This is a genomic window from Calothrix sp. NIES-2098 (genome assembly GCF_963875125.1).
GTDB lineage: Bacteria > Cyanobacteriota > Cyanobacteriia > Cyanobacteriales > Nostocaceae > Aulosira.
The window spans coordinates 4,161,937-4,217,676 of the sequence record NZ_CAWNKJ010000001.1 but is presented as its reverse complement, the minus strand read 5'-3'; the positions used below and the strand labels follow the sequence as shown (position 1 = coordinate 4,217,676).

Below are 55,740 nucleotides of genomic sequence, written 5' to 3'. Positions count from 1 at the left end.
AACTTTTTCTCAAGTAAATCTAAATCTATCTAAGTATAGAATTTTTATTTAATCTTGCCAAAACTGGATACACCTATAATATTTTTTTGCCTATTCTACTTTGATTGCTATGTAGTAGATGCACAATCAGATTTTAAAAAAGTCTTTAAGAGGAACTATTAAACACTTTTATTTTATCTTTATCTGAATTTTGATTCAGATAATCGATAACTTATGAAGACTATTAATTAATTCAATTATTGATATAACAAAATGTGTTTTTGCTTATTGCAACAATCTTCATCAAGCTGAAAGTAAATTTAAAATCCTCTTATTAATGATTTACATAAATGTTGTAAAACCACAATATTACTGATGTTATTTCATACAATCTTTATGTATCAGCCCAATCTATGAAGTTATTAGCAAAATATTAACTTCATAGTTGCTATACTCAATAAAGTATTCGTGACGATAGTCATGATATATTTTAAAACTCAGTATTTTTACTTAAGTATGAACTAAGCCTATAATCAGAGAAAATTTTTAATATCTTAATTTTGTCAATAGTAAATATACTTAAAAAATAAAATAAATATAAGAATTCAGGTGACTATTGTACTGAGTTTTAAGTTCACTTCATGCGCCTCTCCCAAAATGTTACAGCGCCCTCATCCCTTAACCCGACAAGTGTAGATTTTTTACAACCATGCGGGATCGGGAAGTCAAGGAGGAAAAAGCTGATGACTGGGTTGCAAAGCTAGTTACCACAAGTCTGCCTTCTTGATCTGGGATCTACTCACCTGGAACTTAAAGTTTAAATATAGAGAATTTGTTTGACTATCAAATCGGATTTTATATATAAGCTTGACTGTAAAATTACAGTATTTCTCTGTTAAAAACTAGTATAGTAACACTCGTTTTATCAAAATTATTATCTGAAAAACAAGTTTAATATGAAATTATGGGTAATTATTGCAATTATCAGATAATTCTTAACAAGAAAATAGTTTAATTAAAATAATGTGATTGAAATTGATGAAAAAAACTCTCAAAAGCAGAGATAATCTTTAAAAGGTAGAAAAAAGAAAAACCATTTAATTGATGCGGAGTTGATGTCGATAAACCACTCCGACTTCAGGAAATGATTCATCAAATAAGCCTCGTTTCCAATCAACCTGAAGAGCAATTATTGGGAAGTAGATGTGAAGCGAAATAGAAAAAACTAACAGAGAGTTTAGAGTTGTATGGCTAATAGTAGTGCAATGAACGCAGCGCTGCGCTTAAGCGAAAAGTTACCTTTTCCGTTGAAGCGTTTAGCAGATTTGGCTTATAACTATTGGTGGAGTTGGAGTGGCGATCGCATCGCTTTATTCCAAACTATCGATCCCCAAGAATGGGAACGCTGCGGGCATAACCCAGTGGCGATTTTAGAGTCAGCAAGCTACGAACGTCTGACCCAATTAGCAGAAGATCCTTTTTATCTCAAGCAAGTCTCCGCCTTAGCGCGCGAGTTTGACCAATATCTGCTTCAGCAAAATACTTGGGTAAGTCGAGTTGCACCGCAACTTAGCAAAGAACACCCAGTAGCTTACTTCTGCGCAGAATTTGGCATTCATGAATCCCTACCAGTTTACTCAGGCGGCTTAGGCATTCTCGCTGGGGATCACCTGAAATCATCGTCAGATTTAGGCGTACCGATGGTGGGTGTAGGCTTGCTGTATCGCCAAGGTTACTTCCGCCAACGCTTAAACCGTCACGGTTGGCAAGAAGATTACTATATTGATAACCCTTTTCAACGGATGCCAATTGAGTTAATTAAAACTCAAAATGGCGAACCGCTAATCATTCAATTAGAAGTTCGCCAACGCTTGGTGAAAGTGCAAATTTGGCAAGTAAAAGTAGGGCGAGTCACATTATATTTACTCGATAGCGATCGCGAAGACAACGATCCCATTGACCGCTGGCTAACTGGACATCTCTATGGCGGTAACTTAGAAACCCGCATCGCCCAAGAAGTTGTATTAGGTATTGGTGGCGTCCGCGCTTTGGATGCATTGGGAATTCAACCTGCTGTCTATCACCTTAACGAAGGACACGCCGCCTTCTGTACATTAGAAGTGGCGCGTTTAGAAATCGAACGTACTGGCAAATCTTTCTACGACATTGAAGCAACAGTGCGGAATCGTTGCGTATTCACCACCCATACCCCCGTTCCCGCCGGACATGATGTTTTCTCACCCGATTTAATCGATTCCTACTTTGCTCACTACTGGCCGCAATTACGACTTTCCCGCGAGCAATTTTTGGCATTAGGCGCGAGAAGACTGGGCGATCCTTGGGAACCCTTTGGTATGACCGTTTTGGCGTTGCGGATGACTCGTGCTTGCAATGGCGTGAGTGAATTGCACGGTCAAGTTTCCCGCAAAATGTGGACAGTCCTCTATCCCCAACATTCCGAAGCTAAAGTTCCCATTGGTTACATTACTAATGGCGTTCATGCACCTACTTGGACTGCTCCCCTATTAGCTGACTTGTACAATCAGTATTTGGGAGAAGATTGGAAAACTCAAGCCATGCATCCCGAAATGTGGGCGAAGGTTGACGCAATTCCCGATGAAGAACTGTGGTGGCGACATCGAGTCCTCAAAGAAAGATTGATTGCCTTCACCCGTTATAAAGTCAAGAAAGCACGGGAACAACGGGGTGAAAGTTACGAATTAATTCAAGCCACTGAAACTTTACTCGATCCTGACGTACTAACTATTGGATTTGCCCGACGTTTTAGCCCTTACAAACGCGGCGATTTAATTTTACGCGATGCGGAACGAGCATTGCAGATTTTTGGTAATGCCAAACGTCCAGTACAAATTATCTTTGCAGGTAAAGCTCACCCAGCCGACGAAGAAGGTAAGCGGATTATTCAAAGATTGATGGAATGGTGTCATCATTCAGCGATTATTAACCGAGTCGCCTTTATTGAAGATTACGATATTTACACCGGACAGAAACTCGTGCAAGGTGTGGATGTCTGGTTGAACAATCCTCGTCGTCCTTTAGAGGCTTCTGGTACCAGCGGACAAAAAGTCTGCTTTAACGGTGGTTTGAATTGCAGTGTCCTTGATGGCTGGTGGTGCGAAGGCTACAAAGCCAACAGCAATGGCAAAGGACTGAACGGTTGGGCAATTGGCGAAGATGCTCACACTAGCGATCAAGAATTACAGGATCGCATAGATTCGCGATCGCTTTATCAACTTTTAGAAGAAGAAATTGTTCCTCTGTATTACGACCAAAATGCTCAAGGTGTTCCCCAGCGTTGGGTGCAGATGATGAAGGCATCAATTAAGACAAATTCCCCACTGTTCAACACCGACAGAATGATTGCAGACTACGTTTCACAGGTATATGTCCCAGAAATTGCTACCAGTGTAGAACCGATTTTGGCTAAGGTTTTGGTATAGAAAGTTTGGGTTTCCTAGTTAGATAGATGGGGTGGGGTTCCTACCCCTTTTTTTGTGGCAATTATCAAGACGGTTTAGATAAGAATAATTAACCGCCGATTTACGCCGATGCACGCCGATAAATTAAGATATTGAGTCAGTTATTCTAAACGATTTGTCCAATTGCACCCACTAATTAATCCATCTGTAAGAATAAAAACAGAAGCAGTGCAACTCAATCCTCTTCACAAAACCTGAAATGGTACAGATCCCTGCTAAAACCCTAACGTTAGAAGAATTCCTGAAACTGCCAGAAACAGAACCAGCCAGCGAATATATTGATGGGCGGATCGTCCAAAAACCTATGCCACAAGGAGAACATAGCGTCATTCAAACTGAATTAGCACCTGCAATCAACTTGGTTGTCAAACAAAAAAAAATCGCACGGGCTTTTTCAGAACTTCGTTGTACTTTTGGAGGACGCTCAATTGTCCCTGATATTTCTGTATTTTTGTGGGATAGAATTCCACGTAAGGAAAATAGTGGGGTTGCTAATGTCTTCTCAATTGCCCCAGATTGGACAATCGAAATTTTATCTCCCGAACAAAGCCAAACTAAAGTTACCAAAAATATTTTGCATTGCCTCAAGCATGGCACTCAGATGGGATGGCTGATCGATCCACAAGAACAATCTGTGTTTGTTTATTTGCCAGATCGAGCAACCACCTTTTACGATGAACCAGGAAAAAGTTTGCCAGTACCAGAATTTGCCAAAGATTTTCATCTGACTGTAGAAGGCTTGTTTGGCTGGTTGCTAGAGTGATACGTTTCACTTTAAGGTGAATAGAAATAGGCAGCAGAGGTACAGAGGGGAAATTATTTCTAATCTGTGGTTTTAATCCATGAAAATTTGGCAAGCTGATTTTTACCGGAGTCCGCAACAAAATCCAACTGGACAAATTATGTGGGAGTTGTTGATTTGTGATGCAACTCGCAGCTTAGAGTACGTAGCTAGTTGTCCCCAGTCAGAGGCGAATTCCAGTTGGTTGACAGATCAAATTCAGCTAGTTGCTGGCGAACATCTGCCAGATGCGATTCAAGTATTTCGTCCGCAATCTTTAAGTTTAATTGAGGCGGCTGGACGTAATTTAGGTATTAGTGTTGAACCTACCCGCCGGACTTTGGCATTAAAGCAGTGGTTACAAGAAAAACAATATCCCACACCTATAGATAAGCCACCTCCTGTACCCTTACCAGAAAACCTCTGGGGAGAACAATGGCGGTTTGCGACTCTGAGTGCTGGTGATGTCGAAACAGAATTTAGCGATCGCCCGATTCCGATTCTACATCTGCCAGAATATCTTAAACCCCTAAATCTGGGTTTAGCCTCAACAACCCCCATTCCCGGTGTAGTGATTTACGGTGGAAGGCAATCAATGCGTTTAGCACGGTGGTTGCATGAAGCCCGTCCCGTAGCGTTAAATTATATTGCTGGTGCGCCAGATGGCTTGGTGTTAGAAGCCGGTTTAGTAGATAGATGGATTGTCGCTACTTTTGAAGATGCGGAAGTGACTGCTGCTGCTAAGATGTTTCAACAACGCCAACAACTAAGCAAAGGCATACACTTTTTATTAGTGCAACCAGATGATTCGGGAATGACTTATAGTGGTTTTTGGTTGTTGCAGACAGAAGATTGACCGAGAAAAAGCAATTTAATAGTTATAGTATTCTGGCTTAATATCTCGTAGCATCAATTCATCGAGAGCTTTTTGAGGTGTCAGTTCGCCTTGAAGTACGCGGTAAACTTGCTCGCTAATGGGAACGGGAATATTTTGCTGTCTAGCTCGATGTACTAAGACTTGGCAAGTATTGACTCCTTCAGCAGTTCCTTTTAACTCAGTCAGAATCTCTGTTAGTGTTTTGCCATGAGCTAGCTGATAACCAACTTGATAATTGCGACTTAAAGGACTGTTGCAAGTTGCTAGCAAATCTCCTAAACCTGATAAACCGTAAAAAGTCTCTGTTTTCGCACCCCAGAAGTTACCGATGCGAACCATTTCTGTGAGTCCACGGGTGACTAAGGCAGCTTTGGCATTGGTTCCTAACTGTAAACCATCACATACACCAGCTGCGATCGCAATCACATTCTTGAGTGTTCCGCCTAATTCCACTCCCACAGGATCGGGATTAGTATAAACTCGAAATCGATTAGAAGAAAACACCAGCTGCACCGCTTCAGCAGCAGTAGGATTACTACTAGCTACCACTGTTGCAGCTGGCAATTCCATCTCAATTTCTTTTGATAAATTCGGGCCAGAGAGGACAACTACCGCATTTTCAGGGAAAGCTGTTTGCCAAATTTGCGATGGCGTACAGGTAGTTTCTGGCTCTAAACCCTTCGTCGCCGTCACAAAAATTGTCTCTGGCGAAAGGTGGAAAGACTTGACTTGCGTCACAACATCTCTCACACCTTTCATCGAGATCGCAGACAGGACGATTTGCGCATCTTCTAGCACAGCTTCCAGACTTGCTGCACCCCAACGCGACCAGACACGCACCTGATGACCGTTAGCCGCAGCCAAATTTGCCAGTGCTGTCCCCCAAGCACCTGCTCCTAAAATTGCTACGGATTTGTCATTTGTCATTGGTCGTTTGTCATTGGTCATTGGTCAAGGGTCAAGAGTCAAAAGTCAAGGGTTAATGGTTATTAGTTATTTCTCCCCACACTCCCCACACTCCCCACACTCCCTTTCATCCCCGACTCCGCGGGTAACGTTCCATGAGATTGCGCACCTGTTCTGCATGATATGAGCTTCTTGTCAATGGAGAAGAAACTACTTGCAGAAATCCCAATTCTTCACCGAAGGCTTGCCAAGCAGCAAATTGTTCTGGAGTAATAAAGTTATCCACTTTCAAGTGTTTTTGGCTGGGTTGGAGGTATTGCCCAATTGTCAAGATATCGCAATCCACAGATCGCAGATCTTGCATGACTTGACGAACTTCGGCATCAGTTTCACCCAAACCCACCATGATCCCGGATTTAGTGTAGATCCAAGGAGCAATTTGACGCGATCGCAATAGTAATTCCAGTGTGCGATCGTAGTTACCTTGGGGACGCACGCGGCGATATAGGCGGGGTATGGTTTCTGTATTGTGGTTTAGTACTTCTGGTGCAGCTTGGATAATCATCTCCAGCGCATTCCAATTGCCGCATAAGTCAGGAATTAACACCTCAATCGTAGTTTTAGGTGATACCGCCCGAATTGCTGTAATACACTTGCCAAATTGAGACGCACCACCATCCGGTAAATCATCTCGGTTAACAGAGGTGATCACTACATGATTGAGTTTCATGCGGCGAACAGCCTCTGCCAATCTTTCTGGTTCTGTGGGATCTAAAGGCTTGGGCTTTTTTTCAAAATCTATATCACAGTAGGGACAGGCACGAGTACAAGCTGGCCCCATAATCAAAAACGTGGCAGTACCAGCTTGAAAACACTCACCAATATTCGGACATGACGCTTCCTCACAAACCGTATTGAGCGCTAAATCCCGCAAAATTTCTTTAACGTTACCGACGCGCTCCCACTGAGGCGCTTTCACCCGCAACCAGTCTGGTTTAACAGTCACAATCCGCTTTCACTACATATATATACAAAGTTATGTTAGCAAGCTTGGGAGATTTTGGATTTTAGTTTTTGGATAAATCCAACCTAAATGCGGTCATGAAAATCAATGCTCCATGCCCACTTAATTTATTTTGTACATTTACCTCTATTGGTGATACGATATTTTAATGATGGGCTTATTATGCCGGGATGTAGCGCAGCTTGGTAGCGCACTTCGTTCGGGACGAAGGGGCCGCTGGTTCGAATCCAGTCATCCCGATTTTGTTGTACATTCGCACATTATCTGTCGCATTTCGCTGTGTCGATTTGTCGATTGCCAAATTATTTGTCATGTCTGCCAAATACCTGGATTTGCTAGGATTTGAATAGATTTCTTGCTGCATCTTTGATGACTTTTGATTTTGCCAATTCTTTAATTCCCGATACTGCACTTTCGGTAACTGGATTAACTGACTACATTCGCTTGCTGTTGGAACAAGACGAACAACTGCGACAAGTTTGGGTGACTGGAGAAGTTTCCAGTGCTAATCACCATCGCAGTGGCTTGTTTTTTACCTTGCAAGATCCCGATGGTACAGCCGGAATTAAGTGCGTGGCTTGGAATAGCCAACTAGCAAAATTAGCACAGTTACCGATTCCGGGAGAGCAGTTAATTATTTTGGGTAGTCTGAGAGTTTATCCGCAAAGGGGAGAATATCAGCTGTCTGTTTGGCAAGCTTTACCTGCTGGTGTTGGTTTGCAGGCTTTGCGCTATCAACAGTTAAAAAAACGCTTGCTAGCTGAGGGTTTGTTCGATCCCGAAAGAAAGCGATCGCTTCCTGCTCATCCCCAAACGATCGCGGTGATTACTTCGCCAACTGCTGCGGCTTGGGGCGACATTCAAAGAACCCTCAAACAACGGTATCCTGGGTTACGGGTTTTATTTTCTCCGGCTACAGTACAGGGCGAACAAGCGCCAGAATCGATAGTTAAAGCGATTGAACGGGTAGAACGGGATAGTCGCGCCGAGGTAATAATTTTATCGCGGGGAGGTGGCGCGGTTGAGGAATTGGCTTGTTTTAATGATGAACGAGTCGTGCGATCGCTTGCTAATTGTTCAATACCTGTAATTACTGGTATCGGTCATCAAAGAGATGAATCTTTAGCAGATTTAGTAGCCGATGCATGTGTGCATACTCCCACAGCTGCGGCAGAGATGGTTGTACCAGCGCTTGCGCAATTATATACTGAGCATCGCCAACGAATAGATGCTTTGTATGATGCAGTATATGAAGTTAGGAGAAATGCCGAAAAGCAACTGCAAGCTTTGCAAAACCGATTGCGGCGTATACGCTTAGATCGGCAAGTACAACAAGAAACGCAAAAGCTAACTTGGAAACGCCAGCAACTTATAACAGCAACCAAAAGGCGATCGCAGCAAGCCAGTCAACATTTAGAAATGTTACGGCAAAAGTTAGTCACGCTTGACCCGAAAGCTGTGTTGCAACGCGGGTATGCTGTAGTTAGACAGGAAAATGGTGCGATCGCTCGTTCGGCTGCGGAGTTAGCTGTTGGGGATGATTTAGTTATTCAGTTGGGGCAGGGAGAAGTTAAAGTAAAAGTTCAAGAACTAAAAGATCAAAAAACCGCAGAGAGTTGAATGATTAAACGTAATAGTGCTTCTAATTCTGATGCAGTAGCAGCATGGAATTACGAAGCTAAGGTTGCTGAAATCGAAAATATTATTACTCGCATTGAGACAGGCGAGTTGGAATTGGAAGAGGTATTCGACCAATTTACAACTGCTGTTGAATATTTACGCCAATGCGAGAATTTTTTGCAGCAGCGTCAGCAACAAGTGGATTTGTTAATTGAAACTTTGAGCGATGAATAAAATATAATATCTGCTTGCCGAGTTTATGGTAAAAATCTGAACTCGTCTCTCAAAATATTTTCAGCCTCAGCAATGGTTTTAACTTTACGAGATGTGAGTTTTTGACTAATATCTTCCTCAACCTTAAATCCATTTTTTTCCCTATGATAAAGAAGTGTCACGGGGAAAGGTGGAGGCGAATTTAAGGGGACACTGCGAGTTGTAGGGAAATTCATCGTTGTGTAGTTACCGATGAGAAGAATACCATCTTCATCAGGCCCATCAAAATCAAGTTCGAGAAAAGATACAGCTTTTAGTCCTAAGAAGTTCCAAATTTGCACATTTTTTGATTCCGGAAAAGTATAGATTACTCGATTATTCTTCACCAAATATAAAGATAGTTTAGCTTTTTTGGAACCCTTGAGGAATTCTTGAACTGGCACAAATATACAGGAACCAAAATCTGGTAAATTCACGCGGAAGGCGTGTTTAACAAGTATGTTACGCCGAGGTAGTGCTTGCCTAATTTGACCTATTTCGTCAGGTGTAATTTTAGTAGGACGGAGTTGTTTTGTTTGCGATTCAACAATAGGATTTTTAGGGAATTCCGCAGCAATACTAGTAATTGCTAATAAGGTGGTCAGGGATGTAAGACTGATAGCAAATGCACAATTCTTAGCCCATTTAAGCTTCCAGATTTGATAATTTATCATTAATATTTAGTGGTTATTTTAAAATATTGCGTATACAAAATCAAAAAATATAAGTCAATTTTAGTACAACTGAGTTACTGAATTTAGACTAATTTAACCTAAAACTATAGAGTTTACTAGTCTTTTGTGATACAAATTTACAGTCTGCTAGAGATTGCAGAAAATAGAGAAAAGATATTGAAGAAGTAGTAATGTTAGATTTTTAGTTACCTACTTGCAGAATAATATTTTGATAGCGATCGTTATACAAGTTATAAATACTACACAAGAATATAGATTATTTAAAAATGTAAACTTATTTACTTCTTCATAAGATTCTCACATTCCTCTTGTATTCTTATTCACAATACACAACTTTAAGTAGTGGAGGAACAAGAATAAAGATGAAAAATCAGATAAAGAGCTGCTATTCATCTTTACTGTCTGAATTTCCGAAAATTTATCCAGATTTACCAAGTTAATTGTGAATGAGAGGTAAAATATGGCTTATTTTCTCCTTCTGCCAACGAATGAAAATGGAGTCATCCTAGACTCTAATATCAAGAGAGAGGTTGATACACTAACTCAACAACCCTTTAATTTTAATAACTTCTTTATCTACTCGCATGGTTGGTGGACTAACTCAATTAACACAATGTCCCAATACAACCTATTCTCAGTAGAATTGGGCAAGGTCTTGCTCAATCACTGCCAAACTTTAAATAAGCAAGTCATAAATGGACTCGGAATTGGAATTCATTGGCCTTCTATGCTCAGTGAAGATAGTAACAACATTGAAAACTATCTACAAGCTCTTTCTTTCTACACAATGGAACGACGAGCTGATGCTATAGGAGCAAATGCTGGATATGCGGTTATGCGGTTGCTGATCGAGAGTTTGCAAGCGATTCCTTCTAAGATTCCTTTGAACATTAATTTAATTGGTCATAGCTTTGGCTGTAAGGTTATTTGTTCGGCCTTAGAAGCTTTAGCTAAACAACCTTTAATTACTTCTCTGCGCAGCAAGATAAATTTTAATGTTATTTTGATGCAAGCAGCTTTTGATAATAATGGATTGGAGCCAAAGCAAAGTTATGGAAATATCTTTACAGAGTTTCCAAATATTAGATTGTTAATTACAACATCTAAGGAAGATAAAGCATTGCAAAATGCTTATCCGATAGCGCATAAACTGGTCAACCTTTTTGACAACAGACCTGCATTAGGAGCAGCAGGCCCAACGGATATTGTGAAGGCAAAATTTGCTAACTCATTGGCTACACTTCAAGTAGATGTGGGATTTTCCGCAAATAACGTTCCCAGCAAACAGATGATTGTCGCCGATCTTTCACTGTTACACCAACATGACAAATTTGTTGCAGATGCATTTGCTGGACACCATGCTGATATTTTTCAGTCAGAAATCTATCAACTTATTTGTGGGTTTTTATTCCCAAATGGCTAGTTAGAGATACTTGTGCAATATTGCACAGCATCTTAGCTCGAATTTATTGATGAAAATAGAATTCAGAAGTCAAAATTCAATTCTAAATTCTGTCTGACTTGTAGATGAATTGTAGGAGTTTAAGACCTCCACTAAAAATGTAGTACTCTATCCACCCGGAAGGCTATGCCTACAATTAACACGCAATTAATTCTGACTGCTGAATTCTGGTTTCTTCAATGAGCTTACTTACTGGAAATTCCGATGCTATCGCCCGGCTTTGAAGGCCATCTAATAGTTAAAACAGTACAATCAGATTCAGCAACCCAGGTATGGGGAATACCTGCACGCCAGAGAACATAATCACCTGGACGAGATAAGACAATTTCTCTATCTTCAAATTGCAAACGGAATTGGCCGTTAATCAGAATGGAAATAGTAGCTGCTTGATTATTTATCGCCCACTGAGTTCTACTGTCGCCAGCTTTATGAACGCCCCATTTAACTTCTAGTGCTTCTGTGGAACGCGGATCTGCAACAGGGGTGATAAAGTGTCCGAGAAACCATCCCCAGCGATTAGCACCCTCGTCTTCAGCATTACCAAAAATCACTTTGTCAGTTGTCATTTGTCGCCAGTCTCCGGAACCAAAATTTGTCCGGTGTAACCTGCTTGATTGTAAGCTTCTAAGGCGTGATTTGCGATCGCTCTTCCTTTGCCTGCTGCTACTAAAGCTACGCAAGCACCACCAAAACCAGCACCAGTCAGCCTTGCGCCAAACACTCCTGCTGTTTTTTGCAAAATCTCTACTAATATATCCAGCGCGGGAACGGAAACTTCGTAATCATCGCGCAAGCTAGCGTGAGATGCGTTCATCAACTCGCCAAAGCGTTCGGATGATACACCTCGCACAGCCTCTAAAACCCGGTTATCTTCTGTAACTACATGACGAGCGCGACGGCGTAAGGGTTCTGGTAAGTCTTCTACAATCCTAGCATCAGTAATATCTCGGAGAGCTTTTACTTCCAGCGATCGCGCTGCGGCTTCGCACTCACTTCGCCTTTGGTTATATCCGCTACTTGCTAGAGTGCGAGGCACACCGCTATCTATGACTACAATCTCAGCCCCACTAGGAAAAGGTAGCACGCGGCGTTCTAGAGTACGAGTATCTAAAAACAACATATGCTCAGTATCAGCCAAGCTAGAAGCCATTTGATCCATGATGCCGCATTGCACCCCAGCATAATGAATTTCCGCTTTTTGTGCCAATTGGGCAATTTCTACATCATTTATCGGGAGGTTAAGAAGTTGGCGTACTGCTCTAAGAGTGCTAACTTCTAAAGCCGCACTGCTCGATAAACCCGAACCCATCGGTACTGAAGATGTAACATACACATTCAGCGATGAGATTGTGTATCCTGCTTGTTCTAAAACGTGAATACACCCAAAAATATAACTCGCAAATCCAGATGGCGTATGGTTGCTGTCTAAAATATCGACTTGCTCATCTAAATTTTCTGAGTAAAAGTGATGGTGTCCATCAGTACTCAGACCTAACTGTACTGTTGTTGATTGTGGAATAGCTGTTGGCAAAACGAAGCCATCATTATAATCTGTATGTTCGCCTAGAAGGTTTACCCTTCCAGGCGCGCTGGCTTCAGTTTCAGGTGGTTTATCAAAAATTTTTTGGAAGTTCATAATTGTTTTGTGATAGCAAAATTAGCCAAGAATAAACCTCTATCGAGAGGTTGAATCAAAGAAATATAGATTTTGGAAAAATGACCTTTATAGATAGATAAAAACTTGCACTTCTGCTAATTACCCAGTAATCGAGCAAATTCACTTTTGAGCAGCCGATAACACTCACAAGATATAGCTTCTAAACCTTTTCTATTGAGAATAGTAATGTTACCGCGGTTATAGCTAATAATTCCCTGCTCGCTGAGAATTCCAGCCGCCACTGTCACACCAGAGCGACGTACACCCAGCATCAAAGAAATATATTCCTGAGTAAGGGGCAGTTTGTTTGATTGTATCCGGTCAGAAACCGTGAGCAGCCAGCGCGCAAGCCTTGCTTCTAGGGTATGTAGGCGATTGCACACAGCCGCTTGGGCTGCTTGAGCGTACAGAGCATGTACATAGGATAGCAGTAGCTTTTGAAGATTTCTACCACATGCAAACTCGCTTTTTAGTATATCTGCATTCATCTGCATAGCATTACCTGCAATTTGGACAACAGCACTTGTAGTCGTTGTATTGCTTCCCAAAATTACAGGGACACCTACTATACCTTCGTTACCTACACAACCAACTTCTACGGTAGACCCATTTCCTGTACTGATAATTAAAGAAACTAGTGAATTGTTAGGAAAATAAACCCGTGTTATTGGTTCTTCTGCCTCGTAAAGAATCTGTCCTGATGAAAGCGAAACGAACTTCAAATAAGGAACGAGACGTTGATATTCACAGGCAGGAAGAGCCGTAAGTAGTCGATTCTCTCTCACGATAGTAGGAGTTGTATTAACTAACATCGAATTCACCTGGCTGTAATTATGGCTATTGACAAAACTTCCTAAAATATGATTTGGACATTACCAAGTTAACCTAGCAAAAGGCGATCGCTTCTGTTGAAGAAATGTGACATAAGGCGGTATTTTTCAACTCTCCAATGTAATTAATTATTGCTTTTTTCGATAACAACTGTCGGCGGGGCGGCGGTTTACCGCCGCCCCGCCGCCATATTTTGAAAAACGTAATTTGTTAAAGATTATTAATTGCTGACACTTTTTTCATGAATATGAGACTGGTAAAAACAAAATCCTAATATTGACGTTTCAATACCTCCTGATAAATTATTTTTTATTCTCTATTGAGATTCTGTTAGCCTAGAGATGCAATAAGCTGTGTATTGAGTACATCTATTGCCCTAAGTGTGGCATAGTCTGTCTATTTGTATTAATCTTAAAGTGAAACGGTGACATTGGCTGCATTAAAAAAGATTTTTAACAAGCTTTGGCAAGGTTTCATTATTCCAGACTCGACATTTTGCGAGAAGTATTGCAGACTGGAGAGATGTCTACCTCTGCTAACCAAATCATGGTTTCATAGCTAACTTTACCCATTTCTGGTTCTGCTCCCATAGGCATTTGCACTAGGTAAAGCCAGTTACTTGGTTCAAGTCGGTAGTTTTTGATAATGCCTTCTCCACCCATAAACTCTACCGTTTGACCTTCATAAAACTTGGGTTTTTCCACAATACTTGTAGTCATGGTATTGAAAATTATTTGATTGATATCAGCCTAGAACACCAATTTCCTAACAAAAAAATCCTTTGTTGTTAAAGATAAGGCTGTAATTTTTGCTCAACTAGGAGAAAATTTTTATCTCCCAAGTTTCTAATAATGAATCAGTGTTCTAACTAGTTTTATAATTAATAACTAATTAACTGAACTCTACCAAGAGTTTCAAAATAATATCTGTCACTGGTTTTAACACCAATTTCGGATTTTTATATCTAGAGTTGTAATTTTACATAAAAGACTATTTATTATTAGATATTTATATGCAGGAAACCGTACAGATTATTACTGGTGAGTTCGTCTATATTGATAAACGATAATCAGAAATAGTAAAAAAGGAGTGCAATTACTTGCATTCCTTTTGATTAGGAGCTAATGTCTGAGTCTAGGTGCTATTAAAGTAAACCAGTTTTTTTGCAGGTTTCAATTATTGTATATTTGATTTAAGTTATCAATATTCAAGCTAAAGATAGATATACCTATAAATTCTAATTTATTTTTTATGTGATATTTCCTACAATAAATTGTTACTTTGGAAAATACTAAAGTTCACAAATTACTTAAATTTTTTCAATAAAATTATATATCGGTTCTCATTCAAAGACGGTACAACATTATATTGCCAGGTGTAGGTCACGGCAGTGCCGTGCCCCTACGAGTGTACTGATTAGATGGTGTCTTATATTTAGTTAGCTTCTAACAATGTTAAGCTCGATTGTAGCCAAGCTTACCTAGCGCGATCGCTTGTGTTTTTGATTTTATTCCCAATTACTTAGAAGTCATATCTCAGGATAGAAAACTTACAAGACATAAAAAATTAATCTGAGAAATAACCTATTAAAAGAGGAAAAAGATATGACATCAAAAACTCCTCCTCCCGACAATCGGCAAGAAGAAGGTAAATACGATCCCGAAGATAACCCTGGAACGCAAACGACAGTACCAACTACCGAAGAAGGTGATACTCCTCTTGATGAGAGATATCGGATGACTGGCCAAGAATCAGGTACTGATGCTCGTCAGGGTTCCGATCCTGAAGCGGCTGGAGGTACTGTTACAACACCTGGTCTTCCCAATCAAGGAACTGAGTCTCGTTAACAAAATTTAGGAAATTCAATAGGGTCAAATCTACCCATTGGATTAGCTGAAATGACAATTAAGGCGAAATTCTACTTCTAAAAGTAGTGGGAAAATCATAGTTCTTATACAGACCTCCTGATAATGCGAACCGATCGGTGAGGTCTATTAACTTTTCTAAATATCATAACAAATTTTATTACCTCTCTAGCGTGACGATCTAACAACTGAGGTAGAGAATAATTAACTATTTTGAATTGATATTTTTAGGAAATTAGTGATGGGATTGCAAGCAGTACTTTTAGATATCGATGGAACGCTGGTTTTAAGCAATGATGCTCATGCTCAATCTTGGGTAGATACATTTAAAGAATTTGGCTATGATGTTTCGTTTGAGCAAGTACGGCCATTAATTGGGATGGGTGGCGATCAACTGATACCGAAAGTAGTACCAGGACTGACGGATGAAGAAGGCGATGGAAAAGCGATCGCGCAACGACGCAAAAAAATATTTCTGAATAACTACGCACCAAAACTCTCACCAGCCAATGCTTCCAGGGAATTAATCCAACATATGCAGCAGCTGGGATTGCGGCTAATTGTCGCTAGTTCCGCTTCAAATGAAGAATTGGAGACGCTGCTCAAAGCTGCTCAGGTTGACGACTTACTCCAAGAAACCACAACATCAAGCGATGCGGAAGCTTCTAAACCCGCACCCGATATTGTGGAAGCAGCACTGAGCAAGCTCAAGATGGAAGCAAACCAAGTTTTGATGCTGGGCGATACGCCTTACGATATTAAATCTGCGGGTGAGGCGGGAGTCGGTTTAATTGCAATGCGCTGTGGCGGCTTTGACGATTCGAGTTTGGCGGGAGCTAAAGCTATATACAACGATCCTGCTGATTTATTAGCACATTACAGCGATTCGCCATTGAGCAAAAATCCGTAACGAAGATAATAGATATTACGCATCTATTTTGGCAAGAATCGATGGAAGACTTAAAACAAACAATTATTAGTTATTCCAGCAGAGACTTAGAACAGCGTAAAAATTGGTATTCTCCCGCAGCCGAGGCCTATAACAAAGTTAGGCCTCGCTATCCTCAAGATTTAATTAACCAAGTTGTAGAGATTGCGCAATTATCCTCTAACTCAAAAATTCTAGAGGTGGGATGCGGCCCTGCAACTGCAACAACAGCCTTTGCTAAATTGGGTTGTTCTATGATTTGTTTAGAACCAAATCCAGATTTTTTCCAGTTAGCTCAACAAAATTGTCAACATTATTCTCATGTTCAAATTCAAAATACATCTTTTGAAGAATGGGTATTAGATGCTCTGGAATTTGATGCTGTCTTAGCAGCAAGTTCTTTTCATTGGATATCACCGGAATTAGGCTATCCAAAAGCAGGCAACGCTCTCAAAGATGGAGGTTATCTAATTTTATTATGGAATAAAGAACTGCAACCAAGCTATCAAGTATATCAACGATTAGCTGAAATCTATCAATTGTACGCTCCATCACTTAATAAGTATGAAGACAGAGCGACTCAAGAAGAAATTTTAAGAGGTTTAGGAAGCTTTGCTATTGATTCGGGAAAATTTAAAAACTTAAGATATGGGCAAATTATCTCGGAAGTAAGCTATACAGTAGACGAGTATTTAATGTTGTTAAATACTTACTCGGCTTACCTGAAATTAGTACCAGAAATTAAAGATGCTCTATTTGCAGCCTTGAAACAATGCATAGAAGATGAATTTCAAGGTATTCTTCAGCTTTCATATATTTCTGCTTTTCATATTGCACAAAAGATTTAGTTTATTAGACTTATTTCCCTAATTACTTTAGATTACCGACTTCTTCAAAAAGCCGGAGATCTGAGCAAGAACTCATTTTTGGTTGGGTGCATCCTAGTTTTTATTGCTTTATCAGATAATAATTGTCTTTGCGAGGAGGAACGACGAAGCAATCCCAAAGACTCGCTTTTCGTTGAAGATTTTGCGATTGCTTCGCTCGCAATGACAGGTGAAAAAGTGTGATGCTCATTTTTTGCTTTTCATTTTTGCTTTGCTGGAAAAATGAGAAATTTAGTTTAAAAATTTAGATTAAGCTGTATTCTTCTCTATATTAAATCAAGGTGTTTAGCTCGTTGTAAATTACAAATAATTTTGAAATATATCCTATGAATAAATATATTCTGGCTTTTGACCAAGGCACTACTAGCTCTCGCGCCATTGTATTTAACCGCAACGCCGAGATACTGGCTGTTGCTCAGAAGGAGTTTCCACAAATTTTTCCCCAGCAGGCTTGGGTGGAACATGATGCTGAAGAAATTTGGTCTTCTCAAGTTGGGGTTGCTAATGAAGCTTTAGCGCGTATTGGTATCCGCGCTAGCGATATTGCTGCCATTGGCATTACCAATCAACGGGAAACTACAATAGTTTGGGATCGCCAAACAGGTAAGCCGATTCATCATGCGATCGTTTGGCAAGATCGCCGTACTGCTGCTGATTGCGATGAACTCAAAATAGCTGGCTATGAAGCAACATTCCAGCAGAAAACGGGACTGGTAATAGATGCATACTTTAGCGGGACGAAACTTAAGTGGTTACTCGATAATGTACCTGATGCTCGTAAAAAAGCCGATCGCGGAGAACTAGCATTTGGAACTGTCGATAGCTGGTTAATTTGGAAGCTGACTCAAGGCGAATTGCATATTACAGACGCAACTAATGCTAGCCGCACTCTGCTATTCAATATTCATACCCTGGATTGGGACGATGAATTATTGTCGATTCTGAATATTCCCCGTTCTCTTCTCCCTCAAGTCCGGAGTTCATCTGAGGTATATGGGCATACATCTGAGGGACTTTTTGGCAGCCGCATTCCGATTGCGGGAATTGCCGGAGACCAGCAAGCAGCAACTTTTGGGCAGGCATCGTTACAATCTGGTATGGCAAAAAATACTTACGGCACTGGTTGCTTTATGCTGCTGAATACAGGTAATCAGCCCATACTATCCCAGCACAAGCTGCTAACCACGATCGCCTGGCGCATCAATGAACGTATAGATTATGCTTTGGAAGGTAGCGTTTTTATTGCTGGGGCTGTTGTGCAATGGCTGCGCGATGGGCTGGGAATTATTAAGCACAGCGCCGATGTGGAAGCCTTGGCTACTAGCGTTCCTGATAATGGTGGTGTATATTTTGTACCTGCATTCGTCGGCTTGGGCGCACCTTATTGGGATAGTTACGCACGCGGTACGATCGCAGGCTTAACTCGCGGTTCAACTAGCGCCCATATCGCCCGTGCAGCTTTGGAAAGCATTGCCTATCAAACGGCTGATGTACTGGAAGCGATGCGTCAAGACTCCCATCTCGATCTTTCAGAACTGCGGGTAGATGGCGGTGCGTCCCGCAATGATTTATTGATGCAATTCCAAGCTGATATTTTGGGCGTACCCGTTGTTCGTCCCAAAATCACCGAAACTACCGCTTTAGGTGCAGCTTATTTGGCAGGGCTAGCGGTTAGTTACTGGGACGAAGCGGAAATTGTACAGCAATGGCAACTAGAGAAACGGTTTGAGCCGAAAATTAGCGCTGACTACCGGGAGAAATTACTAGATTCATGGCATCGCGCGATCGCACAGGCGCGACAAAAGTAATTCAACCTACGCAGCTAACACTTAATTTTACTGTCGCGACTTTCTTTATAACAATCGCGACTTTTTTTACAACCACTGCAACTTTGCGTACAACACTTGCGACTTTTGTTGTGACTGTTGCAACCTCGCATTACAACACCTGTGGATTTTTGTGACAATTGCAACTTTGCGCACGACGCTTGCGACTTTGGTTGTGACAGTTGCGACCTCGGATTACAACACTTGTGACTTTTGTTGTGACAATTGCGACTTTTTTTATAACATTGGAGAGAATATACCGTGAAAATACTGCTAACTCGTCAGAATTTAATTGCTCAACTTCGCCAATCCGATGAGTGGGATTTTATTATTATTGGTGGTGGTGCAACGGGTTTGGGTACAGCAATCGAAGCAGCAACTCGCGGCTACCGAACGCTACTTTTAGAGAAATATGACTTTGCCAAAGCTACTTCCAGCCGTTCAACTAAGCTAGTGCATGGGGGAGTGCGGTATCTGGCGCAAGGAAATATCGCACTAGTAAAGGAAGCGTTACACGAACGGGGGCTACTGCGCCGCAATGCGCCTCATTTAGTACGCGATTTAAAATTTGTCGTACCGGGATATACTTGGTGGTCTCAACTTTTTTACGGTACGGGTTTAAAGATTTACGATTTACTTTCTGGTCGTTTGAGTTTAGGCCATAGTCGCTTTCTTAACGAACAAGATACGCGATCGCATATCCCCACGCTCAAAACTAAGGGACTTAGGGGAGGAGTTATTTACCATGATGGGCAATTTGATGATGCACGCCTTGCCATTACTTTGCTGCAAACTTTGCTAGATTACAACGGTGTAGCGTTGAATTACTTGCCAGTCATAGATTTGCTCAAACAAGGCGAACGAGTGCAGGGCGTGCGTGCTTGCGATGCCGAAACCGGAGAAACTTTTGAGCTAAAAAGCAAAGTTGTAGTCAATGCTACCGGGGTATTTGTCGATGACGTGCGGCGCATGGACGATCCGCAAGTATCAACAATGCTATCTCCCAGCCAGGGTGCGCACATTGTCGTTGACAAGCATTTTTTACCAAATGACAGCGCTATGATGATTCCCAAAACAGCCGATGGGCGAGTATTATTTGCTCTTCCTTGGCATGACAAGGTAGTAATTGGTACTACTGATACCCCAGTTGAAAATACTGAATACGAACCCCGTCCCCTTCAGCAGGAAATTGACTTTATTTTACACACCGCAGCTCAATATCTCACACCTGCTCCCACTCCCAAAGATGTATTAAGTGTATTTGTCGGACAGCGCCCGTTAGTAAAAGCAGAAAAAACCCAGTCAACCGCCGCCCTTTCCCGCGAACACGTAATTTCTGTTTCTGCTTCGGGATTGCTAACAATTACTGGCGGTAAATGGACAACTTATCGCAAAATGGGCGAAGACGTAGTTAACCGTGCCATCTCCCTAGCCAATCTTTCACCTCATCCCTCAATTACCGCTAACTTGCATTTACACGGCTGGACTCAAACTCCCGCAGCAGCCCCCCTCGATGTTTATGGTAGCGATGCAGCCACTATCCAAGAATTACCTGGTGCTGATACACTATTGCATCCTCGCCTACCTTACTTAGAGGCAGAAGTGCGCTGGGCTACTCGCTACGAACTAGCACGCACAGTAGAGGATATACTAGCACGAAGAACGCGATCGCTCTTACTCGATGCGATCGCCAGCATAGAAGCAGCCCCGCGCGTAGCAGAAATTTTGGCTGAAGAACTAGAAAGAGACACTATTTGGCAGCAACAGCAAATTGCCGCTTATCATTCTCTAGCTGAGGGATACTTGCTGAAATAGGCTGGGATAAATTTGTTTTTAATTGCACAAAAATAGCTAAAAAGCCTGTATTTTCTCTGTCAGTAAAAGCTATTACTCTTACCAAGAAATAATTTGCAAAATTGAATTACATTTCCTGCAATGTATTTAATAAATACAGTAGATAAATTTTGTTATCCGGCAAAATCACTGTAAATATAAATACTATTTTATTACCGTATTTCTACTCTATTAATTATCTAAACTATTTTTTTTGAAAAAACTTGAAAAAAACAGATATAAGAACTTGCCAACTCAAAAAAAAAGAGTAATTATGGACACGCACACAAACCTCCACTCAAAATCTCACAATGAGGTAACAAAAATGATTTCTAATTTTAGTGATATTTTCCAAGTAGTGCTAATTGCTTGTATTGCCAGTGCCATGTTATCTGGCGGAATTTGCTTGACACTGCCCAGAGCTAAAAAACTGGGCTACAATTAGTTCCCTACTATTAAGATTGGCTATTGATTAATCGAAGAGTTCGGTTGAATTTCTCCAAAAATGACCTAATCTTTTGAATTGTGTTCGCTAATATGCTGTTGTTCTCTTAGCTGTCGCTACGACTAATTGTAACACTTCAGTAAAAGCACTGTTACGACAGCCTTATTTGCTAATTAGACTAGTGTTGTACGCGGGATGAAAATTGAATAACTGAATGAAGATAAGCATTGAGCTATTTTCATGTGGTTAGTTATTTCTAACATGGTGTACTAGTGTTTACGAGTCTTTTTAAGTATTCATCTCGGTTGCAAGAATGTCTCTTGCAACCAATTTTTTTTAACAACCTATTGAGTTAGTAGTAGGATGGGCATTGCCAGCCCTACATAATACTTATGATGAAATCATAATTAATGCACTGAACCGCTAGAGATTTGGTGTAAATCCTGACATAATTAGCTCTAAATATCCAGATTTATTACTGTCCTACTCATTTGCTGCTCAAAAAGCTAGCCTGGAAGTGGCGATTATCCACTTGCAAAATCCATCATGTTGCCTAAACCCAAGAAATATTGGACACCTTCACACTGGGCTAGCTGGAAACCCTTTGGTATTGGCGAACAGTACCCAAATAATTACTGGGAAGTATTTCGGGCAATTTGGTTGTCTCGCAAGCAATTACCTTATGCATGGAATATTTTGAATAAAGGTGTCTGCGATGGCTGTGCTTTGGGAACTACCGGCATGAAAGATTGGACGCTGGATGGTATTCATCTCTGCAATGTGAGGCTGCGGCTTTTACAAATGAATACTATGCCAGCTTTCGACCCTGCGCTGCTAACGGATATTTCCTCATTGCAAACGCAAAAAAGCTCTCAATTACGCGATTTGGGACGGCTTCCCTACCCAATGATCCGCCAACGAGGAGAAAAGGGTTTTCAGCGTGTGAGTTGGGATCGTGCCCTAGAAGTTATTGCTAGCCGTATTCGTGCTACCATACCCAACCGCCTCAGCTTTTACATTACCAGTCGCGGCACTGTGAACGAAACTTACTACGCCACCCAGAAAGCCGTGCGGGCAATGGGAAGTAACAATATTGATAATGCTGCCCGTATTTGTCATTCTCCCAGCACCGCAGGTTTGAAATCTACTCTGGGTGCGGGGGCTACCACCTGTTCTTATAAAGACTGGATTGGTACTGATTTATTAGTTTTTATCGGCTCGAATGTGGCTAACAATCAGCCTGTCACTGTTAAATACCTCCACTATGCCAAAAAAGCTGGTACAAAAATTGTAGTCATTAACACTTACCGTGAACCAGGAATGGAACGCTACTGGGTTCCTTCAATTGTCGAAAGTGCTTTATTTGGCACCAAGTTTGCCGAAGATTTTTTTCTGGTCAGCTTGGGCGGAGACATGGCATTTTTGAACGGTACAATTAAGCACATGATTTCTAATGACTGGGTAGATCGGTCGTTTATTGATAGATATACAAGCGGTTTTGAAGAACTCAAAGCAGAATTAGCAACTCAATCTTGGGAAGAATTAGAAAAACTTTCTGGAACTACTCGCGAAGAAATGTATGCTTTTGCCAAAATGGTTGCAGAAGCTAACAAAGCTGTCTTTGTCTGGAGTATGGGGATCACCCAGCATGAATGCGGTGAAGATAATGTCCGTAGCATCATTAACTTAGCACTTACCAAAGGTTTCGTCGGTCGAGAAGGCTGCGGTTTAATGCCAATTCGCGGACACTCTGGGGTGCAAGGTGGTGCAGAAATGGGATGTTACGCTACGGTGTTTCCTGGTGGTAAAGCTATTACTCCCGAAAATGCAGATCGATTAAGTCAGGTGTGGGATTTTGAAGTACCTGCAACTCCAGGTTTAATTGCGCCAGAAATGATTCATGCAGCGCATCAAGGAGAGTTAGATGTGTTATTTTCTGTTGGCGGTAATTTTCTAGAAGTTCTACCAGAACCGGATTATGTCGAAGGTGCTTTAAAGCAGATACCATTGCGGGTACACATGGATATTGTGCTTTCTAGCCAAATGTTAGTAGAACCAGCAGATACAGTAGTGCTTTTACCTGCGACAACTCGCTATGAAATCCCAGGAGGAGTATCAGAAACTAGCACCGAACGCCGAGTAATTTTTAGCCCCGAAATTCCCGGGCCGCGCATTGGCGAAGCGCGTCCAGAGTGGCAAGTATTTATGGAATTGGCAAGGCGAGTCAAACCAGATTTAAAAGAGAAGTTGCATTTTGAAAATACAGCCGCTATCCGTCAAGAAATTGCCCAAATTGTTCCCCAATATGCAGGAATTCAACACTTACAACAACAAGGAGATCAGTTTCAGTATGGTGGTTCCCATCTATGTTTTGGCTGGAATTTCTCTACACCAGATGGCAAAGCCCACTTTACACCATTAACTCCACCTCACAAAGAATTACCAGCAGGTAGTTTCTTTGTCGCCACCCGCCGAGGTAAGCAATTTAATAGTATGGTGCAAGAACGCAAAGATGCAATTACTGGGGCATTACGAGAAGCAGTGTTAATGAATGCCTCTGATGCTGCAAAATTAGGATTAAAAGATGGCGATCGCGTAATTCTCAAAAATGATTTAGGCGAGTTACAAGGAGAAGTTTATCTAGCGCCAATTCAACCTGGAAACCTACAAGTACATTGGCCGGAAGGAAACGTACTTTTAGATAAAAGCAAGCGTTCTCTAGAAGGAGTACCCGATTATAATGCGATCGCGCGTTTGGAAAAAATTTGAATTCACTAACCAATGATAAATGAAAAAGGACAAGCAACTATGTCCGTAGCCAAAGATTTACCCACCCCAGAAGGTGTTATATTTCCAGACAGTGATTTATATAAATATAGTGACGAACCGCCTTTGGAAACCTATCTACATTTACAGCAAATGTTGCTGTTATTAAAATGCTTGGAGTGGTGGTGGCGAGACCAGCAACATTTCAATGATTTTTTTGCGGCTGGCAATATTACTATTTATTACAGTCAACGTCAGCGCAAGTCAGAAGATTTTCGCGGCCCGGATTTTTTTGTCGTACTCAACACACAAAATCAAACTCGTGATAGTTGGGTTGTCTGGGAAGAAGACGGTAAATATCCCAACTTAATTATCGAATTACTTTCCCCAACAACCGCATCAGTTGACAAAGGCTTAAAAAAACAAATTTATCAAGATATCTTTCGCACTCCCGAATACTTCTGGTTTGACCCCAAGAATTTAGAATTTGCTGGGTTTATTTTATTAGGTGGAACTTATCAACCTATAGAACCTAATCCTCAAGGTTTATTATGGAGTCAACAGCTAAGTTTATATTTAGGCGTGTATGAAAGTAAATTGCGCTATTTTACTGCTGAAGGACAGCTAATTCCCACACCAGAAGAATTTGCTCAACAACAACAGCAATACGCCGAACAAGAAAAACAACGCGCCGAACAACAACAGCAAAAAGCTGAACGCCTAGCCGCCAAATTGCGAGAATTAGGTATCGATCCAGAGAATTTATAACAGTGGTATGAAAGTGAAAGCAAAACACACTAAATCTTAATAATGACTAAGCCTTTGGGAAGCAAGACAAAATCTACTGTTTGGGTGGTAGAAAATGGGAAAATGCGTACCCGCCTCGATAGTGTCACCACTGAAGAACCTTTAGAAATTCGGCTAGTTTCTCAAAATCGGACTATAGCTGTCACCATGCGAACACCAGGAGCAGATTTTGAATTAGCTGCTGGTTTTCTTTACAGTGAAGGAGTTATTAATTCTAAAAAAGATATTCAACGCATGAGTTATTGCGTAGATGAATCTTTAGATAGCGAACAGCGTTACAACATAGTAAATGTTGAACTCCGGGAAGAGTTGATTCCAGATTTACAGCCATTAGAGCGGCACTTCTATACTAATAGTGCTTGTGGAGTTTGTGGTAAAGCTAATATTGAGGCTTTGCATTTGCAAGGTTGTGCGGTAATTCCCCAAGGGTTTGTAGTTAAACCTGAGATTATCTACAGCCTACCAGAACAACTAAGGGCGGCTCAAAGTATCTTCACGACTACCGGAGGTTTGCACGCTGCGGCGGTGTTTGATGCTCAAGGGAAACTATTAAATTTGCAAGAAGATATTGGCCGTCATAATGCTTTAGATAAATTGATTGGTTCGGCTTTACTTAGTGATGAATTGCCTTTAAACAATCGTATTGTGATGGTTAGCGGACGCTCTAGTTTTGAAATTTTGCAAAAATCCACTGTTGCGGGTGTACCTATAGTTTGTTCTGTTTCTGCTCCTAGCAGTTTAGCTGTTTCTGTCGCTCAAGAATTTGGGATTACTTTAATTGGATTTTTGCGAGGAGAACGTTTCAATGTTTACAGTGGTTGGGAAAGAATAAATGCTGCTTGAAAATCCTCAATATTAAAAACTGTAGGGGCACGGCATCAACAAGATTTTGGTGTATACAGTAATATTATTGGTGCCGTGCCCCTAGATCTATTGCTGAAGTGAATTTAGGACTTCTTTATAGCATACAACCCAAAAATAAAGTGCCATATTCAGTCCACTCAACAACTTAGGTACTCCTTCTAAAAGGCTAGGCGCTCCACTACCACTCAAGTGTAGTGAATCTATTGTAATAGCAATAAATAATAAGATTAAGCTAGCTACAATGATAATGTATGGTGTAGATTTTAATTGGCTTTTAAAAGCTAATCCGTAGACAAGGGCAATAGTAGCGTAAATAAAAATAGTTAATAATTTGGGAATACCAAATTGGAGAGCAATAATATGAAGTCTATAAATCTCGTTGATTAAAAAACCTGCTGTCAATAAGCCAGAAAAAAGAATAAATTTATTATTTTTACCACCAGGTTTAATCTTTTTTAGTAAAGCAAAACTAAAAGCACAAACTAACGGAGCCACACAACATAATAATTGAAAAGTATGTGTTAATAAACCAGCGCTAGGATACTCTGGACTCGGAGGTGGTGAGAATAATCCTCCTGCTGATACTTCAAATAGTTTAGTAGAAAATATGAGAACAATGATTAGTAATAAACCTAAGCTATTGAACCAAAAAATAGTTTTGTAAATAGACATATAACAATTTGATGTGAGTTATAGGAGTGTCATTTGTCATTTCATTTGTCATTTGTCATTGGTCATTTGTCAAGAATCAAGGATCAACAGTTATTATTTATTTCTCCCCACACTCCCCACACTCCCCATACTTCCCACACTCCCCACACTCCCTGCGCCTACTCGCACTTGGAAGAATCAGGCATAATGGCATCTTCGAGAATTGCTCCGTTAAGGTTTGCTCCCGTGAGATTAGTGCCTCTAAGGTTAGCGCCTCTAAGATTTGCCCCAGCTAGATTTGCACCTTTAAGGTTAGACCATGCTAAGTTTGCACCTCGCAAATCAGCTTCACTTAGGTTGGCGCGAAACAGATATGTACCACTCAGGTGAGCTTTACTGAGATTAGCTTTATATAACTCAGCTTTGTAAAGATAAGCTCCAATCAATTCTGCTTCGTGCAAATTGGCTTCGCTGAGATCGGCTGCAATTAAGTTAGCTTTAATGAGGTTGGCAAAACAAAGGTTAGCTCGAATTAGCTTGGCTCGATCTAAATCAGCATCTCTTAAGTCAGCGTAACTAAAGTCAGCGCCAATGAGATTTGCATCTGCGATCGCAGCTCCTCGAAGATTTGCCGCACTCAAATCACAGCCAATCAAGTTAGCATGGCTGAGATCTGCCTGTTTCAGGTTAGCAGCGCTCAAGTTCGCAACACTAAAGTTAGCTGCACTCAGGTTAGCTTCAATCAGTTTGGCATAGTGAAGGTTAGCACTACTCAGGTCAGCACTACTAAAATTTACTCGCACGAGTAAAGCGTAACTTAAATCTGCCCTAGTTAAATTTGCTCCTTGGAGGTTTGCACCTCTAAGGTTATCTCCAGAGAAGTTTGCGGTACTGAGATCTGGTTCAATCTGGGGATTTTGATTTCTCCACTCAATCCATTGGACTGCACCAGCTTTCAATAAAGCTAGATGCTCTAGATTCGCCATTGTTTCTCCTTTACTCCTGACGTCCACTCTGGGGATTTGTACGACCTGTCACACTTTCAATTGCTGTTAATGCTCCGGCTGCACCTGCAAGAATATCTCGTTCTTGTCCGCCTAAATATAGCCGTCCAAAGCTACCTACAGCTTGCACCTCAAGTATATTAATTGAGGCAGCTTTTTCCGCTTCGTTGGCAGCTAGTGCAGCATAAGCAGCAGGCTCAACTTCTAACACATAAAGAGTTTGCCCTGCTAATAATAGCTGTCCCCGGCGGGTGCGATTAATTAGCTGTGTCTGGTAAGCATCAATATTGCGGATAATTTGGCTAGAAACCACCCGCGGTTTGATACATTCCTCTCTTCTCACGCCAAGCGCCGCTAAAATCGCTTGACCAGCTGATCGCGTTTCTCCTTGGGAGCTAGAATGAACTTCTAATAAACCATAAAGTCGTTCAACTACCTGTACTCCGGGACGCACAGAGGCTGCTTTCAAGGCGATATCTGTAATTTTATTGATTTCAATCCCTGGAGAAATTTCAATCCACAGTGATGTATCCCCAGGTAAAGGTAAGAAACCTTGAGCTACGGTTCCCATATATGCTGCGTGTTGAGGTTGCAGGTTGTCGAGAAATACGAAACTGCGTAGTTCTATTCCCAAGGTATCGCTCTCCAATCATGGGGGTAAACGTTATGTGTTGCAATATATGAGTGTAACCCTAAACTTGTTACGCAGGAATGCAAAATGCTTAAGGTAGGGATAAAGTGCGTTCGCCTATGCCTAGAGAATTTAACCCACAGGTGATAGTAAATGACCGCTTGCCAAGTGTAACTTGAATCCCCAGACATGAACGAATTAGAAGAAAAAGTCGAATATCAAAGGCACATACTCGTTACCCGCCTAAGACAGTTTGCTGAGGATATTAATAAAGAGGCTGACTTAATAGAGCAAGGCAAAAATCCTAAATCCACGGGTATAGACTTGTTATCAAATGCCACCCCCTTAAATGCGCTTGCTGGACATCTTGCATCTCTACAAACTGAGCTAAAGTGAATCCCCAATTGGTTTGTAGAGTTGGCGCTCTATGCGGTCAAGCCTGTAAAGCATAAGTTCAATTTGGCTTTGGAGTTTTGCACGTTCTTTAGTCGCTTCAATAGCTTCATTGCGAATGTCATGGGCGCACTTTACAAGAAAGGACAAAGCAGCAAGGATTAATCCGGCTGCTGTCATGAGAAGACTAAGCATTAAGCACCCCCTAGAGCGTCAACTTTGTTCTCAATTCTGGGTAAATCAACATTTTTAATTTCATTAATCAAATCTTCTGTGGTGTCGCTTTCTGGGCCAACGTACTGCCAAATAATTACAGAAATTTGGCGAAACCACTTAGGCGGCTCAATCTCTACAGAATAGGTAGCAGTAAGCTTTGGCAGAATCAGCAGGGTTAAACGGTTGAGGTAAAGCCTGTGTTTCTGTACCCCGTCCGCATCAGGCAACCCGCCGACTGTTAGACCTAAACTAATTTTTTGAGAAAGTAATCCGCCAAAATGCCAGGTATCTTTGGCATTGGCGGATGTGATAGATAGTGCAATGATGTGCGATTCAATTAAAACTGGGACTGTAATCGGCGGGATAGGCGCGAACAAGTAACCCGCACCTATCGATTGAGCATTTACTGAAGTCGAGTAAAGCTCTTGCCAATTAGCAGAGTTACCCAGCTGCAAAACTGGGTTGCCCATAATTAGTAGAAAGTAGCTTTGCGGCGACCAGAGATTTGTTCGATTGTGCCTTTAGTAACGCCAGCTAACTTGTAAGTTTTATCTTCAAGCTTACCTGTTGCTTCAGTGCCAAAAAGACCTGCTAGTTTAACTCGACAAATTAACAAATGGCTGGATTTACGCTTGCCACCTGAATCTTTGTAACGAATGCCAATCCGCCAAATAACACCAGTGCGTAGAAGTTCTTTGACTGGCATGACTTCTTCAGTTCCGGTTGGATCTGCTACTTTTTCAATGCCTGTTTGGTCTTTAATGCCTTCATAGGCATCGCTGGTTTTAATGTAATAAAACTCAGTACCAGAAATAACTACTTTATGTAAAACAGGAAGTGCCATAACTGAATTAACCTAACCTCTCGCGACGTTGAACACCAGTAGTACGAACATCAACCCCGCCGACTTTCTTAGGCAGCAATCCACCCATTGCAGAGGCAAACTTAGCAGAAACACAAAGCACGTTTTTGTATTTCTTATTTTCTAATCTGCAACGAATTCTGACTAAATCGCCGGATTGAATCCACTGATTTACATTGACCTTACCAGCGTAATCAGTGTTATCTGGAGATGGTGCTTTAGCAATGCCGACTACGGTGCCAATATCGCCGTAGATATCAGGTAAGATTGCGGCATATTTCTTACCATCAACTGTAATTACATGGGGAACTCTAGCCATTGTTGAAGTGATTTGATAGGGAAAACCTCTAGTTCAAGCTAGCCTGTTTTACGAAGGCTTTTCGACGATCGGCCTTAAGCCCTAGCAAAGTTAAACGTTTTACGGGGATAATCGGTTAGAAGCGTTTTATCCACTGAGGTTGTTTTCCGGCTGTTCCTTCGGGATAGTATTGAACTTCTACGAGTTTTACATTAATTTCTAGAAGCGCTTGACCCTTTCTTTGTCCAACCTTTTGGAACGAACTTGTTAAAAAGGATGAATTGATTAACGGCTTAATAGCATCAAGCATTGTTTCAGCTTCAGATAAAGAATAAGCATTTACAAAGACTTTGCTATTGTCTTTTAAAGTTAATATTCCTTCCCAGCTTCCTTTTTTGTAATTGGGCAATGGCGCACTAGAAGGCTGTTCTGTATTCGCTGGATGAGGTACAGTAATTTGGTATGGTACGCGCCCCAAAGTCTCATCATCATTGACTTGTTTAAACACATAAATCATCTGGGGGATGTGACCGCCCGGACTTAATTCGTATCTTTCAGGTAATGCAACTAACGCAACTGCTTCATTGTTTCTATTTCTACAAAGCTGCTCGTTACTTTTGGCTAATTCTTGGAAATGTTGGAGAGTTTTAGCTACTTCATTTCCGGTTTTAGTCGCAATTACTGTGATAGTTTGGCTAGATGTTGATGGAGTATACTTACCATCATCAGCTAAGTTACAACTAACAATAGGAATGGTGACGGTTTGCCAATTAATAGAATCGTTAGGCGGATTATTAGTTGGGTCGCGGAGCAACCTTCTAATGATGCTTTCTAGCTGTACTGCTAACTGTGCGGCTGCTTGTCTAACGCTAGCAGCAATAGTTGCAGCAGCAGTTTCTACAACTACTGTAAACACGGGAACTAATGCACCTATAGCAGCAGCTACAGCCGCAGTTATTCCACCAAGAGCAGCTAAAATAATTCCTCTTGTAAAGTTATGCGCTCCATCTACAATGTTTTTAATTTTGTCGTAGTCAACAGATAATTTTAGTGATTTAAGTAAACCTTCTAAATATTCTGATAATTCAACTATGCGTCCAATTATTCTGTTAGTTCTATTAATTATTAACGTTCTAGTTGTTTCATGAGATGAAAGAATAAAGTCTCCAAGTCTGTTGATGCCAGAATCAACAATTTTGGCTATCCGGTCATAATCAACGGTTAATTTCAAGTTTTTAACTAACTTCTCTAAATTAGCAAAACCTGCTTCTAATTTAGGTGAGAGAATGTTAACTATGACTTCTCTGGTACTTTGATGTGCTGAATTTATATGGTTATTGATTATTTCTCTAGTTGAACGATGGGAGGAAATAATTAAGTCTCCAAGCCCGTTGACAGCATTGCTAACAATTCCTGCAATACGGTCATAATCAATAGATACAGATAGATTTAAATTTTTAATTAACTTCTCTAAATTGGCAAAGCCTGCATCTAATACCATTTCACTAAAAAAATGATAAAGATAATTAAGGAAGAAATATGAGCAGAAGTTTATGGCAGGAGTCACCAAAGTAAAAATAAAGGAGTCAGCCGAGGAATTACATGAGCTGCTAAGAAAACAAAAAACAGCATTAGGTAAAGAACGGATTCAAGCGTTGTATTTACTGAAGATAAAGCAGGTAAAGACAATACAAGATTTAGCAGTGGTATTGGGCAGAGGAAGCGCGACGGTACAAAGGTGGTTAAAAGTTTATGCAGAGTCAGGAATCACTAGTCTCGTATCAAGAAAAAAAGGTTCAGGGCGACCACCAATTATTAACACAGATGTTCGAGAGCAGCTTTCAAAGGAACTGGAAGACCCCCAGGGATTTAAAAGTTATGAAGAAATCCGAACATGGTTAAAAGCGGTAGAGGGTGTAGAAGCTTCATACAAAGTAGTACATGATACAGTGCGTTATCAAATGAAAGCGAAGCTAAAGGTGCCGCGTGCAGTAGGCATTAAACACCAACCAGAAGCGGAAGAAGAGTTTAAAAAAAACTCCCACAATACCTAGACGTAATTCAGAAATATGTCATATCACCAATAGATAGACAAAGAAAAATTAGGTATTGGTGTGAGGATGAAAGCCGCGTAGGACTGAAAACAGAAGCAGGAAGATTAATTACTACAAAAGGTACTAAGCCTATTGGCATCATGCAATGGAAGCGAGAAAATTTTTATTTATATGGATTGGTAGAACCATTAACTGGTGAGAATTTTATTTGGGAATTCTCTCATTTAAATGCAGCTTGTTTTCAGATTTTTCTAGAAAAATTCTCGGCTAATTATGCCCAAGATATACATATTATTCAGTTAGACAATGGTGCTTTTCATTTTAGTCAACATCTTCAGATACCAGAAAATATAATTTTGTTATTTCAACCCCCACATACACCGCAAGTTAATCCAATTGAGCGATTGTGGGAGGAAGTTAAAAGATATTTGGCGTGGGAAAGTTTTGGAGCGTTGGATGAATTAAGACAATTTATCTGGAAGCGTTTGGAGAAATTAAACACATCAACCATTGCTTCTATTACAGGTTGGGACTTTATTCTTGATGCTTTATTTGAATCAAATTTTTCGTGAATTGGTATAACTTAGGGGAGAGAATGTTTACTATGACTTCTCTGGTACTTTGATGTGCTGAATTTATATGGTTGTTGATTATTTCTCTGGTTGAGCGATGAGAGGAAATAATTAAGTCTCCAAGTCCATTGATAGCAGTGTTAATAATTTGCGTTATCCGGTCATAGTCAACGCTTAACCTCAAGTTTCTAATTAAACTCTCCAAATTAGCAAAACCCGCTTCTAATTTAGGTGAGAGAATATTTACTATAACTTCTCTTGTTGATTGATGAGCGTCAGAAATTAGACTACGGGTTGTTTGATGGGCAGAATTAACAATTGAGAATATGCGGTCATAATCAATAGATTTAGAGTCACCACTACCAAATAAACTTCTAATTAATTGTAAAATAATGTCTCTAAGTGCATTGGTTGAAGTTCTAATTGTTGAGAAGCCCTCAGATATTACTGAATTCAAAAGAGATAATGCACCAAGAATTCTAGAAACTATGCGTTCTTCAGAAGGTATCTTGCTTTCAATTCTGACTAAATCTGATTTGATACCCACAATTTGACCCTTGAGCTTTTTTAAACCGTTAATTATGTGCTGCCCTTCTGGTGTGGCCATTAGCTTAAATCGCTGTTTAGTTGATGCATTAATCCTTGAATTTCTGAATACTCCTGATTTTCAATGCAGACCATACCGGGAGGGCAGTAATTAGCATCAGCACACACTTTACCGTCGCCACAATTCCCGTTAGCTGAACATTGAGATTCACAAGCAGACAGCGAACTAAATACGCCAGGAGTGCCGTAAGTTGAAGCTGATACGCAACTGCCATTGAGACAGTCGTATTTTGGATCGGTGCAGCAGCCAGGACAGAAACTACAGCTTACTTCTTCGACCGTACCGGAGAGTTCGGAAGCGTTGGCAGAATTAAAACCCAGGTCAGGGGAAACAAAGTAACCGCCACCACAGCCCCCGCCAGTGGGAACATAAGTGATGCTCTCGCTGCAAAAGTAACCGGAACCTGATGCACCAGCACAGTTAACGTAGGTGATGTAATAACACTTTTTCGTCATTAGACTTGATCGGGGTCAAATGTAGGTGTGCTGTAGCTGCCGTAAAAATTGAGAGTGTAACCAAATTGGGTTTTTGGATCGCCGTTGCGAGTAGTTGGGGCAAATATGTTCAGCGTTCCATCAGCCATGACAGCTGCATCAGTATTGGTAGATAACCACCCGTGACCGTTTTTAGTAATTGCGGCGAAAGCTTCTAGTGCTGTTGGTTCGGTCGCATCTAAGCCTGACTCAGCCAAGGCAGCAATGGGAATTTCTAGCTTGTTAGTTGATGTGTTAAAAGTTGCACCCGTTCCAAAAAGATTTGCATAAGTTGGCTGAGTCATAAACCTGATTAATTGAAGAGTAATAAATCAGTTTTATGAGGAAGTATTTTGTGTGTAAATATTCCACTTTTATGTAGATTAGGAAGTGTTACTGATGGCGTGTATTCCCTGCATAGACTAGGATTGAGCCACTTATTATTAATAGCTAAAAGTTTAAAAGTTCCGATTCAACCAGTGGTGATGGTTAAACCGGAACTTTCATGAGGAGTAAAAATAATCGTGAAGAATAATAGAAGCGGTCAATCTTCAATCCTCACAGATGAGGATTATTCTAAAATTCGCAGACAGATTAAAAGCCAAAAATACCGACTTCTTTTAGATTTAGGCTGGTACACAGGGGAAAGGTGGGGGGCTTTGGTGCAGCTGTTGGTTGAGGATTGCTACAACGCCGATGGCACTCCCAGACGGGAAATAACTTTTAGGGCTGTGACTCGCAAAGCTTCACCCGATGGTAAAAGAGAAACGCGCCAAGTCCCGGTGCATGATGTGCTTTTTGCTGCACTATCAGCCTATCAGCCTGATACTAACTCCCTTTGGTTGTTCCCCAACCGCGAAGGTGATGGAAGTATTACAATGCGCTGGGCTGACGATATTTTAAGAAGTGCAGTTGATAAAGCAGGATTAGCGGCCAAGGGCATCAGTACGCATAGTACCCGTAGAAGCTTCATCACAAAATTACATAAGAAAGGTACGGATATTTATATCATTCAACGTATAACAGGACATAAAGATTTAAAGGCATTGGGTCGCTATGTCGAAATCGACAGTGACAGAATCCAAGGGGCGATAGCCAGTTTATGAGCGAACAATTAGCAATTGAGGTTTTGGAGTTTGTGCCCAAGGTTTTAAGCGGGCGAATAACCGATATCGAGGTTATTAAGGCTGAACTGCAAAAGATTTACGGGCTAGCGATTGATGCGGCCGCGGAGTCTGTCGCCCCAAGCCTGAGAATTGACCCTTGAAAATTTAGGGGCTATGGTGATTGCTTCGGTATTCACCTTAATGATTGAAGGCGATCGCTCTTTGCTGAATTAGCGCGATCGCATTTTTTATGAGTTATGGTGTTGTGGTCTATACGCTAACTTACTGGTGCAAACACTTGGCAGGATATGTCCCTCGGCGCGTGAGGGATTTTTTTTTGGGAAGTCACACCCATAAAACGTACAAGTCAGGGTAAGTCAGGGTAAGTCAAGAAGCATCTGCTTTATCTCGGCTGGTGATTTTCCCATTGCGATCGCCTCCTCGATGTCATCGCGCCTGGCTTGAGCAATCGGTGAAGTGACCGGGCCAATGTGAATGCAGTTTTTCTTGCGGCCAACCATCCAGCAGTAGCGATAGTAGCGATGTTTCTTGTTGCCACGCTGAACGTAATACTCTTGCACCCAGTGAGTGTGTTCGTCCGCAAATTGTGCGGCTGTAAAACTGGGGTGAATGTGTTCGTCCGCACTGGTGAGGGTATCTAATTCTGGATGATTGCGTGAGGTTGCAGAATTTTGTGTAGCTTGCGGACGAACATTTTCCTCAGTAAAAGGACTTGAGTTTAGCAAGTTACCCAAGCCTTTTTGACGATACTCGTTATTATCTAGATCGGAGTTGAACGGTTTAACGCTATCATCCCGCTCAACTGCTGTAAAGTTACCCGCCGGAACAAACAGGCCATAGCCATTACGGTCAACTGAAATATCGCTCGTGCCTCTAGGGTCAACCCACAAAACCTTACAAATTAAGTCATTTTCAGATTTAAACTGATAGTCCTTGGCGAATTTACCTGCTGTTGATGCTTGCCTTCGCATCCAATCAGGGGAAAGTTTCACCCAGTCGCCAGGTTTAATTGTGGGTTTGGTGATTTCATCCCAGTACGGGTCAATTTTCGGCTTAGAAACTTGTACTGGGTGAATTGTGAATAGAGAAAGTTGCTCGCTCATAGCTAACCCTCTCTTTTGAAATATTTGATAATAAACATGGTTTTATATTCCTTGTCCCTACATAGGGGCATTTTTTTACACACTTAAATCAACTAGTAGGAATTGGTTCGCTTACATTGCAGTGTTCCCAGACAGAAGCGAAACTTTCCATTGATGTTTTGATAATTTCGGTTATTCGTTGAGTATTTTGGATAACAAAGTCAAAGACTTTATCAAATGTTTTAGGAGCGCTCATTCCGTCGTTTTGATACGAGTATTTGAATTTAGTAAAAAATTGCTGTTGGCATTCAGGATTGAGATTGAGCAATTTATTTAATCGCTCGTTATCAATTCGCCATCGATAGCGACCCTTAAAGAAGTCTTTGGTAAATTCATCCCTAGGGCGTTGACCAACAGTGGCTAATCTCAAGCCAGTTTGCATAATGTTGGCTAATTTTTCTCCTATCTTCCCCCCACGATTGCGAACTCGCTCAACGAGTTCGCAAGTAGTGGTTTCTTCTTCAGGAACTTCTTTGAGAAGTTCCTGAGAAGTTATTGAGGAGTTACTGAGGGGTTCTGGAATGCTTGATTTTTCAAGGGTTTCAGGTGAGATAGAAGGGTTATTTTCACCGTCATTCGGAATATCTGCACTGTTATTCGGAAGTTCTTGACCGTCATTCGGAATATCTTCACCGTCGTTTAACCAGTAATCTTTAATCCGTCTTGCACCGTGCAGATTAATTACTAACCAACCTGCTGTTTTACGACTATCATCAATGCAAGTTTCGCGTTTAAATTCAAATAATCCTGCTTGGTATAAAACCTTTCTTGCAAGGCTGAATGATTTATCACTCAGTGATGTTTGTAACTTTATCCACCTACTACCAAATTGGTCAGATGCCCAACACTCATGCCAAAGAGTTTGCACGATTTTACTCTGAGATGTTACCCATCTCATGTCATCAATTGGCACAATGCAGTGTGGTTTATTAAATTTAGTTGATACCTTCTTTTCTCTGTGTCTTGCGATAGAAACTACTGTTTCTTGTCCCACGAAAGCAGGAATTTCTAGAGTATTTTGTGGCATAATCTTATTAGAAATTCAACGTTACCAAGCCTCCAAGCAGATGCACCCGCTAGGTGGCTTTTTAATTTTTGACATCACAAAACAAGCTATTAGCCAGTTGCTAATACCCAATAAAAAGCCGTCCCCATGTATCGGTGAGGACGGTTTATTCGAGTTTTTCGTTAGAGTTATCTAACTCCTTGTAAGTGGAAGTTAGGGAATCGATATCACGCTCAAGTTCTCTAACACTGGTTAAAAAGTTTTGCTCTAAACTTCGACTTTCATCAAGACGTGCTTCTAGGCACTGCTGATGATTGTGAACGTATGTCAAAAACGATTCTTCTACTAACTTGAGACGCTCTCGAATTTTCCCAGTATCTTCACCTCGGTTGGTAAAAGCGATTTCTCCATTTTTTCTCTGATCATCGTCTCTATGACTTCCGACTTGCTGGTGTTTTGAGTCTGAGAGATTGCGTCTAGATGACTGACGGCTGTTGGAGTCAGCGTCAGGTTGACGGGCTGTTTCTTCTCCTTGTACCAGCCGTGTTTCTTGGATTCCTTCTTCGGATCTTCGTTGCTCATTGATAAAAGTCATAAAATCCTACGCATGATTTTAACATCTAATTCTGCGCATAATTTTAGCCTAATCCTGCGCATAATTTTCTAATGGTGATATTATAGTCAATCATGCGCATGATTGCCGCAACGCTCAATCGTGTTGCAAGTACCTGATGCCCAATGCACAATACCCAACTCCAAACCGACAGAGATAGCAGCCTGTAGCTATTGGTGCAAAGTAAAGACCTGCTGGTGAGTTGAGGAAGTGCTTAATCGCAAAACGTGTAACTGATGCTCAATACCCAATGCAATGCCCAAAAATAATGATTTATTCCTTACAGGAACGGTTAAAGACCTGATCAAGAGACTGCAAAATTTAGACCCTGATGCAGTGATGAGTGTTCACATCCTAGGAGAGGGAACCGATTGTGAGTATGACATTGATGAAGTGGTGATTAACGAAAAATCGATTCTTCTCGTTGTCAATGACGACAATCTAATGCGCGATGACTAAAAAAATGCGATCGCAAAATTCACATGAGGAAAGCTATGGAATGAACCTTTACACCACACCGGAAGCTGCAAAGCTTACAAACATCCCAGAAAGCACGATTAGAACTTGGTTGAGCCGTTATCCAGGGGTATTTCAATTAGATACCCATCTCATCGTTGACGAACACAAGCAGAAGCTATGGACTGAAGCGGGAATTGAGTTATTACGCTCCAGGCGCGAAACGAAAAATGAGACTGAGGACGGCTCAATTTTAGACTCAGGTGACTTTCTTGAAGAACTGCTAGAGAACGATGCAACAAAGCTAGCCCGCGAATACTGGCGACAGTTACCGGGTAGAGTGTTGCAACGGATCGTCCAGATGAGAGATAACCCATCGGCTGAAGACCGCCAAATCGTACAAACCTCAGTCCGTGCAGCCATCAACGCTGGCACATCTCGCTTACTATTACCCACCTATCAGCCGATGCTACTGGAGGGAAATGAAGACTAAACAAGCACTCAGTAGTAAAGTTGTACCATTCACGGGCGAATTTTACCCGGAAGTGCCAGAACCGATGCCAGCAGCCAGTAATGCACCATATCTCGTTATCGTTGCAGCTGCATTAATTGGTGGGTTGGCTATCGGCTCAATTAGCACTTACCAAAGTGCGGATCAGGTGCAATTGCGCCAAATGAAACAACAGTCAGAACAACTACAACAAGTTAAAACCCAAGTTTGTAGGTAATTATTATGGGATTCCTTGCACGGATTATGAGCGCTGGTAAATCCAGCAATAATCAATCATCACTTTCCACTGGCGGCCATGCCATAGATAAAAATGTTGTGCTGTCACCGACCGACCCCACAGTTATCACTCCAATGAACGCTGGTAGTTGGGAAACGGTCAGAACAGCGCAAGTTAACCACAGTCCCCGTTATTTTACCAAGGAAGAAGCCGACCAAATTAGAGCAATCGCCAAAGGTGCATCTGAAGGGGCACGGCATACTCAACGCGCCTACAGGGGGCTGAGGAGAATTGAAGAAGCAGACGCAGCAGTTCACAAACACCACAGAAACTACATTCGCGGTGTGGCTGATGCGGAACTTACTAAAAAACGTGCTGATGCTTCTACAGCAAGGCATTTACACCGTCAGCGTCCGGAGTACGCCAAATTAGGTTTTGGACTGGATAAGGCTGAGGACAAAGCCAACCAACGGATTGAGGAACTGAAACGCAAAATCAAGGCGGCTAAGTAATGGCAAAGGCGGTACACCTAGGAGCTTGGTTTCTACTCGGCTGTATCGCCTCTAGCTCGGTTGCTTGGCTAGGGGCGTTACATCCAGCTTTAACTCGCGTCATGTGGGTTATCTACATCATGTGTGCAGCTGCATTAGTCGTGGTACTGCTGACTGATGATGCTGTTCGCCCGTTTCTCAAGCTTTCTGAGCATGATTACTATGCTTTGCTAATTGCGATCGCAGTTTCGATTGTCCTAGGGGGGATGCTGTCATGGCTTCTCGGTGGTTGAGAACTAACTGCTTGGCAAGTGCTACAGCTGCATTTTGGCTTGCTGCCTTGTCCCCCGTCCCCCCAATTGCTAAGGGAATTTCCTATTCTCTGGCGCTAGTCGCTGGTATTCAGTTAGTCCAAGAATCGGAACGAGTGATGATAGCTGATGCTCGACGCAAAGCTATCGCCGCAATGAATGAGGAATTGGAAGATGTTGAAATGGCACTGCACACGCAAAGCCAAGAACGGGCATTGCATGAGGTTTATGGTGAGGCAAGTGCGACTTACCCGCCGGAAGTCACAGAGGAACTGCAAAAAGCGCTGGAACATTTATATAGAGAGCCGAGCGCTAATCGCACTGGTGAAACTTCAACTTCAACTTCACACAGAAAAGCCTTGTATTTAGCGGTGAAGTCGCTACTTGAAGTCAAGGGTAAAACTTTTGTGCTTCAGGAAGTGTTGCGGCTGCGTGGCGGTCAGTGGGATAAAGGCGAACAGTTTTTGCAACAGCTTTTTGATGAGGGTGAGCGTAATGGATGGGGATGAAAATTATCTTGTCACTTTGTATGAGGGGAATGAACAAGAAAGGCAATTTGAGATGAGTCAAGGAGAATTATCTGTTCATTTCCCAGTGCAGATGGCTGCTATGGAAATAAGTGGAATGAGTGCTTGCGAAATTGCTGATAACACCGGGGCAATTGTGATTGAGCGCATTGAGTCAAGCAGCAAGTAATGAAAAAGGCGATCGCTTTTTACCACTGCGATCGCCCTACGAGATTTTTGTCTTTTACACAATGCCTATGTATCACAAATCACACAAAATGTCATGTTCAGTATTGTCAAAACGACCCGCGCGGGTTGGATTAACCTTCACTATGTCCGGCAGTTGGAGACTGAAACGAAAGAAAATACAGCTGTCACTGTTATTACTTGGAGTTCTGGCGACAGACAGCTTTTTTATGGGGATGATGCTCGACTTGTTGCAGCCAGGTGGGAGGAAGATTTGAAAGAATTGGCTCTTTTGGGATAACCAATTCAAAAACTTGAAACGTTAACAAATAGAAAATACCACAGGTAAATGTTTGGATTTGATGGAAATACGAAAGGTTTCAAAACAATTATTGAGCGAATTGCCAAAAATGATGAGTCTACAGATTTTGGCAAGCTCACACATAAGGAGGTAAGAGCATACGCTCGCTGTATGCTTCCACTAGTTCCACATATGAATGTGAAACTCAATTTAGAGCCAGAATTAACAATTTTACTGACATCGCTTTCTGCTAGTGGCTTACCTCATTACGACCGTTCTTTTATTGCAGCAAGAATATTGAAATTGCTGGAAGAAAGCGACAGGCTGCGGCGTGAAGAACCAGGAGATGAAAGCTTTTAATCATGAATGAACCAAAAAAAGTGAGGCTGTCGAGCTACCGACTAAAGCAGCTTGACGCGGAAGATTTAGAAAAACTCGAAGACTCAATCATCGTTGAGAGTGAGGAAGTTAACCCCGACGAATTAAGTGATGAAGACTACGAACAATGGCAGATAGAACAACACTATGAAGAATTGAATCGACACTAAGCGTTAATACTAAAACTAATGTTTCAAGCTTATGAATGACCCCAAATCAACCAATCAAAACAATATTCCAGATCCAGTTACGGACTATTACCTGACATATCATCAACTATGCAAAGCCAAAGCGCATATTGAAAAAGCAATTAGATATGTCGGTCAGTTTGAAGCTGCGGAAACAGAGATTGATGAAAATGTTGCAACAGATGTGATTAGAGCTATCAGCTTACTGCAAAAACTTTTACCTAAAAGCGATGCCGCCTGATGAGCCAGGACACTGGCGAAACGTGGCATTGCCACGTCGCGGTCTGAGTCCAAACCAGTCGCCAAGATGGCAAACAGTAGCTTAGGGCTTTTAACTTGAATCAAGCTCATGTAGCTTTCTGCCTTTCATAAGCTCGGCTACTGCGAGTTACCTTGTATCCTCCCTATGTCGCCGCAGTTAGCAGCTGCGGCATTGCCTTGAGAGTGAAAGAAGCTCATACGGCTTACGGGTGATTCGCAGGCAGTGACATTAGGGTAATTTGACCACCCAGAGGAAACGCAATGATTAAGGTTTTGGGGCTTGATATTAGCAAGTCCTCAGTTTCGGCTTGTCTATTACTAGAAAAGCCCATATCACCACGTCAATTTTATTATGAGCATCAGTTTTTAAAAATTGAAGCTAATAGCACGGGAATTAGGAAACTACTCGACCTAAAACCCGATGTGGCAATCATGGAACCGACTGGTAATAATTACTCAAAATTGTGGGGTACTCACCTGGCGCGTGCAGGAGTGGAAGTAAGGTTAGTTGGTCACAAGGAATTACGATCGTATCGCGCCAATCACCTGGCACTGCCGGATAAAGATGATGACGCTGATTCATTTAGCTCTTAGCTGTTACTACTTTGATTACCACCAAGACCCACGGCGATTTGTGCAAATCAGAGATGAGGTGATAGTCCGGATTCGGGAATTAGTGCTGAGGTTGGCTCATCTTAATCGGGTGCAAAGTCCTATCATTAACAGGTTGCGTCAAGATTTAGCTTGGCAATTTCCTGAAGTTGCACTGGTACAATCCCGCCGCAGTGCATCGGGTGAAGTGCCTTTACTTTGGGGTTGGCTTTGTGGCGATCGCCCGTCAAAAAAATATGACTCCCTTTACTTTCAAACTGTGGGACTGGGGATAACTGACAGCGTTCGCCACCATGCCAGCCGGCTTTGCAATCTCCAGAGGGAGGAATTCAGCATCGAGGAGGAGTTACGAGCATTGCTCGACGATGTGCGGTTTGAGCGCTACAGAGCAATATTCGCGCGTTTCGGGTTTGGCCCGCGGTTGCAAGCAGTGATGATTAGTCAAATTTACCCGATTGAAACTTTCCTCGATGCTGATGGTAAACCAGAGGTTCGTATACGCCAGGGGCGTAACTCCAAAAAGCCTACCAAACGTCACCTTTCGCTAAGAAGATTTCAAAAAGCATTGGGGTTGGCTCCCAGCCTGGAGTCATCAGGCGACAGTCGAAAGTCCAAAGTTATTGGTGGTAGCGACCTGTGTAGAAAAGCCATGTGGCAGTGGGTGTTTACCAGGATTGAACCAAGGCGATCGCGTTTGGATAACTCCATCGGTGCATCGCTAGGGGAGTTGCTTGATAGAGAAAAAGCAGCCGGTCGGCCGGTCAAGTTGGTGAGGATGAAAGTTGCGTCACAAGCTGCAAGGTTATTGTTTCGGGAGTTAGTTAAATGACAAATGATAATGCAGACTGTAAGTTAGTCATACAGTTCTCTGAGGATGGCAAGCGTAAGCAGAGAACTGTGAAAATCAGCCAAGAGCAAGCACAAGCTCTTATGGACTTAATACGCCAGAAATATTTAGGTAGTAGACCAACCGATGACCAACAGACTTAAACCTGGCTACTATGACTGTCCTGATTGCAAGCGCAGAAGCTTGCATTACTGGACAATTCCCATAACTAAGCAGGAACTTGAAACCTTAACCGAAAGCGACCCACTACCAGATGAGGTTTTCGTTTGTGCCAGGTGCGAGTCAAAATTGAGCGATCGCGATTGGGAGCAACTAAGTTCTGAAGAATACTACTAGAGGAGTTTAACTAGTGCTAAACAAAAGCCAAGCTCAAGAACTAGTAAAAATTTTTGAAAAAGCCTGTGAAGGAATGGACGAGAAAGGATATAGAGATTATGAATTCATTGGTATGCAATGGGACGATGAAACAGATGTGTGGGAAGTAACTTTTTACACTGAATACGGTAACAATCAATTTCCAGTGATGCGCGTTGCGCCCGTACAAAATGGCTACAGGTTGGCGGGACTAGCGTACAAAGATTGAGAAGTCTTACTAGAGTGAAAGGCAAGGAATACATTAAGATTTGAACTCATGCTGCATCGCTTATCAAAGTATGGATTGATTTGCATCACTCAACCACATCATGCGTGGCTTTCAGGCCAATTGGCACGAGCTTGGGGAAACGAAAAATTTGGTGAGTTTGTCCCCAAGGAAGAAGTTTGTCTTGCTGCCGAACAACACGATATAGGTTGGCTGCGATGGGAACAACAACCTACGCTTAACCCACAAACTGGCTACCCTTATAAGTTCACCGAACTTCCAACCGAAGTACATATAGATATTTGGTCTGGTGCTAAACAGCTAGCATTTCCTTTGGGTAGGTATGTAACACTACTTGTTTCGCTCCACGGCACCGGATTGTATGAGCGATTTACAAGCTGGCAAAACTCACACAAATCTGCTCAAATTGTGCGAAATTTTTTAAACAACGAGTATGCTTTTCAAAAACAAATTATTGATCTTCTTAAAAAAGACGAATACTATGCACCTTATGCAACAGTAGAAGTTATCGAGCGCAACAAAAAGCTAGTAGCAACATGGGATGCACTCTCGATAATTTTATGTGTAGGTAAGGTTGGAGAACAACATATTATTCAAGTGCCAACGGTTAATGAAGAAACTACATTAAAGTTAACTTTGATAGAAGACAAAGATAATCATTACACAGCAATTATGTCTCCTTGGCCATTTGAGCAAAGCGAAATCAAACTGGTTTATGAGGGGCGACTTCTACGACAAACTTTTACAGATGAAACAGCGATGCGGGAGACTTTGAGCAATGATTGTTATGTAACTCTAACCACTACCTTAATACCAGGCTGACATACTCTTTTAATATTATTAGCTTATCAAAAGTAAAAGTTTACCTCTAAATTTTAAAAGACCATCGCTTTTTTGGAAATAGAGGCTGGGAAAGAATAAATGCGACAGTCTTTATACTTTTCCCAATCTCGACTATAGGAATTAAATAGTTACTTATACGAAATCACTACTCGTTGAAACAGAGGTGCGATTGAATGCAGTTCGCTCCGCCTAAAACCAGCATTAGCAAACATCTGCTCGTACTCTGCAAAGGTATAAGCATCGCCTTTTGGGGTTGTTGCTAACATTGTCAGACTAAAAACACCAGCATCAGGAGGATGAATGCGATCGCTATCAGGAATAAACTCAAATGTCATCACTCTGCCATTCTCTTTCAAAGCAGCGCGAACCTTTTTTAACAACTGTTCGCAAGTGGGAATATCAAAGTGATGCAAGAAATTAGGTAGTAAAATTATGTCGTAATCGCTGCCATAATCTACATCAAAGGCGCTCCCAGCAATTGTCTGAAAACGCTCTCCTACACCTACTTTAATAGCATTATCTTTTGCTACCTCTAACACAGGTTCCCAATCAAGGGCAACAATTTCTGCATTCGGGTTTTGTTGCGCAAAAGCAATACCAAATAAGCCGTGACTGGCTGCGATATCTAACACTTTTATATGGTTTTGATTATCTCCATTTACAAGTTGAGCAATTAATTGTGCTGGCATTTTCATTAAAGGTGACATTGCTCGTGCAAATCTTACCCAGACTGGATGTTCGCTTTCTAAAGTGCCTTGAGCAGACAGAGCAGTTCCTCCCTGACGCACAGCAGTTGTGAGGTTTGCAAAAGCTTGAGTTATAGTGTCAGCCAAGAGAAATTCCATTACATCTCCTGCATAAGCAGGACTTTTTTTATCCAGAAACTTTGCTGAATCAGGTGTTAGTTTATAACCGTCTGTTTCCTTTGTCAAAAAGCCAATAATTGTTAAATAATCACATAACATTCGCATACCACGTTCTGAAGCTTGACACTTTTGCGCCAGTGATACAGCCGACTCAATTCCCGAACCGATGGCAGTAAAAACTTCTAATTCTACAGCTGCTTTAATCGCGGCTGTGTTTTGGTAAGCATTAACTGTGTTAAAAAAATGTGCTGGTGAAGGAGGTGAAGGTTGGTTAGACATTGTGAGATAAATTAATACAGTATGTTAGCGATCGCTCTTTATTGATACTGAATATCTACAGCTTTACTCTCCATTGTTGGCAAATCTTAATTTCTGCTGAGAATACTTAATCTTGAGCATTTGAGGTTTGTGTCTCAGTATCTTGTATCATTAAGTTCTAAGGTTCGCAGATGGCATATTTTTATGAACTCATCAGCCAGTGAACGCGTCACGATTGTTGAAGTACTAGAGTTAACAAAATCTTTTACAGAATTTACAGCCGCCAGTCAGGCGCTAGCGCGAAGACTTGAGACTGAAGGAATTAAGGCACTTGTAACTTTGCAGTTTTATGCCAATTTGGAATCATCCGAATTGGGCGCAATTCTTACCTTTGCCGATCGCAGCCAAATTATCCAGCATATCAATATGATGACAGCATGGCCCGAATTTCAAGAGTTTGTTGCTACTGTTAAACCCATTGATATGAAGATTTTCGGTAAATTAAGTGCGGAAGCAGAAGAATGGGTGCGCCAGTTTAACGTTCTCAGCAAAACGTTTGAAAATCACGTTGCTGGATTTGTACGCTGAGAATTCTCAATCGACGCCTAATTTCATACTTTCTCTTTAGGTGGTGTAGCAATTCCCCGCTTCAGCAAACCAGCTTCAAGTTCTTTGATAAATCGCACATCTTCTTCTGGTAGGGGTTGGCTGACAAATGCATTCTTCTCCAAAAAAGCGAATGCTTGGCGGAATTGGTGAGGATTTGTTTTGATTAGCGAGTCAAAATGACAACTAATAATTTGCTGAAAATCCCAATTTGCAACTTTATCAGCCCAGTCAAGTACTTGTTTTGGTGCTTGGGGAAGAATCAGGGTTTGCAAAATCGGCGCGACAAACGGACGCCCATCGCCTCGAAGATTTGCAAATGATTGCTGCCAATTTTCTTGCCATTTAAAAGGATATAACCCAAAATAAGCTTTTTTTGAGCGATCTGGTGCTTTGAGAATATCCCCTAATATCTGCTTCAATCCAGCCACCTCTAGGGCGCTGGGACGAAAGTATATCGCAAATAAACAGATGCGTTGCCATCCTTTACGGCGGTTTGCTGGATTATCTTCAATCACTTCCGAACCATTTTCTCTGGCATGAAATAGTAAAGGATAGGGATCTATTTGGGCGATCGCAGGCGGATCTTCTGGTACAGAAAGTATGGTATCGGTGAGTAATAGAGTACGCGATCGCTTATGGAAAACTGCCACTTCTGCAAAAGATCCCCGTCCCAAGTTGATATCTAACACCGCATAATCAAATTCATCGCCGAAAGGAACTTGACTTTTATCTTCTGGGATTTCCTGGGTGCGTTTTTGAGGAAAGCCAAGCCAACTCAGAGGTAAGTTTACTGGAAAACTCCATTGATGAGGCGCAACAAAAACCTGCGCTTTGGGAAAGCGTCTAGCGAACGGCCCAACAAAAACCTTATGTTCCAAACCCGAACTTGTAGGCAGAACAATGTATTTAACATCGCCATGCTTTGCCACCAACTCATTAAGCAAGCGGATACACTCAGGAGTAGGTGCGACGGGCGCATACACCAACAAACCACCAGCTTCTAATGCGATCGCAGTCATCCGAATGGGCACAATGGTGTAGAGAATGCCGTGCAGCTGGTCGAATGTCCAGATAGTATCCTTCACTACTTCAGTGCAAACTGTCCTGCGTTTGCCGTAGGGGTATAGTGGTACAGCAGGCCAAAACGGCCATGACCAATCGCGTGGATTTATCTGTTGTACTTGTGGCCCCTGTGCAATCATAGTTTTTCTACCCATTTCATGCTCTTTCCAATTTCTAGCATTAGAAGGGAAGAGAGAAACAGCTTATTCCTGCGTTCATAAAACGTAATGCATCTGTAGGGGCGGAGTTTCTTTGTCCTTAACAAGATTCCGTATGTCAAAACGATTGATGAAGTCGGTATAAGTTAAACATGAGTCAAAATTCTGATTGCTGACTACAGCACTGAGAAGTAGTATTTTCTTAGAGGCAATCTCAGGAATAGCAAGCGTAAAACCGAGATGCCGTTTTTACGGGAGAATAAAAAATTAACCTCCAAATAGCAACGAAATGGTGGTTAATAAAATACATAAGCTATCAAAGGAAAATTAATAAATCTTGAACAATCGACTCTTATTAAAGGAAAAATTACAAGCCTCGCTTGACAAGATTCAAACCAATAGCGATGGACCTGCTACGAATTTGCAGCTAGACAATACCTTAGCCTTAGAAATTGAAAAATTGGCGACGGAATTAGAAAGTGTCAATCCCAATCCGTATCCACTACTCAATGCTACTGCTTTGCTAGATGGAACTTGGCAGCTAAAATACTCCACAGCTAGAGAAATTCGTGCTTTAGCTTCCTTACCATTGGGGTTGAAAGTGTGTCAAGTTTATCAAGCGATCAATGTTGCTAATAAATCGTTTTTCAATCTCGCTAAAGTTCGACATTTTTTGGGGCTAGTATCAGGATATGTCAAAGTAGCAGCTAGCTTTGAACCTGCTCAAGAAGAGGTATCGCCAGCACACAAACGTATCAACGTCTCTTTCAAAACACGTTATTTAGCAATTGAGAAGATTGTCGGCATTAACACTCCGCAACTTAATCCATATAAAGTTATGCCAGCAAAAAATCCTAATGATAGAATTGCCACTCTCGACATTACTTATTTAGATGAAACATTGAGAATTGGACGGGGAGGAGATGACAGTTTATATATTTTGAACAAATGCAAGAATTTACCCAATATTACTTCCTAGATTTAAATGCGATCGCCTTACTTTATCAATCTTTATTTGCTGAAATTCTCATTTCTATAAATGGATTTTAACTAAGCATATACGCTTTCAATTTTTTTGCGAACATTTTGAACAAAATTAAGTTTCATTGGCAAGATTCCTATTTCTATTACGAAATATAATAATTTGCAATTCTTCACCTGCCAAAACAATAGATTGCCCGTTATCTAGCTAAAACCAAATAGCTGAAGTTACCTGTAGAAATTGAACTTTACCGAAACTATTAGCACTGAGCTGACGCGAACGATTTCGGGGGTGACGCTCGTTCCTCGCTAACGCAATCGACGGGAACAGCTAAGGCTGTGACCTCTTCACCACTTTGCGTCTACGCATCCAACCTTATTTAAACTATAAATAATAGCAAAACCCCATACTTGGAGGTGCAGCAGTGGTACAACAAGTTACACCAGAAACCACCATCAAAGTCATCTACCCGGAAAGCGACGGACAGCCAATGGCGGATAATACAGAACAATTTACATGGATTGTCAAAATTAAAGAAAATTTAGAAATTCTATTTGCGTCACAAGCTGATGTATTTATCGCCGGAGATTTGTTTTGGTATCCAGTTCAAGGAAACCCTAATATTAAACAAGCACCGGATACGATGGTCGTTTTTGGTAGACCAAAAGGAAAACGAGGTTCCTATTTACAGTGGGATGAAGATAATATTCCCCCACAGGTAGTATTTGAAATACTATCGCCAGGTAACACGCTCAAAGAAATGACCAAAAAATTGCAGTTTTACCAGCGTTACGGTGTAGAAGAATATTATATTTACGATCCAGCTAAGAACGATTTAAATGGCTTGCTGCGTTCTGGGGATAGTTTTGAAGTCATCGAAGAGATGAATGGCTGGGCAAGTCCGCGTTTGGGAATCCGTTTTCAACTAACAGCAGATACACTAGAAATATTTTCACCTACTGGACAAAAATTTTTGACACCTGTAGAAATTGACTCTTTACGCGAACAAGAACGCCAACGTGCAGAACAAGAACGTCAAGCCAAGGAAGCGGCTTTAGAAGAATTAGAAAAAGAGCGCGATCGCTATCAGGAGTTGTTAGCTAAACTCAAACAGCAGGGAATTGACACAGATAATTTGTAATTAGCGATCGCACCCAATCAATCGAGGCTATTTTCCGATAACAGCGATGTCTACGACGGGCTGCGCCAACGCAATTTTTCCAACAGCACGTTCTGTTTCACTTTCTGTATGAGCCGCTGCTAATTCTTGTAAAGGATATGTGCGGTGAATCACAACCCGAATTTTACCCGCTTCAATCAACTCTTTTAAATACAGCAAGTCCTTACTATTGGGTTTTTCTAAAACAAATTTAACTTTTTGGCCGGGTAGGAAGGTTGTTAAAACACTCTGCACGACACTTTCAGCGCTCGGTAGAGTTGTGATATATATGCCATTGGGTTTAAGGACGCGTTTGCATTCAGAAGGCGATCGCTTACCAACAACATCGAAAATAATGTCATACTGCCTTGTTTCTTGGGTAAAGTCTTGTTGTGTATAATCAGTTACCCTATCTGCTCCCAAAGATTTCACAAAATCTACGTTTTTGGTGCTGCAAACTCCCGTTACCTCTGTCCCCAAAGCCTTGGCAATTTGCACTGCAAAAATGCCTACACCACCAGCTGCTCCATTAATCAACACTGTTTGCCCTGACTGGATATTACCCTGGTCGCGTAATGCTTGCAAAGCCGTGAGCGCAGCTAAAGGAACAACGGCGGCTTCTTCGTAGCTCAAGTTCGTAGGTTTGGGAGCCGCTAAAGTTTCAGGGATAGCCGCAAATTCTGCATAAGCACCTCCAGGGAAAGCAGTACTACCGTAGATTGCATCTCCTGGCTGAAAACGCCTGACACTAGAACCAACCTCTACAACTTCTCCCGCCAAATCAAATCCCAAAATCATCGGAAAATTGTAACCTGTGAGCAATTGCAACATTCCCTGGCGGATTTTCCAATCAACAGGATTTACACTACTGGCGTGAATCTTCACAAGTATTTGGTCTGGCTGAATTTTTGGTTGCTCCACATCCTCATACTGCAACACCTCAGCAGACCCATATCGACGGATAACAACAGCTTTCATCTTTTTCCTCCTGCTACCCCGTTTTTCTCTATGAATACAGTTTACTGGGGACTGGGAATAGAGATTAGGGAGAATGAGAATAAGCTCGTATCTTGTACTTCTGCGTATACTCATTGCTTGAAAGAGATTATTCCTCATAAAGTTACATTATTTTTATCGATTAATATTGCTAAATCACAAACTTTAGATGTTTTACGTAGGACTTAAATAACATCAACTATTTTTAGTTAAATGCTACCAAATAAAAAATACTTACTTGTCATCCCTCTTGAGAAATAAAGAAAAAATAAACCTAAAAAATTAAATTTTTTGAAAATGATATGCATTAGCCCACTTATTCACACACATCCACAAGCCTTATATATCAGGCTTTACAAGCCTTATTGCATATCATTCTTAATGAAATATTAAAAAAATATAAATTGCATTTTTTCCTTAAAAAAAATGATAGGTTGGATACAGAATTGAATTTCGCACGTATCTGGAGTAGAACAACGTAGCCTACTCCAGTTTTTCCCCCCTCAATCCCCGATCGCTACTGGCTTTGGGTGAGGTTTGGGGGAAGTTTGAGTACAAGCTAAAACATCTAAAAAGAATATAAAATACCGCCCAAATCTTTACAGGGACTAAGTTCTGGCTGAGTACAAACAAATCCTGTACCCCACTTCAAAAATACTTGTACCCCAATCGAAAAATACTAGAACCCCTACCCGAAAAAAAATTTTTAAATTCTTGTAATATCTAAATTATCAAGGTTTGAAGATTTGAGTACAAACCTAATAAATCCAATAAATTCTATTCCATATATACATATCATCGACCAGAAAAACGGCTGATATAAATCATATATCGCCAATCACTTAACGCTTCTACACAAAATAAAAGCCAAAAGTGAGTGGAGGGATGAGATAGCACCATGCCTGAAGTGAATAGAAGTCGCGGCTTTCTGCACGAATTCTACCCACGACCCTAACGTTGACACACACCAGCCGAAAATCAAGGATTGTAAGCCTGCCCTACTCTAAAATCGGATGTTCTCATCAGCATCACTCAACAAAAGAGTAAGTTCCTGCGAGCAACATGAGTAGAAGCTGCGACTTCGATTCTTAGGCATCAAGAGTAGCAACGGCATCTCTCACAGTGGCAAGCCAGTCCACCGACCCTTGCGAAATTCAATGACACCACCGTCTACAGGACTCCTCACCTCCTCCGATCGGGAACCGACCATTACCCAAGCCAAATCAGGTGGTTGCGGATGCGACAGCAAAAGCAACGCCACCGTGGAAATGGACGAAAAACTTAAGGAACGCATTGCCAAGCATCCCTGCTATAGCGAAGACGCACACCACCACTACGCCAGAATGCACGTTGCAGTCGCACCCGCCTGTAACATTCAATGCAACTACTGCAACCGCAAATTTGACTGCGCTAATGAAAGTCGTCCTGGTGTAGTTAGCGAGTTGTTAACTCCAGAAGAAGCAGCACACAAAGTATTGGTGATTGCAGGTAAGATTCCCCAAATGACAGTCTTGGGAATTGCTGGTCCTGGCGATCCACTGGCGAATCCAGAAAAAACTTTCCGCACCTTTGAGTTGATTGCAGACAAAGCCCCAGATATCAAACTTTGCCTCTCAACCAATGGTTTGATGCTGACCGAATATGTCGATCGCATTAAACAACTCAATATAGATCACGTTACTATTACCCTTAACACTATTGACCCAGAAATCGGCGCACAGATTTATTCTTGGGTTCACTACAAGCGTAAGCGTTATAAAGGTGTTGAGGGAGCGAGAATTCTGCTAGAAAAGCAGATGGAAGGTTTGCAAGCCCTCAAAGAAGCTGACATTTTGTGTAAAGTCAACTCGGTAATGATTCCGGGAATCAACGACCAGCACTTGGTAGAAGTAAATAAATTCATTCGTGAAAACGGTGCATTCCTTCACAACATCATGCCGTTGATTTCGGCACCAGAACACGGCACACACTTCGGTTTAACTGGTCAGCGCGGCCCTACAACCAAAGAACTCAAAGAAGTTCAAGACAACTGCGCCGGCAACATGAAAATGATGCGTCACTGCCGTCAATGCCGAGCCGATGCTGTAGGATTGTTAGGAGAAGACCGCAGCCAAGAATTTACCAAAGATAAATTCCTGGAAATGGCTCCCGAATATAACCTAGAACAACGTCAAGAAGTTCACGAAGGTATTGAGAAGTTTAAACAAGAACTAAAAGCAGCCAAAGAAAAGGCACTAACTGGCAAGAAATTTGCTAACAATCCCAAAATCCTCGTTGCAGTCGCAACCAAAGGTAGCGGATTAGTTAACCAACACTTCGGTCATGCCAAAGAATTCCAGGTTTACGAAGTGGATGGTCAAGAAGTACGCTTTATCAGTCACCGCAAAATAGACCACTATTGCCAAGGTGGATTTGGAGAAGAAGCCACTCTAGACAACATTATTAAAGCGATCGCAGATTGCAAAGCGGTTTTAGTCTCCAAAATTGGGAACTGTCCCAAAGAAGAATTGCACAAAGCTGGCATACAGACTGTTGAAGCTTACGACGTAATCGAGAAAGTCGCTTTGGAATATTACGAGCAATATGTCGAAGGACTAGGCAATTAGGGTATGGGGCATGGGGCATTCACGATGCCCAATGACGGCAGTTGCTACAACGGGGGGAACCCCCGCAACGCACTGCCTCCCCAATGCCCAATGCCCAATTCCCTATGCCCAATCCCAAAAGGAGAATAGTCATGGCTTACAAAATTACTGGCCAATGTATTTCCTGCGATTTGTGTCTGTCTGTATGTCCCACTGATGCAATCAAAATAGTCGATGGTAATCGCTGGATAGACCCCGAACTTTGCACAAACTGCGTCGGTAGTATTCATACAGTACCTCAATGTAAAGCTGGTTGCCCCACCTGCGATGGTTGCGTTAAACAACCTAGTGATTATTGGGAAGAGTGGTTTGCCAATTACAACCGCGTTTTAGCGAAATTAACTAATAAACAAGATTACTGGGATCGTTGGTTTAACTGTTATTCTCATCAGTTTACACTATCAAATTAAACAAAAATCTTTTGAGGGCATAAGCTTGTACCCTACAGTCAAGCTTTTCACGTCGAATATCTTGGCTCAATGTTCTGTGTTATGTGTGATTTACTTTACATAAAATACCCATGACAAAGAAAGCAGCAGAGAAACTCATGCTGCTTTCAAAATCCTTTGATGTACCTGTGGAATAGAATCACTGACACATCCACTCGTATTTTATCTGTAATGCCAGTATTTTTTTGCTTTGGTCACTAAACCATACTGCAACTCATGTGTCACTTGGTCTAATTCAGTGGGGCATTAGTTGCTGTTGAGCGATCGCAATACATTTGTTGTTGGCTAGTTAGATAACGTTTTTGACTTGATCTGGTTGAGAGTCAAGATGATTAAGCTGCTATCACCCGACTTATTGTAAGTATGTCTTTTGAGTCAAATTCATTGCTTTTGCTTTTTTTAGCTGGATCAATCACTTCAAACGTTTTTTGTTCTTTTTTGGAGCTTCCATCATCGCTATCAGGTACACGAACTAGTAGCTCACCAACTTCACATTCTAAAATTTGGCACAACTTGTCCAATGTATCTAAAGGTATGGATTTTGCTTTGCCATACTCAATTTTCTGAATGTTAGCCAGAGACATCTCAAGTCGTCTTGCTAGCTCATTCTGCGAAATTCCTCTTTCTTTTCTAATTTCTTTAAGTCTTACTTCCACAGTCATGAGTTGAATTCATATATATATAGATTAACCTACTCTTAGTAGTCTATCTATCAATAGTATTTATTGTAAGTAGTCCAACAGATAACTAACTATCATATATCTATCTAATGTAATACCTACCAATAGTAGGTATTATGTAAATAACAAAAGACGACCGCCCTTGCCTGGAAAACTTGTGCGATCGCCTTTTAATCCTTTAACAGGAAATACCATTATGACTCAAACCATCTATAGCTATCAACAGCTAGAACACAAATCCATAGCTCGACTCAAGCAAATCTACAATGACATCATCTGCACAGTTGAGGTACTTGACAAGCGGTGCAAGGATGCTTGGATTAATGCCATAGCTGAGTATCAAGTCAGCAGGGTTCAGACAGTGGTTGATACTACCCTTGACGAACAAGCTACAGCCGAAGCTATACCTCCGCAACTGATAACAGTAGCAATCAACTTCTACCACCATGAAGTCTACGTAGGTAAAAAACTCATAGCTTACATGGTCTACGATAATGACGAATTTGTGATGCAACCTTGGTTGGTTATGGTTAATGGCAAGGAGATTTTCCGCGCCACTACATCTGCCAAATGCCTACGCTACATTCAATGGCATTACCCGGATGGCACACTCAACCCATTCGACCAAATTGAACTAGCTGAAGTCCCAGTAGTCCCGACAATTATGAAAATTTCTTTTTACGAGCAAGAAGCATTTGTTGGTGAGCAAATGATAGCTAGGATTAGCTACGACTATGGAAATTACGAAAATTTATACTGGCGGGTGATAATTAACGCTAAAGAGATTTTTCGAGACATTAGCCCAGCCAGATGTCACAGTTACATTAAACAAATGTACCAGCAAGGTAAACTTCCATTACAAGAGTAGTTAGACCTTGAAAAACATTTGCTATCACATAGCAACTTTTTGCCTACGACTGATACATATCTGCAATACTTGAACTCTTACCCCTAGAGAATAGCGATCGCTTCTTTCGGATGAGGCGCAAGTTCAGTAATTGGTAACAGTCTCAAACTTACTGTGAGCAGTAATAGAAATTGCTGCTCACTCCTACATGCATTTTTTCAAAAGTGATATTGCGTCAACGAAGTTTCAAGTTGGCAAGGAGGTAAAGGATGAGTGCTATTGTCTCATCGAACAAAACATCTGTGCTTGTCATATTGCGCCGAGAGTATCTGGAAATTACTGGTAACTTCTGTGCTGCTAAGTTAATTGAGTATTTCAGGCATTGGACAAAGTGGAAGCTGAAAAATCATCGCACTCCTTGGGTTTATCAACCACTCAAGAAAATCTATGCTGACCTCATGGGTGAACATAGCTTACATGTTATTAGGAGTGCGATCGCCTTACTGGAGGAGATGGGTATTATCGAAAAGCAGAAAAATCCAGGTAATGGGCAGGATAAAACTTGGCAGTATAAATTACACCATGATGTACTCAATCACCTATTGGAACATCGCAAAGGCAAAACTGAACCTTCCAAACTCACTGTAGAATCACATCTTAGATCAGATCCTGAAACTTCTAAACCACAACAACATGCTGTTGAGGAAAAAAAGCGTGAAGACGTTGAAGAAGAGGTTCTATCACCCCAAACCGATATTTGTGATTACGCCCAGGAGTCAATTCGCCAAACTCCACAACCACAGCAAACCCAGATTACTCACTTGGCTGATGAATCAGAACAAGATGACTCAACTGACGAGATAGAT

66 protein-coding genes, 1 tRNA gene and 1 pseudogene (1 of these 68 only partly in view) are annotated in these 55,740 nt (G+C 41.4%); 43 read left to right on the top strand and 25 right to left on the bottom strand.

Annotation, left to right across the window (positions count from 1 at the left end; all coding sequences use genetic code 11):
• Positions 1-1,226 precede the first annotated feature (1,226 nt).
• The 3 genes from glgP to AACU33_RS17640 all read left to right on the top strand — a co-directional run bounded on the left by glgP (position 1,227) and on the right by AACU33_RS17640 (position 5,116).
• On the top strand, positions 1,227-3,440 hold the full coding sequence (glgP, locus tag AACU33_RS17650) for an alpha-glucan family phosphorylase (RefSeq protein ID WP_096589906.1): 2,214 nt from the start codon (positions 1,227-1,229) through the stop codon (positions 3,438-3,440).
• A gap of 238 nt (positions 3,441-3,678) precedes the next feature.
• Complete coding sequence (locus AACU33_RS17645) at positions 3,679-4,242, top strand: Uma2 family endonuclease (protein WP_096589905.1); 564 nt, start codon at positions 3,679-3,681, stop codon at positions 4,240-4,242.
• 79 nt (positions 4,243-4,321) lie between these two features.
• Positions 4,322-5,116 (top strand): Tab2/Atab2 family RNA-binding protein, encoded by a 795-nt coding sequence (locus AACU33_RS17640; RefSeq protein WP_096589904.1) that lies wholly within the window; start codon positions 4,322-4,324, stop codon positions 5,114-5,116.
• A gap of 15 nt (positions 5,117-5,131) precedes the next feature.
• Here the strand turns inward: AACU33_RS17640 and AACU33_RS17635 are convergent, their stop codons facing one another.
• Together AACU33_RS17635 and lipA are read right to left on the bottom strand one after the other, a co-directional pair.
• Entirely contained in the window at positions 5,132-6,064 is a 933-nt protein-coding gene (locus AACU33_RS17635) for an NAD(P)H-dependent glycerol-3-phosphate dehydrogenase (RefSeq protein ID WP_096589903.1), read from the bottom strand.
• A 106-nt stretch (positions 6,065-6,170) separates the two neighbouring features.
• On the bottom strand, positions 6,171-7,049 hold the full coding sequence (lipA, locus tag AACU33_RS17630; protein WP_096589902.1) for a lipoyl synthase: 879 nt from the start codon (positions 7,047-7,049) through the stop codon (positions 6,171-6,173).
• A 184-nt stretch (positions 7,050-7,233) separates the two neighbouring features.
• On the opposite strand from lipA, the gene AACU33_RS17625 reads away from it, so the two are divergent.
• From AACU33_RS17625 to xseB, 3 genes are all read left to right on the top strand, one after another.
• Positions 7,234-7,307 (top strand) — tRNA-Pro (locus tag AACU33_RS17625).
• A gap of 129 nt (positions 7,308-7,436) precedes the next feature.
• Positions 7,437-8,687: an exodeoxyribonuclease VII large subunit gene (gene xseA / locus AACU33_RS17620; protein WP_096589901.1), complete on the top strand. Its 1,251-nt coding sequence runs from the start codon at positions 7,437-7,439 to the stop codon at positions 8,685-8,687.
• The gene (gene xseB / locus AACU33_RS17615; RefSeq protein ID WP_096589900.1) at positions 8,688-8,921 is read left to right on the top strand and encodes an exodeoxyribonuclease VII small subunit; all 234 of its coding nucleotides are present in this window, start codon (positions 8,688-8,690) and stop codon (positions 8,919-8,921) included. It begins immediately after the preceding gene.
• Positions 8,922-8,944: 23 nt separating this feature from the next.
• On the opposite strand, the gene AACU33_RS17610 is transcribed toward xseB, so the two are convergent.
• A complete protein-coding gene (locus AACU33_RS17610) occupies positions 8,945-9,613 on the bottom strand; it encodes a hypothetical protein (protein ID WP_096589899.1) in 669 nt (222 codons plus the stop codon).
• A 481-nt stretch (positions 9,614-10,094) separates the two neighbouring features.
• Between AACU33_RS17610 and AACU33_RS17605 the strand changes: the two genes are divergently transcribed.
• Positions 10,095-11,057: an alpha/beta hydrolase gene (locus AACU33_RS17605; protein WP_096589898.1), complete on the top strand. Its 963-nt coding sequence runs from the start codon at positions 10,095-10,097 to the stop codon at positions 11,055-11,057.
• 224 nt (positions 11,058-11,281) lie between these two features.
• On the opposite strand, the gene AACU33_RS17600 is transcribed toward AACU33_RS17605, so the two are convergent.
• The 4 genes from AACU33_RS17600 to AACU33_RS17585 form a co-directional block, all read right to left on the bottom strand.
• Positions 11,282-11,662: a signal peptidase I gene (locus AACU33_RS17600; RefSeq protein WP_096589897.1), complete on the bottom strand. Its 381-nt coding sequence runs from the start codon at positions 11,660-11,662 to the stop codon at positions 11,282-11,284.
• Positions 11,659-12,732, bottom strand: coding sequence for a galactokinase (galK, locus tag AACU33_RS17595; protein ID WP_096589896.1), 1,074 nt, complete (start codon positions 12,730-12,732; stop codon positions 11,659-11,661). The genes AACU33_RS17600 and galK overlap by 4 nt, the downstream gene beginning before the upstream one ends.
• 116 nt (positions 12,733-12,848) lie before the next feature.
• The gene (locus tag AACU33_RS17590; protein ID WP_096589895.1) at positions 12,849-13,565 is read right to left on the bottom strand and encodes a Crp/Fnr family transcriptional regulator; all 717 of its coding nucleotides are present in this window, start codon (positions 13,563-13,565) and stop codon (positions 12,849-12,851) included.
• A 495-nt stretch (positions 13,566-14,060) separates the two neighbouring features.
• Positions 14,061-14,303, bottom strand: coding sequence for a hypothetical protein (locus AACU33_RS17585; protein ID WP_096589894.1), 243 nt, complete (start codon positions 14,301-14,303; stop codon positions 14,061-14,063).
• A gap of 885 nt (positions 14,304-15,188) precedes the next feature.
• Here AACU33_RS17585 and AACU33_RS17580 point away from each other — a divergent pair.
• The 8 genes from AACU33_RS17580 to fdhD all read left to right on the top strand — a co-directional run bounded on the left by AACU33_RS17580 (position 15,189) and on the right by fdhD (position 25,784).
• A complete protein-coding gene (locus tag AACU33_RS17580) occupies positions 15,189-15,431 on the top strand; it encodes a hypothetical protein (RefSeq protein ID WP_096589893.1) in 243 nt (80 codons plus the stop codon).
• Positions 15,432-15,690: 259 nt separating this feature from the next.
• On the top strand, positions 15,691-16,359 hold the full coding sequence (locus tag AACU33_RS17575) for an HAD family hydrolase (RefSeq protein ID WP_096589892.1): 669 nt from the start codon (positions 15,691-15,693) through the stop codon (positions 16,357-16,359).
• 41 nt (positions 16,360-16,400) lie between these two features.
• The gene (locus AACU33_RS17570) at positions 16,401-17,225 is read left to right on the top strand and encodes a class I SAM-dependent methyltransferase (protein ID WP_096589891.1); all 825 of its coding nucleotides are present in this window, start codon (positions 16,401-16,403) and stop codon (positions 17,223-17,225) included.
• 365 nt (positions 17,226-17,590) lie between these two features.
• Complete coding sequence (gene glpK / locus AACU33_RS17565) at positions 17,591-19,072, top strand: glycerol kinase GlpK (protein ID WP_096589890.1); 1,482 nt, start codon at positions 17,591-17,593, stop codon at positions 19,070-19,072.
• A gap of 279 nt (positions 19,073-19,351) precedes the next feature.
• Entirely contained in the window at positions 19,352-20,905 is a 1,554-nt protein-coding gene (locus AACU33_RS17560) for a glycerol-3-phosphate dehydrogenase/oxidase (protein ID WP_339376108.1), read from the top strand.
• A gap of 1,009 nt (positions 20,906-21,914) precedes the next feature.
• The gene (locus AACU33_RS17555) at positions 21,915-24,137 is read left to right on the top strand and encodes an FdhF/YdeP family oxidoreductase (RefSeq protein ID WP_096589889.1); all 2,223 of its coding nucleotides are present in this window, start codon (positions 21,915-21,917) and stop codon (positions 24,135-24,137) included.
• Positions 24,138-24,176: 39 nt separating this feature from the next.
• Entirely contained in the window at positions 24,177-24,902 is a 726-nt protein-coding gene (locus AACU33_RS17550) for a Uma2 family endonuclease (protein ID WP_096595286.1), read from the top strand.
• A gap of 42 nt (positions 24,903-24,944) precedes the next feature.
• Complete coding sequence (gene fdhD, locus AACU33_RS17545; protein ID WP_096589888.1) at positions 24,945-25,784, top strand: formate dehydrogenase accessory sulfurtransferase FdhD; 840 nt, start codon at positions 24,945-24,947, stop codon at positions 25,782-25,784.
• 87 nt (positions 25,785-25,871) lie between these two features.
• Here the strand turns inward: fdhD and AACU33_RS17540 are convergent, their stop codons facing one another.
• From AACU33_RS17540 to AACU33_RS17530, 3 genes are all read right to left on the bottom strand, one after another.
• On the bottom strand, positions 25,872-26,477 hold the full coding sequence (locus tag AACU33_RS17540; RefSeq protein WP_096589887.1) for a hypothetical protein: 606 nt from the start codon (positions 26,475-26,477) through the stop codon (positions 25,872-25,874).
• A 158-nt stretch (positions 26,478-26,635) separates the two neighbouring features.
• The gene (locus AACU33_RS17535; RefSeq protein WP_096589886.1) at positions 26,636-27,442 is read right to left on the bottom strand and encodes a pentapeptide repeat-containing protein; all 807 of its coding nucleotides are present in this window, start codon (positions 27,440-27,442) and stop codon (positions 26,636-26,638) included.
• A 10-nt stretch (positions 27,443-27,452) separates the two neighbouring features.
• Entirely contained in the window at positions 27,453-28,094 is a 642-nt protein-coding gene (locus AACU33_RS17530) for a hypothetical protein (protein ID WP_086686786.1), read from the bottom strand.
• A 186-nt stretch (positions 28,095-28,280) separates the two neighbouring features.
• On the opposite strand from AACU33_RS17530, the gene AACU33_RS17525 reads away from it, so the two are divergent.
• A complete protein-coding gene (locus AACU33_RS17525; protein ID WP_096589885.1) occupies positions 28,281-28,487 on the top strand; it encodes a hypothetical protein in 207 nt (68 codons plus the stop codon).
• On the opposite strand, the gene AACU33_RS17520 is transcribed toward AACU33_RS17525, so the two are convergent.
• The 5 genes from AACU33_RS17520 to AACU33_RS17500 form a co-directional block, all read right to left on the bottom strand.
• Positions 28,479-28,679, bottom strand: a complete 201-nt coding sequence (locus AACU33_RS17520) for a hypothetical protein (protein ID WP_096589884.1) — start codon at positions 28,677-28,679, stop codon at positions 28,479-28,481. The genes AACU33_RS17525 and AACU33_RS17520 overlap by 9 nt on opposite strands.
• Positions 28,679-29,170, bottom strand: coding sequence for a hypothetical protein (locus AACU33_RS17515; RefSeq protein ID WP_096589883.1), 492 nt, complete (start codon positions 29,168-29,170; stop codon positions 28,679-28,681). The genes AACU33_RS17520 and AACU33_RS17515 overlap by 1 nt, the downstream gene beginning before the upstream one ends.
• A gap of 2 nt (positions 29,171-29,172) precedes the next feature.
• Positions 29,173-29,544 (bottom strand): hypothetical protein, encoded by a 372-nt coding sequence (locus tag AACU33_RS17510; RefSeq protein ID WP_096589882.1) that lies wholly within the window; start codon positions 29,542-29,544, stop codon positions 29,173-29,175.
• A gap of 7 nt (positions 29,545-29,551) precedes the next feature.
• Positions 29,552-29,881: a hypothetical protein gene (locus AACU33_RS17505; RefSeq protein WP_096589881.1), complete on the bottom strand. Its 330-nt coding sequence runs from the start codon at positions 29,879-29,881 to the stop codon at positions 29,552-29,554.
• Positions 29,882-29,996: 115 nt separating this feature from the next.
• Positions 29,997-31,361 (bottom strand): hypothetical protein, encoded by a 1,365-nt coding sequence (locus AACU33_RS17500; protein ID WP_096589880.1) that lies wholly within the window; start codon positions 31,359-31,361, stop codon positions 29,997-29,999.
• A 52-nt stretch (positions 31,362-31,413) separates the two neighbouring features.
• On the opposite strand from AACU33_RS17500, the gene AACU33_RS17495 reads away from it, so the two are divergent.
• Positions 31,414-31,914 (top strand): helix-turn-helix domain-containing protein, encoded by a 501-nt coding sequence (locus AACU33_RS17495; protein WP_096588144.1) that lies wholly within the window; start codon positions 31,414-31,416, stop codon positions 31,912-31,914.
• A 5-nt stretch (positions 31,915-31,919) separates the two neighbouring features.
• On the top strand, positions 31,920-32,486 hold the full coding sequence (locus AACU33_RS17490; RefSeq protein WP_096588143.1) for an IS630 family transposase: 567 nt from the start codon (positions 31,920-31,922) through the stop codon (positions 32,484-32,486).
• Here AACU33_RS17490 and AACU33_RS17485 read toward each other — a convergent pair.
• Genes AACU33_RS17485 through AACU33_RS17475 form a run of 3 tightly spaced genes read right to left on the bottom strand, consistent with a single transcriptional unit; the run spans position 32,449 to position 33,871 of the window.
• Positions 32,449-33,093: a hypothetical protein gene (locus tag AACU33_RS17485; protein WP_096589879.1), complete on the bottom strand. Its 645-nt coding sequence runs from the start codon at positions 33,091-33,093 to the stop codon at positions 32,449-32,451. The genes AACU33_RS17490 and AACU33_RS17485 overlap by 38 nt on opposite strands.
• Positions 33,093-33,548: a hypothetical protein gene (locus AACU33_RS17480; RefSeq protein ID WP_096589878.1), complete on the bottom strand. Its 456-nt coding sequence runs from the start codon at positions 33,546-33,548 to the stop codon at positions 33,093-33,095. Before AACU33_RS17480 ends, AACU33_RS17485 begins: the two co-directional genes overlap by 1 nt.
• Complete coding sequence (locus tag AACU33_RS17475; RefSeq protein WP_096589877.1) at positions 33,548-33,871, bottom strand: hypothetical protein; 324 nt, start codon at positions 33,869-33,871, stop codon at positions 33,548-33,550. The genes AACU33_RS17480 and AACU33_RS17475 overlap by 1 nt, the downstream gene beginning before the upstream one ends.
• Before the next feature lie 219 nt (positions 33,872-34,090).
• Between AACU33_RS17475 and AACU33_RS17470 the strand changes: the two genes are divergently transcribed.
• Both AACU33_RS17470 and AACU33_RS17465 read left to right on the top strand, forming a co-directional pair.
• On the top strand, positions 34,091-34,672 hold the full coding sequence (locus AACU33_RS17470; RefSeq protein WP_096589876.1) for a tyrosine-type recombinase/integrase: 582 nt from the start codon (positions 34,091-34,093) through the stop codon (positions 34,670-34,672).
• Positions 34,669-34,833, top strand: coding sequence for a hypothetical protein (locus AACU33_RS17465; RefSeq protein ID WP_339376107.1), 165 nt, complete (start codon positions 34,669-34,671; stop codon positions 34,831-34,833). Before AACU33_RS17470 ends, AACU33_RS17465 begins: the two co-directional genes overlap by 4 nt.
• 216 nt (positions 34,834-35,049) lie before the next feature.
• Here AACU33_RS17465 and AACU33_RS17460 read toward each other — a convergent pair whose 3' ends face one another.
• The 3 genes from AACU33_RS17460 to AACU33_RS17450 form a co-directional block, all read right to left on the bottom strand.
• A complete protein-coding gene (locus AACU33_RS17460; RefSeq protein WP_096589875.1) occupies positions 35,050-35,796 on the bottom strand; it encodes a hypothetical protein in 747 nt (248 codons plus the stop codon).
• 88 nt (positions 35,797-35,884) lie between these two features.
• Positions 35,885-36,862, bottom strand: coding sequence for a hypothetical protein (locus AACU33_RS17455; RefSeq protein ID WP_096589874.1), 978 nt, complete (start codon positions 36,860-36,862; stop codon positions 35,885-35,887).
• A 145-nt stretch (positions 36,863-37,007) separates the two neighbouring features.
• Positions 37,008-37,436 (bottom strand): hypothetical protein, encoded by a 429-nt coding sequence (locus AACU33_RS17450; protein WP_096589873.1) that lies wholly within the window; start codon positions 37,434-37,436, stop codon positions 37,008-37,010.
• A 273-nt stretch (positions 37,437-37,709) separates the two neighbouring features.
• Here AACU33_RS17450 and AACU33_RS17445 point away from each other — a divergent pair, with 273 nt between their 5' ends.
• The 16 genes and pseudogenes from AACU33_RS17445 to AACU33_RS17365 all read left to right on the top strand — a co-directional run bounded on the left by AACU33_RS17445 (position 37,710) and on the right by AACU33_RS17365 (position 44,142).
• Positions 37,710-37,913, top strand: coding sequence for a hypothetical protein (locus tag AACU33_RS17445; protein ID WP_096589872.1), 204 nt, complete (start codon positions 37,710-37,712; stop codon positions 37,911-37,913).
• Complete coding sequence (locus AACU33_RS17440; RefSeq protein WP_339376106.1) at positions 37,906-38,403, top strand: hypothetical protein; 498 nt, start codon at positions 37,906-37,908, stop codon at positions 38,401-38,403. Before AACU33_RS17445 ends, AACU33_RS17440 begins: the two co-directional genes overlap by 8 nt.
• A complete protein-coding gene (locus tag AACU33_RS17435) occupies positions 38,393-38,638 on the top strand; it encodes a hypothetical protein (RefSeq protein ID WP_096589870.1) in 246 nt (81 codons plus the stop codon). Before AACU33_RS17440 ends, AACU33_RS17435 begins: the two co-directional genes overlap by 11 nt.
• A gap of 5 nt (positions 38,639-38,643) precedes the next feature.
• Entirely contained in the window at positions 38,644-39,150 is a 507-nt protein-coding gene (locus AACU33_RS17430) for a hypothetical protein (RefSeq protein WP_096589869.1), read from the top strand.
• Positions 39,150-39,422 carry a hypothetical protein gene (locus AACU33_RS17425; protein ID WP_096589868.1) on the top strand — a complete coding sequence of 91 codons (273 nt, stop codon included), beginning with the start codon at positions 39,150-39,152 and terminating at the stop codon, positions 39,420-39,422. Before AACU33_RS17430 ends, AACU33_RS17425 begins: the two co-directional genes overlap by 1 nt.
• Positions 39,404-39,949, top strand: coding sequence for a hypothetical protein (locus AACU33_RS17420; RefSeq protein WP_096589867.1), 546 nt, complete (start codon positions 39,404-39,406; stop codon positions 39,947-39,949). The genes AACU33_RS17425 and AACU33_RS17420 overlap by 19 nt, the downstream gene beginning before the upstream one ends.
• A complete protein-coding gene (locus AACU33_RS17415) occupies positions 39,936-40,136 on the top strand; it encodes a hypothetical protein (RefSeq protein WP_096589866.1) in 201 nt (66 codons plus the stop codon). Before AACU33_RS17420 ends, AACU33_RS17415 begins: the two co-directional genes overlap by 14 nt.
• Positions 40,117-40,410, top strand: coding sequence for a hypothetical protein (locus AACU33_RS17410; protein WP_339376105.1), 294 nt, complete (start codon positions 40,117-40,119; stop codon positions 40,408-40,410). Before AACU33_RS17415 ends, AACU33_RS17410 begins: the two co-directional genes overlap by 20 nt.
• 71 nt (positions 40,411-40,481) lie before the next feature.
• Positions 40,482-40,793 carry a hypothetical protein gene (locus AACU33_RS17405; RefSeq protein ID WP_096589864.1) on the top strand — a complete coding sequence of 104 codons (312 nt, stop codon included), beginning with the start codon at positions 40,482-40,484 and terminating at the stop codon, positions 40,791-40,793.
• 2 nt (positions 40,794-40,795) lie between these two features.
• Positions 40,796-40,981 (top strand): hypothetical protein, encoded by a 186-nt coding sequence (locus tag AACU33_RS17400; protein ID WP_096589863.1) that lies wholly within the window; start codon positions 40,796-40,798, stop codon positions 40,979-40,981.
• A 31-nt stretch (positions 40,982-41,012) separates the two neighbouring features.
• Positions 41,013-41,240 (top strand): hypothetical protein, encoded by a 228-nt coding sequence (locus AACU33_RS17395; RefSeq protein WP_096589862.1) that lies wholly within the window; start codon positions 41,013-41,015, stop codon positions 41,238-41,240.
• 281 nt (positions 41,241-41,521) lie between these two features.
• Positions 41,522-42,701 (top strand): annotated as a pseudogene (locus AACU33_RS17385) (IS110 family transposase).
• Positions 42,698-42,862, top strand: a complete 165-nt coding sequence (locus AACU33_RS17380; RefSeq protein WP_339376102.1) for a hypothetical protein — start codon at positions 42,698-42,700, stop codon at positions 42,860-42,862. The pseudogene AACU33_RS17385 and the gene AACU33_RS17380 overlap by 4 nt, the downstream one beginning before the upstream one ends.
• A complete protein-coding gene (locus AACU33_RS17375; RefSeq protein ID WP_339376101.1) occupies positions 42,846-43,055 on the top strand; it encodes a hypothetical protein in 210 nt (69 codons plus the stop codon). The genes AACU33_RS17380 and AACU33_RS17375 overlap by 17 nt, the downstream gene beginning before the upstream one ends.
• A gap of 13 nt (positions 43,056-43,068) precedes the next feature.
• Positions 43,069-43,302 (top strand): hypothetical protein, encoded by a 234-nt coding sequence (locus tag AACU33_RS17370; protein WP_096589861.1) that lies wholly within the window; start codon positions 43,069-43,071, stop codon positions 43,300-43,302.
• A 48-nt stretch (positions 43,303-43,350) separates the two neighbouring features.
• Positions 43,351-44,142 (top strand): DUF3891 family protein, encoded by a 792-nt coding sequence (locus AACU33_RS17365; protein WP_096589860.1) that lies wholly within the window; start codon positions 43,351-43,353, stop codon positions 44,140-44,142.
• 149 nt (positions 44,143-44,291) lie between these two features.
• Here the strand turns inward: AACU33_RS17365 and AACU33_RS17360 are convergent, their stop codons facing one another.
• On the bottom strand, positions 44,292-45,308 hold the full coding sequence (locus AACU33_RS17360; RefSeq protein WP_096589859.1) for a methyltransferase: 1,017 nt from the start codon (positions 45,306-45,308) through the stop codon (positions 44,292-44,294).
• A gap of 183 nt (positions 45,309-45,491) precedes the next feature.
• On the opposite strand from AACU33_RS17360, the gene AACU33_RS17355 reads away from it, so the two are divergent.
• Positions 45,492-45,875 (top strand): hypothetical protein, encoded by a 384-nt coding sequence (locus tag AACU33_RS17355; protein ID WP_096589858.1) that lies wholly within the window; start codon positions 45,492-45,494, stop codon positions 45,873-45,875.
• 23 nt (positions 45,876-45,898) lie between these two features.
• Here AACU33_RS17355 and AACU33_RS17350 read toward each other — a convergent pair whose 3' ends face one another.
• Entirely contained in the window at positions 45,899-47,098 is a 1,200-nt protein-coding gene (locus AACU33_RS17350; protein WP_339376100.1) for a DUF4336 domain-containing protein, read from the bottom strand.
• A gap of 355 nt (positions 47,099-47,453) precedes the next feature.
• Between AACU33_RS17350 and AACU33_RS17345 the strand changes: the two genes are divergently transcribed.
• Positions 47,454-48,095, top strand: a complete 642-nt coding sequence (locus tag AACU33_RS17345; protein WP_096589856.1) for a PAP/fibrillin family protein — start codon at positions 47,454-47,456, stop codon at positions 48,093-48,095.
• A 427-nt stretch (positions 48,096-48,522) separates the two neighbouring features.
• Positions 48,523-49,239, top strand: coding sequence for a Uma2 family endonuclease (locus AACU33_RS17340; protein ID WP_096589855.1), 717 nt, complete (start codon positions 48,523-48,525; stop codon positions 49,237-49,239).
• Positions 49,240-49,266: 27 nt separating this feature from the next.
• Here the strand turns inward: AACU33_RS17340 and AACU33_RS17335 are convergent, their stop codons facing one another.
• Positions 49,267-50,235 carry an NAD(P)-dependent alcohol dehydrogenase gene (locus AACU33_RS17335; RefSeq protein WP_096589854.1) on the bottom strand — a complete coding sequence of 323 codons (969 nt, stop codon included), beginning with the start codon at positions 50,233-50,235 and terminating at the stop codon, positions 49,267-49,269.
• A gap of 1,175 nt (positions 50,236-51,410) precedes the next feature.
• Here AACU33_RS17335 and nifB point away from each other — a divergent pair.
• Positions 51,411-52,859 carry a nitrogenase cofactor biosynthesis protein NifB gene (nifB, locus tag AACU33_RS17330; protein ID WP_096589853.1) on the top strand — a complete coding sequence of 483 codons (1,449 nt, stop codon included), beginning with the start codon at positions 51,411-51,413 and terminating at the stop codon, positions 52,857-52,859.
• Between the two features lie 131 nt (positions 52,860-52,990).
• Positions 52,991-53,308 carry a 4Fe-4S binding protein gene (locus tag AACU33_RS17325; RefSeq protein ID WP_096589852.1) on the top strand — a complete coding sequence of 106 codons (318 nt, stop codon included), beginning with the start codon at positions 52,991-52,993 and terminating at the stop codon, positions 53,306-53,308.
• Between the two features lie 371 nt (positions 53,309-53,679).
• On the opposite strand, the gene AACU33_RS17320 is transcribed toward AACU33_RS17325, so the two are convergent.
• Positions 53,680-54,009, bottom strand: coding sequence for a helix-turn-helix domain-containing protein (locus AACU33_RS17320; protein WP_096589851.1), 330 nt, complete (start codon positions 54,007-54,009; stop codon positions 53,680-53,682).
• Positions 54,010-54,169: 160 nt separating this feature from the next.
• On the opposite strand from AACU33_RS17320, the gene AACU33_RS17315 reads away from it, so the two are divergent.
• Positions 54,170-54,895 (top strand): hypothetical protein, encoded by a 726-nt coding sequence (locus AACU33_RS17315; RefSeq protein ID WP_339376099.1) that lies wholly within the window; start codon positions 54,170-54,172, stop codon positions 54,893-54,895.
• Between the two features lie 248 nt (positions 54,896-55,143).
• Positions 55,144-55,740 carry the 5' portion of a hypothetical protein gene (locus AACU33_RS17310; protein ID WP_096589849.1) on the top strand. 468 nt of this gene lie beyond the right edge of the window, so the window shows 597 of its 1,065 coding nt (coding positions 1-597); it begins with the start codon at positions 55,144-55,146; its stop codon lies off the right edge, out of view.

Bases quoted from the DNA above. Each gene is read 5' to 3' on its own strand.
- glgP (WP_096589906.1), top strand. From the start codon at position 1,227: ATGGCTAATAGTAGTGCAATGAACGCAGCGCTGCGCTTAAGCGAAAAG.
- AACU33_RS17645 (WP_096589905.1), top strand. From the start codon at position 3,679: ATGGTACAGATCCCTGCTAAAACCCTAACGTTAGAAGAATTCCTGAAA.
- AACU33_RS17640 (WP_096589904.1), top strand. From the start codon at position 4,322: ATGAAAATTTGGCAAGCTGATTTTTACCGGAGTCCGCAACAAAATCCA.
- AACU33_RS17635 (WP_096589903.1), bottom strand. From the start codon at position 6,064: ATGACAAATGACAAATCCGTAGCAATTTTAGGAGCAGGTGCTTGGGGG.
- xseA (WP_096589901.1), top strand. From the start codon at position 7,437: ATGACTTTTGATTTTGCCAATTCTTTAATTCCCGATACTGCACTTTCG.
- xseB (WP_096589900.1), top strand. From the start codon at position 8,688: ATGATTAAACGTAATAGTGCTTCTAATTCTGATGCAGTAGCAGCATGG.
- AACU33_RS17610 (WP_096589899.1), bottom strand. From the start codon at position 9,613: ATGATAAATTATCAAATCTGGAAGCTTAAATGGGCTAAGAATTGTGCA.
- AACU33_RS17605 (WP_096589898.1), top strand. From the start codon at position 10,095: ATGGCTTATTTTCTCCTTCTGCCAACGAATGAAAATGGAGTCATCCTA.
- AACU33_RS17600 (WP_096589897.1), bottom strand. From the start codon at position 11,662: ATGACAACTGACAAAGTGATTTTTGGTAATGCTGAAGACGAGGGTGCT.
- galK (WP_096589896.1), bottom strand. From the start codon at position 12,732: ATGAACTTCCAAAAAATTTTTGATAAACCACCTGAAACTGAAGCCAGC.
- AACU33_RS17590 (WP_096589895.1), bottom strand. From the start codon at position 13,565: ATGTTAGTTAATACAACTCCTACTATCGTGAGAGAGAATCGACTACTT.
- AACU33_RS17585 (WP_096589894.1), bottom strand. From the start codon at position 14,303: ATGACTACAAGTATTGTGGAAAAACCCAAGTTTTATGAAGGTCAAACG.
- AACU33_RS17580 (WP_096589893.1), top strand. From the start codon at position 15,189: ATGACATCAAAAACTCCTCCTCCCGACAATCGGCAAGAAGAAGGTAAA.
- AACU33_RS17575 (WP_096589892.1), top strand. From the start codon at position 15,691: ATGGGATTGCAAGCAGTACTTTTAGATATCGATGGAACGCTGGTTTTA.
- AACU33_RS17570 (WP_096589891.1), top strand. From the start codon at position 16,401: ATGGAAGACTTAAAACAAACAATTATTAGTTATTCCAGCAGAGACTTA.
- glpK (WP_096589890.1), top strand. From the start codon at position 17,591: ATGAATAAATATATTCTGGCTTTTGACCAAGGCACTACTAGCTCTCGC.
- AACU33_RS17555 (WP_096589889.1), top strand. From the start codon at position 21,915: ATGTTGCCTAAACCCAAGAAATATTGGACACCTTCACACTGGGCTAGC.
- AACU33_RS17550 (WP_096595286.1), top strand. From the start codon at position 24,177: ATGTCCGTAGCCAAAGATTTACCCACCCCAGAAGGTGTTATATTTCCA.
- fdhD (WP_096589888.1), top strand. From the start codon at position 24,945: ATGACTAAGCCTTTGGGAAGCAAGACAAAATCTACTGTTTGGGTGGTA.
- AACU33_RS17540 (WP_096589887.1), bottom strand. From the start codon at position 26,477: ATGTCTATTTACAAAACTATTTTTTGGTTCAATAGCTTAGGTTTATTA.
- AACU33_RS17535 (WP_096589886.1), bottom strand. From the start codon at position 27,442: ATGGCGAATCTAGAGCATCTAGCTTTATTGAAAGCTGGTGCAGTCCAA.
- AACU33_RS17525 (WP_096589885.1), top strand. From the start codon at position 28,281: ATGAACGAATTAGAAGAAAAAGTCGAATATCAAAGGCACATACTCGTT.
- AACU33_RS17520 (WP_096589884.1), bottom strand. From the start codon at position 28,679: ATGCTTAGTCTTCTCATGACAGCAGCCGGATTAATCCTTGCTGCTTTG.
- AACU33_RS17515 (WP_096589883.1), bottom strand. From the start codon at position 29,170: ATGGGCAACCCAGTTTTGCAGCTGGGTAACTCTGCTAATTGGCAAGAG.
- AACU33_RS17510 (WP_096589882.1), bottom strand. From the start codon at position 29,544: ATGGCACTTCCTGTTTTACATAAAGTAGTTATTTCTGGTACTGAGTTT.
- AACU33_RS17505 (WP_096589881.1), bottom strand. From the start codon at position 29,881: ATGGCTAGAGTTCCCCATGTAATTACAGTTGATGGTAAGAAATATGCC.
- AACU33_RS17500 (WP_096589880.1), bottom strand. From the start codon at position 31,361: ATGGTATTAGATGCAGGCTTTGCCAATTTAGAGAAGTTAATTAAAAAT.
- AACU33_RS17495 (WP_096588144.1), top strand. From the start codon at position 31,414: ATGGCAGGAGTCACCAAAGTAAAAATAAAGGAGTCAGCCGAGGAATTA.
- AACU33_RS17485 (WP_096589879.1), bottom strand. From the start codon at position 33,093: ATGGCCACACCAGAAGGGCAGCACATAATTAACGGTTTAAAAAAGCTC.
- AACU33_RS17480 (WP_096589878.1), bottom strand. From the start codon at position 33,548: ATGACGAAAAAGTGTTATTACATCACCTACGTTAACTGTGCTGGTGCA.
- AACU33_RS17475 (WP_096589877.1), bottom strand. From the start codon at position 33,871: ATGACTCAGCCAACTTATGCAAATCTTTTTGGAACGGGTGCAACTTTT.
- AACU33_RS17465 (WP_339376107.1), top strand. From the start codon at position 34,669: ATGAGCGAACAATTAGCAATTGAGGTTTTGGAGTTTGTGCCCAAGGTT.
- AACU33_RS17460 (WP_096589875.1), bottom strand. From the start codon at position 35,796: ATGAGCGAGCAACTTTCTCTATTCACAATTCACCCAGTACAAGTTTCT.
- AACU33_RS17455 (WP_096589874.1), bottom strand. From the start codon at position 36,862: ATGCCACAAAATACTCTAGAAATTCCTGCTTTCGTGGGACAAGAAACA.
- AACU33_RS17450 (WP_096589873.1), bottom strand. From the start codon at position 37,436: ATGACTTTTATCAATGAGCAACGAAGATCCGAAGAAGGAATCCAAGAA.
- AACU33_RS17445 (WP_096589872.1), top strand. From the start codon at position 37,710: ATGCCCAAAAATAATGATTTATTCCTTACAGGAACGGTTAAAGACCTG.
- AACU33_RS17440 (WP_339376106.1), top strand. From the start codon at position 37,906: ATGACTAAAAAAATGCGATCGCAAAATTCACATGAGGAAAGCTATGGA.
- AACU33_RS17435 (WP_096589870.1), top strand. From the start codon at position 38,393: ATGAAGACTAAACAAGCACTCAGTAGTAAAGTTGTACCATTCACGGGC.
- AACU33_RS17430 (WP_096589869.1), top strand. From the start codon at position 38,644: ATGGGATTCCTTGCACGGATTATGAGCGCTGGTAAATCCAGCAATAAT.
- AACU33_RS17425 (WP_096589868.1), top strand. From the start codon at position 39,150: ATGGCAAAGGCGGTACACCTAGGAGCTTGGTTTCTACTCGGCTGTATC.
- AACU33_RS17420 (WP_096589867.1), top strand. From the start codon at position 39,404: ATGGCTTCTCGGTGGTTGAGAACTAACTGCTTGGCAAGTGCTACAGCT.
- AACU33_RS17415 (WP_096589866.1), top strand. From the start codon at position 39,936: ATGGATGGGGATGAAAATTATCTTGTCACTTTGTATGAGGGGAATGAA.
- AACU33_RS17405 (WP_096589864.1), top strand. From the start codon at position 40,482: ATGTTTGGATTTGATGGAAATACGAAAGGTTTCAAAACAATTATTGAG.
- AACU33_RS17400 (WP_096589863.1), top strand. From the start codon at position 40,796: ATGAATGAACCAAAAAAAGTGAGGCTGTCGAGCTACCGACTAAAGCAG.
- AACU33_RS17395 (WP_096589862.1), top strand. From the start codon at position 41,013: ATGAATGACCCCAAATCAACCAATCAAAACAATATTCCAGATCCAGTT.
- AACU33_RS17380 (WP_339376102.1), top strand. From the start codon at position 42,698: ATGACAAATGATAATGCAGACTGTAAGTTAGTCATACAGTTCTCTGAG.
- AACU33_RS17375 (WP_339376101.1), top strand. From the start codon at position 42,846: ATGACCAACAGACTTAAACCTGGCTACTATGACTGTCCTGATTGCAAG.
- AACU33_RS17365 (WP_096589860.1), top strand. From the start codon at position 43,351: ATGCTGCATCGCTTATCAAAGTATGGATTGATTTGCATCACTCAACCA.
- AACU33_RS17360 (WP_096589859.1), bottom strand. From the start codon at position 45,308: ATGTCTAACCAACCTTCACCTCCTTCACCAGCACATTTTTTTAACACA.
- AACU33_RS17355 (WP_096589858.1), top strand. From the start codon at position 45,492: ATGAACTCATCAGCCAGTGAACGCGTCACGATTGTTGAAGTACTAGAG.
- AACU33_RS17350 (WP_339376100.1), bottom strand. From the start codon at position 47,098: ATGATTGCACAGGGGCCACAAGTACAACAGATAAATCCACGCGATTGG.
- AACU33_RS17335 (WP_096589854.1), bottom strand. From the start codon at position 50,235: ATGAAAGCTGTTGTTATCCGTCGATATGGGTCTGCTGAGGTGTTGCAG.
- nifB (WP_096589853.1), top strand. From the start codon at position 51,411: ATGACACCACCGTCTACAGGACTCCTCACCTCCTCCGATCGGGAACCG.
- AACU33_RS17325 (WP_096589852.1), top strand. From the start codon at position 52,991: ATGGCTTACAAAATTACTGGCCAATGTATTTCCTGCGATTTGTGTCTG.
- AACU33_RS17320 (WP_096589851.1), bottom strand. From the start codon at position 54,009: ATGACTGTGGAAGTAAGACTTAAAGAAATTAGAAAAGAAAGAGGAATT.